A 57,671-nucleotide genomic window follows, 5' to 3' on the forward strand; every position below is an offset into this window, starting at 1 on the left:
GGCGAGTGAGGGCATGACGGCGCCGCCGGCCCAGGCGGGTCGGCGGCGGGGCGCGGTCATCTGATGTCGGCGCGAGCGCCGACGACCTCCTCGACTCGGATGTTCACATCGGCCACGATAGCGAGCCGAGCCCGCCGCGGCCAGACGTTTTCTCCTTCCGGCCCAATAGCGCTGACCAGCAAAGGGATTCGGATCACACGTCCGGTAATCGCCTACTCAGCCGCTCCAGCGTCAACAGCTCGCGCCGGTCGTCGCCGAGGTAGGGGATGCCGATTCCGTACTCCTCCCAGCGGGCGGCGATCCGGGACTCCAGTTCTGGGGCCACCCTGTCGATGGGTGGGTAGTGACGACCGCCCCACTCCGAGCGCGGTCCGAACTCCCAGCTGCGGGTGGCGTCAGTCAGGACTCGGGTCCATTCGCCGCTGCCGTACCTGGCGGTGTCATTGCGCTCGGGCGCGGTCGACGGGTCCAGCGGCGAGCCCATGGTCGGCCCGAAAAAGGTGATGTCGCCCAGACCGGCGTTGACCCGGTACGAGATCGCCCAGTCGAGTGCGGCGGGGTCGTGGATGTCGATGTCTTCCTCGACCACCAGCACGTTCTTGTGGAACCACACCGATCCTCCGGTGCCCCACAGAGCCGCGGCGACCTGCTGGGCATGACCTCGATAGGTTTTGTGGATCTGCACCACGGTGTTCTGCCCATTGGTGACCTCGGTCATCCAGAGATCGGTGATGCTCGCCACCCCGAGATCCTCAAGGATGTTCCAGGTGATCGCCGACCGCGCGAAGTTGGTGATGCTGTCCTCATTGAAAAATCCCGGCCGGATGCCCTCGAGGGTGCCGCGCAGGATCGGATCGTTGCGGTGGGTGATGCGGGTGACGCGAAGGACCGGCGCCGGCGCGGCACCGCCGAGATAGCCGGGGTACTCCGCGAAGGGGCCCTCCTCCATGAACGTGTCGGGGTCGGGATCCAGGTAGCCCTCGACGACGATCTCGGCGCTGGCCGGCACATGCAGCGGAACGGTTTCACATGCCACAAGATCCACTGGTCGGCCCAGTAGAGCGCCCATCATGTCCCATTCACAGACGTCTTTGGGGAACGGAGCACCGGCGCAGAACGGCAACACGTCGTGCCAGCCGTAGACAACGGCGACGGGCATCGGCTCCGGCTTGTACTTCTCGAAGTGGCCACCCCAACCCTGGCTGGGAACCGTAAGTTTGGCGATCTTGTTGCTGTCGACGATCTGGCCGCGGTAGAGACCGATGTTGTCGCGTCCGGTCACCTTGTCCTCGGTGACCACACCGCAGAACGTATCGATGTAGCGGCCGCCGTCGTCGGCGTGCCATTTCGGCGCGGGAAACTCGAAGAGGTCGATGTCTCTACCCTCGACGATGTTCTCCTTGACCGGGCCGGTGCCGACGATCCGCGGCGGGACGGGGTTCCGGAAAGCTGTTCTGAGATGGCGCACGATGGCCGAGTCGTCAGTGCCCTCGGGTAAACCCAGCATGAGTTGGATCTGGCGCCGATTGCCGATCGCGGACGTCAAGAACTTCGTGCACCGGGTGTTCTCGTGGCCGGTGATGTTCTCGAACAGCAGCGCGGGACCGCCGAGGGCGAGATTGACCCGCGTGATCGCGCCGATCTCTTCGTTCCAGTCGACGGGTGCGGTGATGCGGCGTAACTGGCCTTCGGCATCCAGGGTGTTCATCCAGCTGCGCAGGTCATGGCCGGCGACTTCCGGCCTTGGAGTTCTTGTGGTCACGTCTTTCTCCTGAGGTGGCGTCATGAACAGATGGGTTGCGCGTTTGCAGGCAGTTGATCGTCCTTCCAGCGGTCGATCAGCGAATGCTCGATCCCGAATTGGTCGACGATGCGGCCAACGATGTGGTCGGTCACCGAGGCCACCGTCGTGGGCCGTGCGTAGTAGGCGACTGTGGGCGGGAAGATCACCGCGCCGGCGCGCGCGAGATAATGCATGTTCTCCAAGTGGATCTCGCTCAGCGGTGCCTCCCTCGGAACCAGAACGAGACGGCGTCGCTCCTTGATCGTCACGTCGGCGGCCCGGGTGATCAGGTTGTCGCTGTAGCCAATCCGAATGGCGCTCAACGTCTTCATGCTGCACGGGCACACCACCATTCCATCGGTGCGGAACGATCCGCTGGAGATCCCGGCGGCAAGATCGCGTGCGCTGTAGGTGTGGGTTGCCAGCTCACGAACTTCCTCGACGGTGTGCGGTGTCTCGATTCTGATGGTCGCTCGGGCCCAGTCGCTGAGCACCAGGTGTGTCTCGACCCCAAGGTGCGCAAGGGTTTCCAGCAGACGGATCCCCAGCGCCGCACCGGTCGCTCCGGTAATGGCCACTACTAGTCGCATCGTCTTGCTCCTCTCAATCACCCTCCACAACGTCCCGGAAGCGGTGTTCGATGGCGTCGCTACCCGGGTGCTGATCACCGGGGTGTTCCACGGGCGCTACGAAGGGGCCGTGGATGTTTCCGTCGATATCGACAGAACGAAGCCGTCACGAGGAGGGCCCACCATGACCGTCGACGATCAAACCGGACACAGCGTCCTGAGACGCCTGGCCGAGGGCAGCGGGCGACCCGCGCTTGAGGTGATGGGGCCCAGTGTCGAATTCCTCACCATCACCGACGAACCCGGTAACCGCATTTGCGTGATGCGGGCGGTGATCCCGCCTGGGGTGACCGTCCCGTTGCACCGCCACGACGACTTCGAAGATTTTTTCATCCTGGCGGGCGAGCACCAGGTGCTGGTGGAGAGCGATGGACGCCGAGAATGGGTCGATGTCCGTGCCGGTGACTACGTTCAGGTGCCCGGCGACGTACTACATGCGCACCGCAACCTGTCGGCCGAACCGGCGGTGGATTTGATCATCACCACCGCGCGTATCGGTCGATTCTTCGAGGAAGTCGGCCGGCCCGTGGGCGCGCCGCCGCGAACTCGAGCCGACATCGACGCGTTTGTCGCCACCTGCGTTCGCTACGGCTATCAGCTGGCGACCCCCGAGGAGAACGCTGCGGTCGGCATTTCGCTGCCGGCGTTCAATGCGTGAAAAGAGGTGATCCCGACTGGTCGGGGGCCCAGCCGGGATCACCATGGGTGGTGTCAGAGCGTCAGCGCATGATGCTGCCTCGACGGCCCGTCAGACCGGTCCGACGACGACCCATCAGGGCTGCAACCAACGCGACGCCCGCGGCGGCGACGACGACCTGCACGAGCAGCTCCATCCAGTCGATTCCCCCGGTCGCGGTGGGGATGCCGATGGCGCGGGCCAGTGCGGTACCGATGAGGGCGGACACGATGCCGACCAAGATGGTGAGGAGCATGCCGATCGGCTGCTTGCCGGGCAGAACGAGACGGCCGAGTGCGCCGACGACGATGCCGATGAGAATTGCGGTGATGATGCCGGTAATGGTCATTATTGCCTCCGTGGGATGTGCGGCTGCGGCAGAAATACCCTTGCGCCGAAGCGAATAAACGCTGCCGTCAATCGGGTGGCGAATACCCGCCGGCGTGAAGTCGGCGGTGATGATCGGGAGCTTCGTCGATGCCGTTCCCGCGCTGGATTTCATACAGGCGGCGCACTTCGGCTCTGAGCGCTTCGATTTGCGCCGCGGTGGCCGCCTGATTGGCGGTGTCCTCCTCCGCAACGCGTTGCACGATCCATGATGCGAGCGTCGCGGTGACGATGCCCAGCAAGCTGATCCCACCGATCATCAACAGCGCGGCCACCACTCGCCCGGTGGGGGTCCCCGGAGCGAGATCGCCGTAACCGACCGTCGTCACCGTGGTGATCGCCCACCACAGTGCCTTCCCGAACGAGGTGATGTCGGATCCGGGCTGTTCTCGTTCGGCGTCCAGAACGGCCAGCGACGCAACATAGATCAGCAGAATCGAACCGCCCACCGTGTACATCGCGACTCGGCCACGGATGGCATCACCCGCAGCGCGATGAACCGCGGTGATCAACACGACAAGCCGAAGAAGTCGAAGCGGGCGCAGGAAGGGAAGAGCCACGATCGCCAGGTCGGCAAGGTGGCGAATGAACCAGCGGGCGCGATGTTCCGCCAGCGTCAGCCGCACCAGATAGTCGCCGAGGAACGCCAGATAGAGCGCTGTGTTCACCCATTCGAGGACGCTGTCGACGCCCGGGCTCGGGCGAGCGAGGATCTGCACCGAATACGTGGCAAGAAAGATCGCGGCGATGCCCGCCAGCGGCCACTCCGAGCGCTTCTCCCATTGCTGGAGCGCGGACGGCTGCGTGATGGTTGACATTTGTCTTCCTGTCCGAGCGTGTCTTCCTGTACGAACGGTCACGACCACGACAAATCGGTCGATCCGGAGAGTCGCCTGCCATTTAGACGGAGTTCGGTGTCCCTAAACACGGCGACTGCGCTCCGTAGGCTCGGGCAGATGAACACCGAAGTGCTCGACGTCGACACCTCGCGGCGCCGGGTCGTCGATCTGACCTCAGCGGTACGCGATTTCTGCGGCGGCCAAGCCGACGGACTGTGCAACGTGTTCGTGCCGCACGCCACCGCGGGCATCGCCGTCATCGAGACCGGCGCGGGATCCGACGACGACCTGATCGAGGCCCTGGAACGGCTGCTGCCCCGCGACAACCGCTACCGCCACAGCCATGGTTCACCAGGCCACGGGGCCGACCACGTCCTGCCGGGGTTGGTCTCACCCTCGGTGACGGTTCCGGTGGTCGACGGCGAGCCGTTGCTGGGGACCTGGCAGAGCATCGTGCTGGTCGACCTGAACAGGGATAACCCGCGGCGCACCGTCCGGTTGAGCTTCGTGTCGGGCTGAGAGCCCTGACCGGTACTGTGGTGCGGTCGAGTATTCGCAGGTTAAACCGAAGGACAACAGCACGTGCAGACACACGAGATCAGGAAGCGGTTCCTTGATCATTTCGTGAAGGCAGGACATACCGAGGTGCCGAGCGCCTCGGTGATCCTCGACGATCCGAACCTTCTGTTCGTCAACGCCGGCATGGTGCAGTTCGTCCCTTACTTCCTGGGGCAGCGCACGCCGCCCTACAACACCGCGACGAGCGTGCAGAAGTGCATCCGGACGCCTGACATCGACGAGGTGGGCATCACCACCCGCCACAACACCTTCTTCCAGATGGCCGGCAACTTCAGTTTCGGCGACTACTTCAAGAAGGGCGCGATCGAACTCGCCTGGTCGCTGCTGACCAACCCCGTCTCCGAGGGTGGTTACGGGTTCGACCCCGAAAAGCTTTGGGCCACGGTCTATCTCGATGATGACGAGGCGATCGGGCTGTGGCAGGAAGTGGCGGGGCTTCCGCTGGAACGCATCCAGCGCCGCGGTATGGCCGACAACTACTGGTCGATGGGGATCCCGGGGCCGTGCGGGCCGTGCTCGGAGATCTACTACGACCGCGGCCCCGACTACGGCGTGGACGGCGGCCCGGAGGCCAACGAGGACCGCTACATCGAGATCTGGAATCTCGTGTTCATGCAGAATGAGCGCGGCGAGGGCACCTCGAAAGAGGACTTCGAGATCCTCGGCCCGCTGCCGCGCAAGAACATCGACACCGGCATGGGTGTGGAACGCATCGCCTGCCTGCTGCAGGGCGTCGACAATGTCTACGAGACGGACCTGGTGCGTCCCGTCATCGACCTCGTCGCCGGCATCGCTCCCCGCGGCTATGGCGAGGGCAACCACGAAGACGACGTCCGCTATCGCATCATCGGCGACCACAGCCGCACCGCGGCGATCATCATCGGCGACGGTGTCACCCCGGGCAACGAGGGTCGCGGCTACGTGCTGCGCCGTCTCCTGCGTCGCATCATCCGCGCGGCCAAGCTGCTCGGTGTGGAACGCCCGATCATGGGCGAGCTGATGGCTACGGTGCGCGACGAGATGGGGCCCTCCTATCCCGAGCTCGTCACCGACTTCGACCGCATCAACCGCATCGCGGTCGCCGAGGAGACGGCGTTCAACCGCACACTGGCGGCGGGTTCGCGGCTGTTCGAGGACGCCGCCGAGGCGACCCGCGCAGCCGGTGCGACGGTGCTCTCGGGCAACGACGCGTTCACCCTGCACGACACCTATGGATTCCCGATCGACCTGACGCTGGAGATGGCCGCCGAGGCCGGCCTGTCCGTCGACGAAGAGGGCTTCCGCGGTCTGATGGCCGAGCAGCGCCGGCGCGCCAAGGCCGATGCCGCGGCGCGCAAACAGGCGCACACCGACCTGTCGGCATACCGCGAGCTCGTCGACGCCGGCCCCACCGAGTTCACCGGATTCGACGAACTAACCACCGAGGCAAGAATTCTCGGCATCTTCGTCGACGGCAAGCGGGTACCGGTGGTGTCTCACGAGCATGACGGAGGACGCTCCGCCCCCGATCGGGTTGAGCTGATCCTCGACCGTAGCCCGTTCTACGCGGAATCCGGCGGGCAGATCGCCGACGAGGGCACCGTGACCGGAACCGGTGCGTCGGAGACCGCGAAGGCGGCCGTCACCGACGTCCAGAAGATTGCGAAAACGCTGTGGGCGCACCGCATCAACGTGGAGTCCGGAGAGTTCGTCGAAGGCGACACCGTCGTCGCGGCGGTCGACCCGCGGTGGCGTCACGGCGCCACCCAGGGGCACTCCGGTACCCACATGGTGCACGCTGCGCTGCGACAGGTGTTGGGTCCCAACGCAGTTCAGGCCGGCTCGCTGAACCGGCCCGGCTATCTGCGGTTCGACTTCAACTGGCAGGGCGCGCTGTCCGACGAGCAGCGGACCCAGATCGAAGAAGTCACCAACGAGGCCGTCGAAGCCGACTACGAGGTCCACAACTTCACCACCGAGCTGGACAAGGCCAAGGCGATGGGCGCGATGGCGCTGTTCGGCGAGAACTATCCCGACGAGGTGCGGGTAGTCGAGATCGGCGGACCGTTCTCGATCGAGCTGTGTGGCGGAACGCACGTGCGTAGCTCGGCGCAGATCGGGCCCGTCACGATTCTCGGCGAATCGTCGGTGGGTTCAGGGGTGCGCCGCGTCGAGGCCTACGTCGGGCTGGACTCGTTCAGGCATCTCGCTAAAGAGCGGGCGTTGATGGCGGGACTGGCGTCGTCGTTGAAGGTGCCCTCCGACGAGGTGCCCGCCAGGGTGGAGAACCTCGTGGAGCGGCTGCGCGCCGCCGAGAAGGAACTCGACCGGCTGCGGCTGGCCAACGCCCGCGCGGCGGCGGCGAATGCGGCCGCCGGCGCCGAGCAGATCGGCAGGGTGCGGCTGGTGGCACAGCGGATGGCCGGCGGGATCTCGGCAGGTGATTTGCGGTCGCTGGTCGGCGACATCCGCGGCAAGCTCGGCAGCGACCCTGCCGTGGTGGCGCTCCTGGCGGAGGGCGAAGACGACGCGGTGCCCTTCGTGGTGGCCGTGAACCCTGCGGCGCAGGATCTCGGGTTGAACGCCAACGACTTGGTCAAGGTCGTGGGGGCCTCGGTGAACGGCCGAGGCGGGGGCAAGGCCGACCTGGCGCAGGGTTCGGGCAAGGGGGCGGCAGGTATCGACGCCGCATTGGCGGCGATACGCACGGAGATAGGCCGGAGCTAACTTCGTGCCAGACACCGACTGGACCAGCCGAGTGCCCGACCGGCCCGGTGATCCACACGCGGCCCCCGATCCGGGCCGCGGCCGCCGCCTCGGTGTCGACGTCGGCACCGTCCGCATCGGCGTGGCCGTCAGCGATCCCGACGCGATCCTGGCGACACCGGTCGAGACGGTGCCGCGCGACAAACGTTCGGGCAAACACCTGAAGCGGTTGGCCGCACTGGTGAACGAGTACGAGGCGGTGGAGGTCGTGGTCGGGTTGCCGCGCACACTGGCGGATCGGGCGGGGTCTTCGGCGCACGACGCCACGGAGGTCGCCGATAGGTTGGCGGCGCGCATCGCGCCGGTGCCGGTGCGGCTCAGTGACGAGCGGTTCACCACGGTAACGGCACAGCGCGCTCTGCGGGAGGCAGGAGTACGAGCCCGCGGTCAACGGTCGATGATCGACCAGGCCGCGGCGGTGGGGATCCTTCAGAACTGGCTTGACCAGCGGCGGGCAGCGCTGCCCGCACACGGAGAGGTCTTGGATGACTGACGACTGGCAGAGTGAGCGCGCCGAGCCCTTGGCGGTGGGACCGCCGCGGCGGCGGATGACACGGCGCGAGCGCGCCCGCGAGGAGCGCTACCGGCGCAGGCGTAAGACGGGACTTGTGGTCGCTCTGGCGATGCTCGTCGTCGTCGTGATCGGGGCGGTGTTCCTGGGCTCGAAGATGTGGCACTCGCTGTTCGGCGGCGCCAGCGACGACTTCGCCGGAGAGGGCGTCAACGACGTCGTCATCCAGGTGCACGACGGCGACTCGACCACGGCGATCGGGCAGACGCTGCACGACAACAACGTGGTCGCCAACGTCAAGACGTTCGTCGACGCTGCCGACGGCAATTCCGCGATCTCGGCGATCCAACCCGGTTTCTACAAGGTGCGCACCGAGATTCCCGCCGCAAACGCGGTCGAGCGGCTCGCCGATCCGGCCAGCCGCGTCGGCAAGCTCGTCATCCCCGAGGGGCGCCAGCTCGACGACGTCCGCGACGTCAAGACCAACGTCGTCACCGAAGGCATCCTCACTCTCATCTCGAATGCGTCGTGCGTCAACCTCGACGGTGACCGACGATGCGTGCCGGCTGACGAACTGAAAAACATTGCGGGCGCCGCAAAACCGTCGGATCTGGCAGTCCCGGAATGGGCCACCGATGCCGTCAACAGGATGGGATCAGACCACCGCAGGCTTGAAGGGCTGATAGCTCCCGGCACCTGGAACATCGACCCGTCGGCCGAGCCCCAGGCCATTCTGTCGACGTTGATCTCCTCCAGCGCGGCGCAGTACGAGCAGAGCGGCTTGCTCACCACGGCAACCGCGCTGAACATGTCGCCCTACGAGATCTTGACGGTGGCCTCGCTGGTGCAGCGCGAGTCGACCCCGGAGGATTTCTCGAAGGTGGCCCGCGTCATCTACAACCGGCTGGCCGAACGGCGCACGCTGGAGTTCGACTCGACGGTGAACTACGCGTTGGACCGCATCGAGATCGCCACCACCGACGGGGACCGGGCTCAGACCACACCCTGGAACACCTACGTGCGCCCAGGCCTGCCCGCGACACCGATCTGCTCACCGGGCGCACCTGCGCTGCTGGCTGCCGAACAGCCGGAACCGGGGGACTGGCTGTACTTCGTGACCATCGACATGCAGGGCACGACGCTGTTCACCCGCGAATACGAGCAGCATCTGGCGAACATCGAAGTCGCCAGGCGCAACGGTGTTCTCGACTCGGCAAGATGACACGCGCCGGGCCGCGCCGGGCGGCTGTGCTGGGCTCACCGATCGCGCATTCGCGGTCGCCGCAGCTGCACCTGGCGGCCTATCGGGCGTTGGGATTGGACGACTGGACCTATGACCGGATCGAGTGCACTGCCGACCAACTCCCCGCTGTGGTGTCCGGCTTCGGTCCGGAATGGGTCGGGGTGTCGGTGACGATGCCCGGCAAGTTCGCGGCGTTGCAGTTCGCCGACGAGGCAACGGATCGGGCGAGCCTGGTGGGATCGGCGAACACCTTGGTGCGTACGGACATTGGCTGGCGGGCGGACAACACGGACATCGACGGGGTGGCCGGAGCGCTCGAATCGGTCACCGGCCCTGCGGCGGTCATCGGGTCGGGCGGCACCGCACCCGCGGCGGTCGTCGGACTGGCCGCGCTCGGCGTCACTGATGTGCAGATCGTCGCGCGCAACTCAGACCGTGCGGCCCCGCTGGTGGCGCTTGCCGAGAAGGTCGGAGTGGCGGCGCGCTGGGTGGAGCTCGGCGAACCGGTCCGCGGTGTGGCAGCGGTGGTGAGCACGATTCCCGCCGATGTGGCTGCCGCGCACGCGAAATCGCTCGCCGAAACACCGGTGCTGCTCGACGCCATCTACGATCCCTGGCCCACCCCGCTGGCCTTGGCGGTCGAAGCCTCGGGCGGTCGGGCCATCAGCGGGTTGCAGATGTTGCTCAATCAGGCGTTCGCGCAGGTGGAGCAGTTCACCGGCATGCCGGCGCCAAAAGACGCGATGCGGGCCGCGCTGCGCGACTACTAAAAATTGCCGCCCGGCACCCGGCGGCGACACCCCTAACCTGAACAGGTGGGGGAGATCGCGGTGGCGGTGGTAGCGGCGTGGCTTATTGCTCTGAGCGCGTTCGACATTCGGCAACGTCGTCTTCCCAACGTGCTCACACTGCCCGGTGCCGCAGCCGTTCTTGCGGTCGCGGTGTTCTCCGGATACGGCCTGTCGGCCGCGCTCGGCGCCACGGCGTTGTTCGCCGTCTATGCGGCGGTGCATCTCGCGACGCCTGCAGCGATGGGTGCCGGCGACGTCAAACTAGCGGTGGGACTCGGCGCGTTGAGCGGTGCGTTCGGTCCGGAAACGTGGCTTCTTGCCGCGTTCGGTGCACCGATGTTCACTGCTCTGGCCGGACTCATCGGGCGGCGGCGGATGATGCCGCACGGCCCGTCGATGTGCGCCGCGACTGCGCTGGCGGTAATGGTGTCATGGTCTTGCTTACCTCTGAGGTAATCGCCACGGGTCTCGGCCGCCGCAATACTGCTGGTCATGGCGAATCCACCGATTCTGTTGCTCCACGGCATCTTTGGTCGACCAGCGTTGATGGAGCCGTGGACGCGATTTTTCGCCGACGCCGGCTTCCGCTGTCACACACCGGCTCTGCCCGGACGCGACCCGTCCGACGACGTCGTGCTGAGCCGCACCGGTGTGGGAGACATGGTGGACGTCGCGCTGAGGGCCTACGACGCGATCGGGGAGCCGGCGATCGTCATCGGGCACAGCATGGGCGGTCTGCTGGCGCAGAAGGTCGCGGCCGCGCGCGATCCATTGGCGGCGGTGCTGCTGGCGGCGATCCCGCCGGGTGTGCTGTGGCCGCAACTCGCGGTCTTGCCGGACTTCGCGCCTCTGCTGCCCACTGTGTTGGCCGGACGTCCGTTCCTCCCGTCGCCGGAGGTGATGCGCAGGGTTCCGCTGAGCACGCTGCCCGCCGAGGAACAGGATGAGGTCATCCCGGACCTGGTGCGCGACTCTGGCCGCGCCTTCCGGGCGCTGCTGCTGGGGTCGCCGAGCACCCGCGTTGCCGCGGCCGACGTCACCTGTCCCGTGCTGTGCGTCAGTGCAGGTGCGGACCGCAACGTCGCCCCGTGGATGTCACGGCGGCTCGCCGCGCGCTACCGCGCCGAGCACCGGGTGCACCCGGGCCTGCCGCACTGGATCATCGCCGCATCGGCCCTGCAGCAGGTGGCCCCTCCGGTACTGGACTGGCTGCGCAGGGAGCTGGCCCTGAGCTGAGTTTCGGGACTGTTCACGTGTCGTGCGAAAATGGGTCGCGTGTTGCGATGGACGACTGCAGGTGAATCCCACGGCCGCGCGCTGGTGGCCATGGTCGAAGGCATGGTCGCCGGTGTCCACGTAACGTCGGCGGACGTTTCGGCCCAGCTGGCCCGTCGTCGCCTCGGATACGGCCGCGGCGCACGGATGAAGTTCGAGCAGGACCAGGTCACTGTGCTGACGGGCCTGCGCCACGGCGTCACCCTGGGCGGGCCGATCGCCATCGAGATCGGCAACACCGAATGGCCGAAGTGGGAGACCGTGATGGCTCCCGACCCGGTCGATGCAGCGCTGCTGGCCGATAGCGCCGCCCGTAACGCGCCGCTGACCAGGCCGCGCCCCGGCCACGCCGATTACGCGGGCATGCTCAAGTACGGATTCGACGACGCTCGGCCGGTGCTCGAACGCGCCAGTGCGCGCGAGACAGCGGCCCGGGTCGCCGCGGGAACCGTTGCACGGGCATTTCTGAAGCAGGCACTCGGAGTCGAGATCGTTTCCCACGTCGTCGCCATCGGTGCGTCCAAGCCCTACGACGGTCCGCCCCCGCTGGCATCCGACCTGGCGGCCGTCGACGACAGCCCGGTTCGCGCGTTCGACAAGGGCGCCGAGGAATTGATGATCGCCGAGATCGAGGCCGCGAAACGCGACGGGGACACGCTCGGCGGCGTGGTCGAGGTCGTCGCACACGGACTGCCGATCGGGCTCGGCTCCTTCACCAGCGGTGACAACCGGCTCGACAGTCAGCTCGCCGGTGCCGTTATGGGTATTCAGGCCATCAAGGGCGTCGAAATCGGCGACGGGTTCGAGACCGCCCGTCGTCGCGGAAGCGTCGCGCACGACGAGATCTATCCCGGCGCCGACGGCGTCATGCGCTCGACGAACCGCGCCGGCGGACTCGAAGGCGGGATGACCAACGGTCAGCCCGTTCGGGTCCGGGCGGCGATGAAACCGATCTCGACCGTTCCCCGCGCGTTGGCGACCGTCGACATGGCGACCGGTGAGGAAGCCGTGGCCATCCACCAGCGCTCGGACGTGTGCGCCGTGCCCGCGGCCGGCGTCGTGGTCGAGACGATGGTGGCGCTGGTGCTGGCTCGCGCCGCACTGGACAAGTTCGGTGGCGACTCGCTGACCGAGACCCGCGCCAACATCGACGGCTACCTGCGCGCGGTTGCCGAGCGCGCGCCGTCCAGCAACGGTGCGAGGGCATCGGGCTGATGGCCCCGAAAGCGGTCTTGATCGGGCTGCCCGGGTCGGGCAAGTCCACGATCGGTCGGCGGCTGGCCAAGAGCATGGATGTGCCGTTGCTCGACACCGACATCGCCATCGAAAGAACCACCGGACGCACCATTGCCGATATCTTCGCCAACGACGGTGAACCGGAGTTCCGGCGTATCGAAGAAGAAGTGATCCGCGACGCGCTCGCCACCCATGACGGCATCCTGTCGCTGGGGGGAGGCGCGGTCACCACCGAAGGTGTCCGCGAAGCGCTCCGGGGCCACACCGTGATCTATCTGGAGATCAGCGCTGCCGAAGGGGTCCGCCGCACCGGCGGATCGACCGTTCGGCCCCTGCTTGCCGGGCCCGATCGCAGCGAAAAGTTCAAAGCCTTGATGGCAGAACGTGTTCCGCTGTACCGGAAGGTGGCGACCATCAAGGTGAACACCAACCATCGCAACCCGGGAGCAGTGGTGCGCTACATCGCCGCGCGCCTTGACAACCCCGACGCCAAGTCCGAGCGGCGCCGGCGACGGCCGGTGTGGCGTCGTGCGCCCCTGTCGCTGACAGCCTCGCCCTCCACGGAAGCTCCACCGAGCCCGGCGACGGTCGCGGCCAAAAAGGGCCGGGCCCCTTCCTGCATGCGAAAGGATACCCAGTGACGGAACCGGTGACGGTAGAGGTCCACACAGATCCGCCCTATCCGGTGATCATCGGCACAGGTCTGCTCGGCGAACTGGCCCGGGTCCTCGACGGCAGGCACAAGGTCGCGATCCTGCACCAGCCCACGCTGGCCCAGACCGCAGAGGCCATCCGGAATCACTTGTCGGAGTTGGGAATCGACGCACATCGCATCGAGATCCCGGACGCCGAAGGCGGAAAAGAGCTGCCCGTCGTCGGCTTCATCTGGGAAGTGTTGGGCCGCATCGGGATAGGGCGCAAGGACGCGATCGTCAGCCTCGGTGGGGGAGCGGCCACCGACGTCGCCGGATTCGCCGCGGCCACATGGCTGCGTGGCGTGGACATCGTGCACGTTCCGACGACACTGCTGGGCATGGTCGACGCCGCGGTCGGCGGGAAGACGGGCATCAACACCGACGCGGGCAAGAACCTCGTCGGCGCCTTCCACCAGCCGGCCGCCGTACTGGTCGACCTAGCGACGCTGGAGTCGTTGCCGCGCAACGAGATCGTCGCGGGCATGGCCGAGGTCGTGAAGGCCGGTTTCATCGCCGACCCCGTCATCCTCGACATGATCGAGGCCGACCCCGAGGCCGCGCTTGAACCGGCGGGCTCGGTACTTCCCGAGCTGATCCGGCGCGCGGTCGCGGTCAAGGCCGAGGTCGTGGCCGCCGACGAGAAGGAATCCGCACTGCGCGAGATCCTGAATTACGGGCACACCCTCGCTCATGCGATCGAGCGCCGCGAACGCTATCAGTGGCGCCACGGCGCGGCGGTGTCCGTCGGGCTGGTGTATGCAGCCGAACTCGGCAGGCTCGCAGGACGACTCGACGACGACACCGCCGCCCGCCACCGCGCGATCCTGACCTCCTTGGGCCTGCCCGTCAGCTATGACGCAGACGCGCTGCCGCAGCTGATGGAATCCATGCTCGGTGACAAGAAGACCCGCGCCGGGGTGCTGCGGTTCGTGGTGCTCGACGGGCTGGGCAAGCCGGGACGACTGGAGGGTCCGGATCCGGCATTGCTGGTCGCCGCCTACGCCGAGGTCGCGCGGGGCGCCGAATAGCAGCTCGCCGGAACGATCACGCCCGACGCTAGTTCTCGCGCCTGTCGACTGGGCGGGTCTGGTCGTCGTCGTCGGCGACCGCGACCGCGGATGTCTGCTGTTCGCTTTCGGTGCCGGTCTGCTGGGTCTCGTAGTCCTGGTAGTCGCGGTCGTCACGCACCGCGGCGAAGACGTCGGTGTCGGCCCGATCGTCGTCCTCACGGCGCCGAGGGGCGTCGGGCGCCTTGCGGTCGACGAGCCAGTGTCCCAGCGCGACACCGATGATGGCGAACACGAACACCAGCAGCGCGGTGAACGCGGCGAACGTGGTGATCTCGTTGATGAATCCCTCGACGTAGAGGTTCTTGTAGAACAAACCGATGAACGAGGCGACCGCGCCGCTCACCACGCCGGCGAACAGGCCCGCCAGCAGCCAGGTCATCGCCAGATCGTCGCGCCGGTCGGGGTCGGGGTTGCGGCGGGCGTCGGAGCGGCCATCGGCGTAGCCCCAGATCAGCACCACAAGCGCATAGAGCGCGACGAGGACGGCGCTGATGAGACCGGCCTTCGTTTCCCAGGCGTTGATCATGGCGCCCTGCAGCAATCGCACGATGACCATCAGGGCTGCAAACACCAGTCCGCGCACCAACCACTTACTCATGGGGCTTCACCTTAGCGAGTAGCGTCACCGACCGTGACGATTTCCCAGCGCCGCGACCGGCTGCGTCAACGGCTCGCGGAGGCCGAGCTTGACGCCATTTTGGTGTCCGACCTGGTCAACGTGCGTTATCTGTCCGGTTTCACCGGCTCGAACGCGGCACTGCTGGTGCTCGCCGACGACGAAACGCCGGTGCTGGCGACCGACGGGCGCTACCGAACCCAGGCCGCGAACCAAGCCCCCGACGCCGAGATTGTGATCGAGCGCGCGTGCGGGTCGCATCTGGCAGGGCGGGCCGCCGCGGCAGGCGTCCGCAAGCTCGGCTTCGAGAGCCACGTCGTCACGGTCGACGCGTTCACCGCGATGTCCAAGGCAGCGGGGGAGACGTGCGAGTTCGTCCGCGCCGCGGGAATGGTCGAGAAGCTGCGGGAAGTCAAGGACGCCGGCGAGGTCGCGCTGCTGCGGCTGGCCTGCGAGGCCGCCGACGCGGCACTGAAGGACCTCGTCGAGGGCGGCGGCTTGCGAGTCGGGCGGACCGAGAAGGCGGTCCGCAACGAGCTTGAGGCATTGATGCTCACCCATGGCGCCGACGGAGCGTCGTTCGAGACCATCGTCGCCACGGGCGCGAACTCGGCCGTCCCTCATCACCGGCCCACCGACGCTGTGCTCTCCGCGGGTGACTTCGTCAAGATCGACTTCGGTGCGCTGGTCGCCGGCTATCACTCGGACATGACACGCACCTTCGTGCTGGCCCCGATCGCTGACTGGCAGCGCGACATCTACACGCTGGTCGCCGACTCGCAGCGCGCAGGCCGTGAGGCGCTGGCGCCCGGCGTCGCTCTCAAGGACGTTGACGGGGCATCGAGGCAGGTCATCGCGGATGCGGGCTATGCGGATAACTTTGGCCACGGCCTCGGCCACGGGGTCGGGCTGCAGATCCACGAAGCGCCGGGAATCAACGCGTCCGCCGCCGGTACACTGCTTGCTGGCTCCGCGGTGACCGTGGAGCCCGGTGTCTACCTGCCCGACCGCGGCGGTGTCCGCATCGAGGACACGCTCGTGGTCGCCCAGCGCCCCGAACTACTCACCCGGTTCCCCAAGGAACTGGTGATCATCTAGAAAGCTAGGAGTACAACTCACCGTGGCATCGACCGCCGACTTCAAGAACGGGCTTGTCCTTCAGATCGACGGCCAGCTGTGGCAGATCGTCGAGTTCCAGCACGTCAAGCCTGGTAAGGGCCCGGCCTTCGTGCGGACCAAGCTGAAGAACGTGGTGTCCGGCAAGGTCGTCGACAAGACCTACAACGCGGGCGTGAAGGTCGAGACCGCCACGGTGGACCGTCGCGACGCGACCTTCCTTTACCGCGACGGCACCGATTTCGTGTTCATGGACTCCGAGGATTTCGAGCAGCACCCGTTGCCCGAGGCGCTGGTGGGTCGCCTGGCCGGCTTCCTGCTGGAGAGCATGCCCGTACAGATCGCCTTCCACGACGGCACCCCGCTCTATCTCGAACTGCCCGTGACCGTCGAGCTCGAGGTCGCGCACACCGAGCCGGGCCTGCAGGGCGACCGCTCCAGCGCGGGCACCAAGCCGGCCACGATGGAGACCGGTGCGGAGATCCAGGTGCCGCTGTTCATCAATACCGGGGACAAGCTGAAGGTGGACAGCCGGGACGGCAGCTACCTGGGAAGGGTCAATGGCTGACACCTCGGCGAGCGCAGCGACGGGAATTGGTCCCGGCGAGCGGAGCGCAGCGGAGCGACGGGATGGCTGACCGCAAGGGTGACAGGGGACGGCATCAGGCACGTAAGCGCGCCGTGGACCTTCTGTTCGAGGCCGAAGCGCGGGGTATCACCGCCGCGGAGGTGGCCGACGCGCGAAATGCGCTGGCGGACAAGCAGGCCGACGATATCGCTCCATTGAATCCCTACACGGTTACCGTGGCGCGTGGGGTGACCGACCACGCCGAGCACATCGACGATTTGATCTCGGCCCATCTGCAGGGGTGGACGCTCGACCGGCTGCCGGCAGTGGACCGCGCCATCCTGCGGGTTGCGGTGTGGGAACTGCTGCATGCCGACGACGTGCCCGAGCCGGTGGCGGTGGACGAGGCCGTCGAGCTGGCCAAGCAGTTGTCCACCGACGACTCACCCGGATTCGTCAACGGGGTGCTCGGCCAGGTGATGCTGGTGACGCCGCAGATCCGCGCCGCGGCAGCCGCGGTGCAGGCTGGCAACGACGGCGGTAGCGGAACGTAGATGGGCGCGCCGCAGGACTGGGCCCCGTATTCCAGCGTGCAGGACGCGGCGCGCGTCTATCTCCGTGATCCCGACCTCGCACTAGACCAGATCCGGTCTGTCGTGGAGCCGTCGGCGATCACCTCGTTTGTGATGTCCCGCGGCTTCACCGAGGAGTCCTGGGGTGAGGCGCTGTGGCAGGAAGTGCTCGTCACCGACGGCCATCGGCTGATCATCTGGCGCGCCGACGACGACATGTCCGACGCAAGTGACGACGGCGAACCGCACCGGATCCTGATGGCCTCGGTGCGGTCGATCCTGCTGTCGACCATCACCGATCAGGTGTTGTCGACCGAATACGACGTGCTCAGCGACGGCACTCGTCGACTGGCTGAGGTCAAGCTGCGGAAGACCGACATCTATTGCGAGTCGTTTCGTTTCGTGAAGTCCGTCGACAACGGCGGGCTGGCGCAGATGCAGAGGCTGCTGCAGTTCGGCCGGGTGCTGTCGCGTTCCCTGTAGTTGCGTGAACAAAATGTGCGCAATCTGGCGGTTATCGCGGGCGGTCGCGACGATGGAGTTGTGACGATCTCACCACCCGACGAACGCACCTGCAAGCCGCACTGGTCGCTGGCCCGGACCTGGCTGCTGCAGCCCGGCCTTCCCGGCTTCGTGGCGGCCGAGAACACCGACGTCGACGTCGTCGTTCTCGATATCGAGGACGGCCTACCCGATGCGCGCAAAGCAGACGGGCGTCGCGCCGTCGCCGAGTGGTTACACGGCGGCGGCAGCGCATGGGTGCGGATCAACAGCGCCACCTCACCGCAGTGGAACGTCGACCTGGCTGCATTGGCTTCGGCACCGGGACTGGCCGGGGTGATGCTCGCCAAAGCCGAATCCGCCGACGATGTCGCTGCGACGGCCGCGCGGTTGCCGGCGGGCACCCCGATAGTGGCGTTGATCGAGTCCGCTCTGGGCATCGAGTACGCCCTCGACATCGCACGGCGGTGCTCGCGAATTGCGTTCGGCCTCGGTGACTTTCGCCGCGACACTGGAATGTCGGCCGATCCGGCGGTGCTGGCCTATCCGCGTGCGCGACTCGTGATCGCGAGCCGGGCCGCTGGACTGCCCGCGCCCATCGACGGTCCCACTTTGCGGGACCAGTCACGTCACCTGGCTCGCGAGACCGAAGTCGCCAAGGCCGCCGGTATGACCGGCCGGTTGTGTCTGGATGCCGCCCACGCAGAGACCATCAACACTCTGCTGAGCCCGTCCGCGCTGGAGATCGCCGAAGCGCGGCAGACCCTTGCCCGGCTGGATGAACCGGGCGGTCCATACGACGGCAGTGCAGGTCCCACCAGGGCGCGCGCCGAAGCTGTGCTCGACCTCGCCGCGAAACTGGGTGTGCGCTAAGCCCATTCGCGGTCAAGCGGCTTCGAAGGTGACGAGGTCGATGGTGCGGCGGATGATTCGGGTGCCTGGTGGTGGTGGGGCGATGGAGTGGTAGACCGCGTTGGTGGGGGTGCGGAACTGGGCGGTGTGGGTGCCGTTGTCGTTTCCGGTGTGCACCTGCCATCCGGGGGCTTCTTTGGCGTAGTTGCAGGCCTCGCACATCCCCAGTCCGTTCAGTGCACTGGTTGTTCCGCCGTCACGATCCGGGGTGGCGTGGTCGGTATGGCGGATCGCGGCGTTGCAGTAGGGGGTCCGGCACGTCTGATCTCGCAGGCCGATGAATGCCGCCAGCCCTCTGGGGAAGATCCGCGCCCGAGATTCCATCGCCACCAGCTGCCCCGAGGTGGGGTGGCGGTAGAGCCGCCGCAACGTGGCTTTCGCGTCCTCGTCGGCGACGGCGTCATTGACGAGGTGGCGTGCCACCGCGGCCGGGACCGGCCCGTAGCCGGTCATGAATCCGGGGCTGTCATCGCGGCCGAACAAGGTGGTGTCGGCCAGCACCAGATTCAGCGTCACGTCGACGGGCTGGGTCACCGAGCGTCCCGTCACCCGTGCGTAAGCGGTGTCGGTCATCACCTGCCCTTGTGAGCGGCCATCACCACACAGGTCGGCGTCACGTTTAAGGGCGGCATACATGCCGATCCCGTGCGCCAGCGGCATCAGGAACGTCACGTAGACCATGCCATTGGGCGCCGGCCGGGTCGTCACGCAGCGATCGGCGACGGCTTTGTTGGTGCGTTCGACCACCGCGGCGGCGTCCAGGCGGGCGGTGATCGCCTTGGCTTCGGCGGCGACCCGTTTGTTGCCCCATCCGTGGAAGCCTTGGGCCTGCTCGTGCAGTTCTTCGTCCAACCGGCGGCGATCCTCGACTGTCAGGCACGCCGATTCCCGCACGATCAGCAACGCTCGATACTCCGAGAGGGCCCCGGCCTCCAATGCGGCCATCGTGTACGGCATCTCCTCGACCAACGCCCTAGCCATCCCGAGGTGGGTGTTCCCACAGGCGGGCGCGTCGCGGCGCGCCAACGCCACCTCGCTGGCCAAGCCCTTCCCGCGTCGGGACTTCGGCATTCCGGCTGCCTCTTCGGCGGCCGCCCGTTTGGCTGCCCATAGCGCGGTCGCGCGGGCTTGTGCGGCAGCGGCTTTGGACTTCAACGCCTCGCAACGCTCGACCACGTCGCGTAGCTGCGCCTCCGACGCACCCAGATCAACATCGAACATGTGTTCTAACACGAAATCGACGCTACACCCACGCGCCGACAAGTCGGACGCTAGATATCGAGGCCCTGATAGGTGTTGCGGACGAACTTGGGCTGTGCGCTCTGCAGCTTGGCAAGAGAGGTGTTGCCGGCCACTGCCGCGGCCGCATCCGCGGTGAGGTTGGGCAGATTCTGGATCAAGTAGATGAGGATGACGTCTGCGGAAGGGTCTGCCTGCCACCATGTTCCGTAAGCACCGGGCCACGAGAAGGTGCCGAGTCCACCGGGGCCGAACAGCTGCCGTGACTTTGCGGGGTCGGTCACGACCGAGAGGTTGAGGCCGAAGCCTCGTCCGATCCAGAACGGCGCACCCAGGAAATCGTGCCGCTTCTGCTCATCGGTCAACCGGTCGGTGCGCATCAACGACACGGACTCCTCGGAAAGCACCCGCACCCCGTCGAGAGTTCCTCCTGCCAACAGCATTCGGGCGAAGCGGAGGTAGTCGTCGGCTGTGGACCACAACCCGGCGCCACCAGTGCAGAACGGGGGATCCACGATTGGGGCGGGGCCCATCACGTCGTGGCGCAGGGTGTTGTCCTTATCGAGTTGGTACATGGTCGCCGCGCGGCGCCTTCCGGCGGCGCCGACGCTGAAGCCGGTGTCCGACATGCCCAGTGGGCCGAGGACCCGCTCGGTCAGCACGTCACTCAGCGGCTTGCCCTCGATGCGGGACAGGGCGATGCCCAGAACGTCGGTCGCATGGCTGTAGGTGAGTCGTTCGCCGGGTTGATGGACGAGCGGCAGCGCGGTGAGTTCGGACAGCCACTTGTCCTGGTCCTGGCGGGTGGGAAGTTTGCGGTAGGCGTCCGACAGCGGGCCGAGGACCGAGAACATATAGGCGAGGCCGCTGCGGTGGGTCATCAGGTCGTCAATGGTGATGTGGCGCTGCGCGGGCACGGTCCGGTCGAGCGGACCGCGCGGCTGCGTGAGCACCTGCATATCGGCCAGTTCGGGCAGCCACGTCGCGACGCGGTCGGTCAGCGAAAGCTTTCCCTCCTCGATCAGCGACATGGCGGCAGCCACGGTGATCGGCTTGGTCATCGAGGCAATGCGGAAAATGGTGTCTCGTTGCATCGGCAGCTGCGCGTCGACGTCGCGATACCCGAGCTCGTTGACCTGGCGCACCTCGCCTGCATGCCACACCAGCGTCACGGCTCCGGCCAGTAGTCCCGCGTCGATCGCGTCGACGACGGAAGCCTTGTTGCGGTCGAGGTTCACCCGGCAGAGGCTACCTGCCGGATTTCGGCGGTCGCCTGCTAAGCTCCCCGCAGTTTTCCGACATCCTTTAACGATCCGTCCCGTGAGGCGGAGAAGGAGGTCCGGCTCACACGTGGGCGCGCCAGACCAGACCGGTCACGACCGGGAGTTGATGTCCGCAGCGGACGTCAGCCGAACCATCGCTCGTATTGCGCACCAGATCATCGAGAAGACCGCGCTCGACGGTCCCGACAGCCCGCGCGTCATTCTCCTGGGCATCCCGACCCGCGGCGTCACTCTCGCCACCCGGCTGGCGCGCAACATCGCCGATTTCAGCGGCGTCGATGTCGCCACCGGCGCACTCGACACCACGCTGTACCGCGACGACCTGATGAGCAAGCCGCCCAGGGCTCTTGCGTCCACGTCCATTCCCGACGGTGGCATCGACGGCGCGCTCGTCGTGCTCGTCGACGACGTCCTCTACACCGGCCGCTCGGTGCGCTCGGCCCTCGATGCGCTCCGCGATCTCGGAAGGCCCAAGATCGTCCAGCTGGCCGTGCTCGTCGACCGCGGCCACCGCGAGCTTCCGATCCGCGCCGACTACGTCGGCAAGAACGTGCCGACATCCCGCAGTGAGAACGTCAAAGTCCGGCTGACCGAAGACGACGGACACGACGGCGTCCGCATCGCACCGACCGGAGGTCCCGCCAGGTGATGAGCGCTTGCGCGAAGAGCAGGGGGATATGAAGCATCTGTTGACCGCGGCCGATCTGAGCCGCGACGACGCCACCGCGATCCTCGACAACGCCGACCGGTTCCGCGAGGCGCTGGTTGGCCGCGAGGTCAAGAAGCTGCCGACACTGCGCGGCCGCACCATCATCACGATGTTCTACGAGAATTCCACCCGCACCCGGGTGTCGTTCGAAGTGGCGGGGAAGTGGATGAGCGCCGACGTGATCAACGTCAGCGCCTCGGGATCGTCTGTCGCCAAAGGGGAGTCGCTGCGCGATACCGCACTGACGCTGCGCGCCGCGGGCGCCGACGCGCTGATCCTGCGACACCCCGCCTCGGGTGCACCGCAGCAGCTCGCCGAGTGGACGCACGACGAGGACGGCGGCCCGTCGATCATCAATGCCGGCGACGGCATGCATGAGCATCCGACCCAGGCACTGCTCGACGCGCTGACCATCCGACAGCGGCTCGGCTCGGTCGACGGCAAGCGCGTCGTCATCGTCGGTGACGTCCTGCACAGCCGTGTCGCCCGGTCGAACGTCTCGCTGCTGCACACCCTCGGCGCCGAGGTCGTCCTCGTCGCACCGCCGACGCTGCTGCCGGTCGGTGTTGCGCACTGGCCCGTCACGGTGTCCCACGAGCTCGACGCCGAACTTCCCCTGGCCGACGCGGTGCTGATGTTGCGGGTGCAGGCCGAGCGAATGAACGGCGGCTTTTTCCCGTCATCCCGGGAGTACTCGGTACGCTACGGCCTGTCCGAGAAGCGGCAGGCGCGTTTGGCCGACCATGCGGTGGTGCTCCATCCCGGGCCGATGCTGCGCGGCATGGAGATCGCACACTCGGTCGCTGACTCCTCGCAATCGGCTGTGCTGCAACAGGTTTCCAACGGTGTGCACGTCCGCATGGCGGTGCTCTTCCACCTCCTCGTCGGATCCGAGCAGGAAGCGATCAGCGCATGATTGTTCTGAAGTCCGTGCGTCCCTACGGCGAGGGCGATCCCGTCGACGTGCTGGTGCGCGACGGCCAGATCGCCGAGATCGGCAGCGGGCTGTCTGCTCCGGAAGGCGCCGAGGTCATCGACTGCGCGGGCCAGATCCTGCTTCCCGGTTTCGTCGACCTGCACACGCACCTTCGCGAGCCCGGCCGCGAGTACGCCGAGGACATCGAAACCGGTTCGGCTGCAGCGGCTCTGGGTGGATACACCGCGGTGTTCGCGATGGCCAACACCGATCCGGTCGCCGACACCGCGGTGGTCACCGACCACGTGTGGCACCGGGGTCAGCAGGTCGGTCTCGTTGACGTCCATCCCGTCGGCGCCGTGACGGTCGGCCTGAAGGGAAAGCAGCTCACCGAGATGGGGCTGATGGCTGCCGGCGCGGGTCAGGTCCGGATGTTCTCCGATGACGGTGTGTGCGTGGACGATCCGCTGATCATGCGGCGCGCCTTGGAGTACGCCTCCGGGCTGGGCGTGCTGATCGCCCAGCACGCCGAGGAACCGCGGCTGACCGTCGGCGCCGTCGCCCACGAAGGCCCCAACGCCGCCAAGCTCGGCCTGGCGGGGTGGCCGCGGGCGGCCGAGGAGTCGATCGTCGCCCGCGACGCGCTGCTGGCCCGCGACGCCGGAGCGCGGGTGCACATCTGCCACGCCTCGACCGCGGGCAGCGTGGAGCTCGTGCGCTGGGCCAAGGAGCAGGGCATCTTCATCACCGCCGAGGTCACGCCACATCACCTGCTCCTGGACGACACCCGGCTGCAGTCCTACGACGGGCGCAACCGGGTCAATCCGCCGTTGCGGGAAGCCAGCGACGCCGTCGCCCTGCGTCAAGCCCTCGCCGACGGCGTCATCGACTGTGTCGCAACCGATCACGCTCCCCATGCCGAGCACGAGAAGATGTGCGAGTTCGCCAACGCGCGGCCCGGGATGCTCGGCCTGCAAACCGCGCTGTCCGTTGTCGTCGAGACCATGGTGAACCCCGGTCTGCTGACCTGGCGCGACGTCGCACGCGTGATGAGCGAGGCGCCCGCCCGCATCGTGGGACTGCCCGATCAGGGCAGGCCGCTGGAAGTCGGGGAGCCTGCCAACCTCACCGTCATCGACCCGAACGCATCGTGGACGGTGGACGGCTCGGCATTGGCCAGTCGCTCGGACAACACGCCCTACGAGGACATGGAATTGCCCGCGTCCGTCACTGTGACGTTGCTGCGCGGCACGATCACCGCCCGGGACGGGAAGGTCAGCTGGTGAACACCCCGACACTGGTCGCCTCGCTCGTCATGGCGGGAGTGCTGGCGCTGCTGATCGCGGTGCTGATCCACGCGATGATGCGCGGATGGCGCCACCGTATCGAGCGGCAGGCGCAGATGGTGGGGACGATGCCGCCGCTGCCCGACACCGTCGGTCCGGCGCTCGTTCCGGCCACCAAGGGTTTGTACGTGGGCAGCACCTTGGTACCGCATTGGAACGACCGGGTCGCCGCCGGCGACCTCGGCTTCCGCGCAAAGGCCGTCCTCACCCGTTATCCCGAAGGAATCATGTTGCAGCGCACCGGAGCCGGGCCGATATGGATCCCCGACGATTCGATCTCGGCGATCCGCACCGAAAAGAATCTGGCCGGTAAGGCCCTCACCCACGAGGGCATCCTCGCGATCCGCTGGCGCCTGCCGTCCGGTGTCGAGATCGACACCGGTTTCCGCGCCGACGACCGCCGTGACTACCTGAAGTGGCTCCCCGAGGAGGTCGCATGACTACACACAAAGCCGTCCTGGTTCTGGAAGACGGCCGCGTCTTCACCGGCACACCGTTCGGCGCAGTCGGTCAGACCTTGGGCGAGGCCGTGTTCTCGACGGGCATGTCGGGATACCAGGAGACGCTGACCGACCCCAGCTACCACCGGCAGATTGTCGTCGCAACCGCGCCGCAGATCGGTAACACCGGGTGGAACCTTGAGGACGGCGAGAGCCGCGGCGACAAGATCTGGGTCGCCGGGTACGCGGTCCGCGATCCGTCTCCGCGGGCCTCGAACTGGCGGGCCACCACCACCCTCGACGACGAACTCCAACGTCAGGGAATCGTCGGTATCGCGGGCATCGACACCAGGGCGGTGGTGCGTCACCTGCGCAGCCTCGGTTCCATGAAAGCCGGCGTGTTCAGCGGGCCCGCTGCCGAGTCGCCCGTCGACGAACTGGTGGCCCGAGTCCGTGCCCAGGAGTCGATGCTCGGCGCCGACCTGGCCGGCGAGGTCAGCACCGACGCGGACTACATCGTGGAACCCGAAGGGCAGCACAGGTTCACCGTCGCCGCACTGGACCTCGGCATCAAGACCAACACGCCGCGAAACTTCACCAGGCGCGGTGTGCGCAGCGTGGTGCTGCCGTCGTCAACGACCTTCGACCAGATCGCCGACCTCAAACCCGACGGTGTATTCCTGTCCAACGGGCCAGGCGACCCGGCCGCCGCGGATCACATTGTGGCGGTGACCCGTGAGGTGCTCGGTGCCGGCATCCCGCTGTTCGGCATCTGCTTCGGCAATCAGATCCTGGGCCGTGCTATGGGTTTGTCGACGTACAAGATGGTCTTCGGGCACCGCGGCATCAACATCCCGGTCATGGACCACGCGACCGGACGGGTGGCGATCACCGCGCAGAATCACGGGTTCGCCCTCGAGGGAGAGGCCGGTCAGACGTTCGACACCGAATTCGGCCAGGCCGAAGTCAGCCACACCTGCGCCAACGACGGTGTGGTGGAAGGTGTTCGGCTGTCCAACGGTCGCGCCTTCTCAGTGCAGTACCACCCCGAGGCGGCCGCGGGACCGCGCGACGCCGAGTATCTGTTCGACCAGTTCGTGGATCTGATGGCGGACGGCAAATGACAGTGGGAGCACAGCCGTCGCGCGTGAGGGTGCGCATTTGTACAAACTTCCGCGGAGTGTCGTGTGCAGACACGCGCGCTCGCGGTGAAAGGGGACAGTAGATGCCGCGTCGCTCAGACCTTAACCACGTCCTGGTGATCGGGTCGGGCCCGATCCTCATCGGGCAGGCCGCCGAGTTCGATTACTCAGGCACCCAGGCGTGCCGCGTGCTGCGGGCCGAAGGCCTTGAGGTCACGCTGATCAACTCCAACCCGGCGACGATCATGACCGATCCCGAATACGCCGACCACACCTACGTCGAGCCGATCACCGCGGACTTCGTCGAGAAGGTCATCGCCCAGCAGGCCGAGCGCGGCAACAAGATCGACGCGCTGCTGGCCACCCTCGGCGGACAGACCGCCCTGAACACGGCGGTCAAGCTCTACGAGACGGGCATCCTCGAAAAGTACGGCGTCGAGATGATCGGCGCGGACTTCGATGCCATCCAGCGCGGCGAGGACAGGCAGAAATTCAAGGACATCGTCAGCAAGGTGGGAGGGGAGTCGGCCAAGTCCAGAGTGTGCTTCACGATGGACGAGGTCCGCGAAACCGTTGCCGACGTGGGTCTGCCCGTGGTCGTGCGGCCCAGCTTCACGATGGGTGGCCTCGGTTCGGGTATGGCGTACTCGGTCGAAGAGGTCGAGCGGATGGCCGGCGAGGGCCTGGCTGCCTCCCCGACGGCCAACGTGCTGATCGAGGAGTCCATCTTCGGCTGGAAAGAGTACGAACTGGAGCTGATGCGTGACCACCACGACAACGTTGTGGTCGTCTGCTCCATCGAGAACTTCGACCCGATGGGCGTGCACACCGGCGACTCGGTGACCGTCGCTCCGGCGATGACGCTCACCGATCGCGAATACCAGACGATGCGCACGCTGGGCATCGAGATCCTGCGCGAGGTCGGGGTCGACACGGGCGGCTGCAACATCCAGTTCGCCGTGAACCCGAAAGACGGTCGCCTGATCGTCATCGAGATGAACCCTCGGGTGTCGCGCTCGTCGGCGCTGGCCTCCAAGGCGACAGGCTTCCCGATCGCCAAGATCGCCGCCAAGCTGGCCATCGGCTACACGCTCGACGAGATCGTCAACGACATCACCAAGGAGACGCCGGCTTGCTTCGAGCCGACACTCGACTATGTCGTGGTCAAGGCTCCCCGGTTCGCGTTCGAGAAGTTCCCCGGCGCCGACGCAACCCTGACCACGACGATGAAGTCGGTCGGGGAGGCGATGTCGTTGGGCCGCAACTTCATCGAGGCCCTCGGCAAGGTGATGCGTTCGCTGGAGACCGGCAGGGCCGGTTTCTGGACGGGGGAGGACCCCGACGGCGATATGACCGAGGTCCTCAACCGGCTCCGCACCCCCACCGACGGGCGACTCTACGACCTGGAGTACGCGCTGCGCCTGGGAGCGACCGTCGAGGAAGTCGCCGAACACTCCGGTGTCGACCCGTGGTTCGTCGAGCAGATCGCCGGGCTGGTCGCATTGCGCGCAGAACTCATCGACGCACCGGTGCTGGAGGCCGAGCTTCTGCGCCGCTGCAAACACCACGGACTCTCGGACCGGCAGATCGCGGCGCTGCGACCGGAGTTGGCGGGGGAGATGGGTGTGCGCTCGCTACGTCAGCGGCTCGGCATCCATCCCGTCTACAAGACCGTCGACACCTGCGCCGCCGAATTCGAGGCCAAGACGCCCTACCACTACAGCAGCTACGAACTCGATCCGGCGGCCGAGACCGAGGTAGCGCCGCAGGCCGAGCGGCCCAAAGTGCTCATCCTCGGATCGGGACCCAACCGCATCGGCCAGGGCATCGAGTTCGACTACAGCTGTGTGCACGCCGCGACGACGCTGAGCCAGGCCGGCTTCGAGACGGTGATGATCAACTGCAACCCCGAGACGGTGTCGACCGACTACGACACCGCCGACCGGCTGTACTTCGAACCGCTCACGTTCGAGGACGTACTGGAGATCTATTACGCCGAACAGGCCTCCGGTGCAGGAGGTCCCGGCGTGGTCGGCGTCATCGTGCAGTTGGGCGGGCAGACCCCGCTCGGGCTGGCGGAGCGGCTGGAGAAGGCAGGCGTGCCCATCGTCGGCACCAAGCCAGAGGCCATCGACCTTGCCGAGGACCGCGGTGAGTTCGGCGAGGTGTTGCGCCGCGCCGGTCTGCCCGCGCCGCGCTTCGGCATGGCGACAAGCTTCGACCAGGCCCGCCGCATCGCCGCCGAGATCGGCTACCCCGTGCTGGTGCGGCCGTCCTACGTGCTGGGCGGGCGCGGTATGGAGATCGTCTACGACGAGGACACGCTCGAGGGCTACATCACCAGGGCCACCCAGCTTTCGCCCGAACACCCGGTGCTCGTCGACCGCTTCCTTGAGGACGCGATCGAGATCGACGTGGACGCGCTGTGCGACGGCAGCGAGGTCTACATCGGCGGGGTGATGGAGCACATCGAGGAGGCCGGTATCCACTCGGGCGACTCCGCATGCGCCCTGCCCCCGGTGACACTGGGCCGCAGCGACATCGACGCGGTACGCCGCGCGACCGAGGCGATCGCCTTCGGGATCGGCGTCGTCGGCCTGCTCAACGTGCAGTACGCGCTCAAGGACGACGTCCTCTACGTCCTGGAAGCCAATCCCCGCGCCAGCCGCACTGTGCCGTTCGTGTCCAAGGCCACCGCGGTGCCGCTGGCCAAGGCATGCGCGCGAGTCATGCTGGGCGCCACCATCGCCGAACTGCGTGAAGAAGGCGTGCTGGCGAAGACCGGCGACGGTGCCACCACGGCGCGCAGCGCCCCGGTCGCGGTGAAGGAGGCCGTCCTGCCGTTCCACCGGTTCCGCAAATCCGACGGCAGCCAGATCGACTCGCTGCTCGGCCCCGAAATGAAGTCGACCGGTGAGGTGATGGGCATCGCCCATGACTTCGGCAGCGCGTTCGCCAAGAGTCAGACCGCCGCGTACGGGTCGCTGCCCGCACAGGGCACGGTCTTCGTGTCGGTGGCCAACCGGGACAAGCGTTCGCTGGTGTTCCCTGTGAAGCGTCTCGCCGACCTCGGATTCAAGATCCTGGCCACCGAGGGCACCGCGGAGATGTTGCGGCGCAACGGAATTCCGTGTGACGAGGTGCGCAAGCACTTTGAACAGCCCAGCCCGGACCGGCCTGCACTCTCCGCGGTCGACGCCATCAAGGCCGGGCAGGTCGACATGGTGCTCAACACCCCGTACGGAAATTCGGGGCCGCGCATCGACGGCTACGAGATCCGCTCGGCGGCGGTGTCGATGAACATTCCGTGCGTGACGACAGTGCAGGGTGCCTCGGCGGCAGTCCAGGGCATCGAGGCGGGTATCCGCGGCGACATCGGCGTGATGTCGCTGCAGGAACTGCACAGCACTCTGGGTTCCTGACCGTGAACGGGTTCGGTGACCGCCTGACCGCTGCGATCGCGTCGCGCGGTCCGCTGTGCCTAGGCATCGACCCGCACCCCGAACTGCTGCGCGCGTGGGGTCTCGGCGTGGACGCCGAAGGCCTGGCGAGGTTCAGCGACATCTGTGTGCAGGCGTTCGGCGGCTTCGCGGTGGTGAAGCCCCAGGTGGCGTTCTTCGAGGCATACGGATCGGCGGGCTATGCGGTGCTGGAGAACACCATCGCCGCTCTGCGCGACGCGGGCGTGCTGGTGCTGGCCGACGCCAAACGTGGTGACATCGGCTCGACGATGGCGGCGTACGCCGCCGCGTGGGCAGGGGAGTCCCCGCTGACGTCCGACGCCGTGACGGCCTCGCCCTATCTGGGCTTCGGATCGCTGCAGCCGCTGCTCGACGTCGCCCTCGCACACGGTCGCGGTGTCTTCGTGCTCGCGGCGACGTCGAACCCCGAGGGGGCGTCCGTCCAGCGCGCCGACGCACAGGGCCGCACGGTCGCCCAGTCGATCGTCGACGCCGCCGCCGCCGTCAACGGTTCCGGCGGTCCCGGTTCGGTCGGTGTGGTCGTCGGGGCGACGCTGACCTCTCCTCCCGACGTCAGCGCGCTGAACGGCCCGGTTCTCGTGCCCGGGGTCGGCGCCCAGGGTGGCCGTCCCGAGGCGCTGGCAGGCCTCGGAGGGGCCAAAGCCGGGCAACTGCTGCCCGCCGTCTCACGCGAGGTGTTGCGTGCGGGTCCGGACATCTCAGCGCTGCGAGACGCCGCCGCGCGGATGCGAGACACCGTCGCGTACCTCGCCTGAGCTGCCTTCGTTACCGGGCCGTGGCCGAACCGCGACACGCCCGACACGCTTGACCAGGGAAAATTCTCAGGCCGCCGGACACTTGTCGCCCGCCGTGCGGGAAGGCGGCGCCGACCGCCATTGCGCCCACACCGCTGATCCTGCACGAAAACCCACGATAACCAGGTAGTTTGCCGCGGGCCTGAGTTGCTGGGCGCACCCCGCTGTTTCGCCGGTCCCGCCGTGCCGTGACAGGCCAGCCCGGCCTACACGCTGGGCTTTTGACCCGGCAACCCGGGGGTGGGGTTAGCTTTCGTCAGCGTGCGTGGGTACGGTCGTCCACGCTGGCTGGTTATGGTTCCGCCACTACCAGCCGAGACAAATCAGTAATGGTGACGAAGACGGAGGAACCCGTGGCCCTTCCCCAGTTGACCGACGAACAGCGCGCGGCAGCGTTGGAGAAGGCTGCTGCCGCGCGGCGAGCGCGAGCCGAGCTCAAAGACCGGCTCAAGCGCGGCGGCACCAACCTCAAGCAGGTGCTCAAGGACGCCGAGACCGACGAGGTCTTGGGCAAGATGAAGGTTTCCGCACTCCTGGAGGCTCTGCCGAAGGTCGGCAAGGTCAAGGCGCAGGAAATCATGACCGAGCTCGAGATCGCCCCGACCCGCCGCCTGCGCGGCCTGGGTGATCGTCAGCGCAAGGCCCTGCTGGAAAAGTTCGACTTCTCGTAAAGGGAGGTCAGTGAGCGAAGGCGGAGGGCCGGACGACGCGTCCAGGGCCGCGGTCCTGGTGTTGTCCGGCCCGTCTGCCGTCGGGAAGTCCACTGTCGTCCGTTGTGTGCGGGAGCGTGTCGCCGACCTGTACTTCAGCGTGTCGGTGACGACGCGCGCGCCGCGCCCCGGCGAGGTCGACGGAGTGGACTACAGCTTCGTGACGGCAGAGCAGTTTCAGCAGCTCATCGATGACGACGCCCTGCTCGAATGGGCGGAGATCCACGGTGGGCTGCACCGCTCGGGGACTCCCGCCGCACCCGTTCGTGCGGCGACGGCGTCCGGACGCCCGGTGCTGATCGAGGTGGACCTCGCCGGCGCGCGAGCGGTCAAGCAGGCGATGCCCGACGCCACCACGGTCTTTCTCGCCCCGCCCAATTGGGAGGCGCTGGAGAGCCGCTTGGTCGGCCGCGGGACCGAGACGCCCGAGGCGATGGCCCGGCGGTTGCAGACGGCAAAGGCCGAACTGGCCGCCCAGGGCGACTTCGACGTGGTGGTCGTCAACAGTCAATTGGAGTCTGCCTGCGCAGAATTGGTAGCCTTGCTGGTGGCCCACGCGCCGGTACGGCGCGATCAGCCCTAATATCCAGAACTTTTTCAGGAGAATTTCTACGTGAGCACCCCCGATACGCGGCTCGCCGCGGTGGACATCGATCCGTCCGCCGCCAGCGCCTACGACACGCCGCTGGGCATCACCAACCCGCCCATCGACGAGTTGCTGGACCGCGCGTCGAGCAAGTATGCGCTGGTCATCTACGCCGCCAAGCGTGCTCGCCAGATCAACGACTACTACAACCAGCTCGGCGACGGCATCCTCGAATACGTCGGACCGCTGGTCGAGCCGGGTCTGCAGGAGAAGCCGCTCTCGATCGCCATGCGTGAGATCCACGGCGACCTCCTCGAACACACCGAGGGCGAGTAACCGGCGGGCCAGGGGGTGGCTGCCAAGCGGATCATCGTCGGCGTCGCCGGCGGAATCGCCGCCTACAAGGCGGCGACCGTCGTCCGTCAGCTCACCGAGGCCGGACACTCCGTCCGAGTCGTCCCGACCGAATCCGCTCTCAAATTCGTCGGTGCCGCGACGTTCGAGGCGCTCTCCGGAAACCCGGTGCACACCGGGGTTTTCGAGGATGTCCACGAGGTCCCGCACGTTCGCATCGGCCAAGCCGCCGACCTCGTCGTCGTGGCCCCCGCCACCGCAGACCTGCTCGCTCGCGCCGCGAGCGGCCGTGCCGACGACCTCTTGACCGCCACGTTGCTGACCGCCCGATGTCCGGTGCTGTACGCGCCGGCCATGCACACCGAGATGTGGCTGCATCCCGCGACCGTCGAGAACGTCGCGACGCTGCGCCGGCGCGGGGCGATCGTGATGGAGCCCGCCTCGGGCCGGCTGACGGGCGCCGACACCGGACCGGGCCGCCTGCCCGAAGCCGAAGAGATCACCACGCTGTCTCAGCTGCTGCTCGCGCGCGGCGACGCGTTGCCGTACGACCTCGCCGGAGTCAAGGTGCTGGTGACCGCGGGCGGAACCCGCGAACCGATCGACCCCGTGCGCTTCATCGGCAACCGCAGCTCGGGAAAGCAGGGCTATGCGATGGCCCGCGTGATGGCCCAGCGCGGCGCGGAGGTGACGCTGATCGCCGGTAACACCGCAGGCCTGATCGATCCGGCGGGAGTGCACGTCACCCATGTCGGTTCGGCTGCGCAGCTCAAAGACGCCGTATCCAAACATGCGCCGGACGCGAACGTTCTGGTGATGGCCGCCGCCGTTGCTGATTTCCGGCCTGCACATCCGGCCACGAGCAAGATCAAGAAGGGGCCCGCCAGCGAAGGCGAGCCGACGATCGAACTCGTCCGCAACGACGATGTCCTCGCCGGCGCGGTCCGCGCCCGTCAGGACGGCCAGCTCCCGAACATGGCGGCCATCGTCGGGTTCGCAGCAGAGACCGGCGACGCCAACGGCGACGTCCTGTTCCACGCCAGGGCGAAGCTGAAGCGCAAAGGATGCGATCTGCTGGTGGTCAACGCCGTGGGCGAGAACCGGGCATTCGAAGTCGACCACAACGACGGGTGGCTGTTGTCGGCCGACGGGGCAGAGGCCGCGTTGGAACACGGGTCGAAGACCGTGATCGCGAGCCGTATTGTGGACGCGATCGTGGCTTTCCTGCACACCGGTGCAAGGTAGGCGACGAGCACACATCGTCAGCATGCGCGTAAGGGTTGCGCGCAGCGGGGGGACACGCTTGGGTGCTAAAGGCGCCGGAGTCTCGTGCCATCGCGACAGGTATAGGTTGACTGACACGTATCAGTTGACTGACTAACTATCTCAGGCGTGCTTGAGTGAAAGGGATCGAACGTGAGTGAAGCTCGGCTGTTTACCAGTGAGTCGGTGACCGAAGGGCACCCCGACAAGATCTGTGACGCCATCAGCGACTCGGTGCTGGACGCTCTGCTCGCCGGCGACCCGAAGTCGCGCGTGGCCGTCGAAACTCTGGTGACCACCGGCCAGGTGCATGTTGTGGGCGAGGTGACCACCACGGCCAAGGAGGCGTTCGCCGACATCACCAACACCGTTCGGGCCCGGGTCCTCGACATCGGCTACGACCACTCCGACAAGGGCTTCGACGGCCTCACCTGCGGCGTGAACATCGGCATCGGTGCGCAGTCGCCCGACATCGCGCAGGGCGTCGACACCGCCCACGAGACGCGCGTCGAGGGTGCAGGCGATCCGCTCGACGCCCAGGGCGCGGGCGACCAGGGCTTGATGTTCGGCTACGCCATCGCCGACACCCCCGAGCTGATGCCGCTGCCGATCGCGCTGGCGCATCGGTTGTCGCGCAAGCTCACCGAGGTCCGCAAGAACGGCACCCTCGACTATCTGCGTCCCGACGGCAAGACCCAGGTGACGGTGCAGTACGACGGCACCACCCCGGTACGCCTCGACACCGTCGTCCTGTCGACCCAGCATGCCGACGGCGTCGATCTGGACAGCCAGCTGACCCCGGAGATCAAGCAGCATGTCATCGACGCTGTGCTCACCGAACTGGCTCACGACACCCTCGACACCTCGGCGCCGCGCATCCTGGTCAACCCGACCGGCAAGTTCGTGCTCGGCGGGCCGATGGGCGACGCAGGCCTGACCGGCCGCAAGATCATCGTCGACACCTACGGCGGGTGGGCCCGTCACGGCGGCGGCGCGTTCTCCGGTAAAGATCCGTCGAAGGTCGACCGGTCCGCCGCGTACGCGATGCGCTGGGTGGCCAAGAACGTCGTCGCAGCCGGCCTGGCCCAGCGCGTCGAGGTCCAGGTCGCCTACGCCATCGGCAAGGCGGCCCCGGTCGGTCTGTTCGTCGAGACGTTCGGTTCGGAGACCGTGGATCCGGTCAAGATCGAGAAGGCGATCGGCGAGGTGTTCGACCTGCGTCCCGGCGCGATCATCCGCGACCTGGATCTGCTGCGCCCGATCTACGCGCCCACGGCCGCCTACGGTCACTTCGGCCGCACCGACATCGAACTGCCCTGGGAGCAGCTCGACAAGGTCGACGATCTGAAGTCCGCGGTCTAGACGCTTACCTCGGATGCCCCGTGGCCTTGCCCGCCACGGGGCTTTCGCGTCTATAGATGCGTCCCTAGGACGCGAACGTGTAGTCGTCGATCGGGAACCGGCGACTACGCCACAGGGCTTCGATCGTGCTGGCCGGACGCAGCGGAACATCGCCGTTCTTGTCGAAGTAATAGCTGTTGGCCAGCCGGCAGCTGTCCTGCCAGAAGATCTGCCGATGCCGCTTGCGCATCATCTCCGCGAAATACCGGTCGTTGGCTTCCCGGCGCACCTCGACGCGGAGGGCGCCGCGACCCCTGGCCGCTTCCAGGCAACGCACGATGTGGCCGGTCTGGGCTTCGATGAGCGCGAAGTATGACGACCCGACATACCCGTAGGGCCCGAACACCGTGAAGAAGTTCGGGAAGCCCGGCACGCTCACGCCTTCGTAGGCCTGCATCCGATTCTCGTCCCAGAACCGGGCGAGCGAATTCCCGCCCGATCCGATCACCGAAAATGTCGGCACGTTCGCTGTGTCAAGCACTTTGAACCCCGTCGCGAGGATCAGCACATCGACGTCGCGCAGGGCGCCGTCATCGGTGGCGACCCCGGAGCCGGTGATCTTGTCGATCGGCTCGGTGACCAGTTCGACGTTGTCGCGATTGAACGTCGACAGGTAGGTGTTGTGAAACCCGGGCCGCTTGCAGCCGACCGCGTAGCGGGGCGTGAGCTTGTCGCGGACCTCCGGATCTTCGACCTGCTTGCGCAGGTACGCCTCGCCGAGTGAGCCCATTCGCTTGGCCATCGGGTTGACCGTGAAGTACTGCGCGGCAAGGGTGAATGTCAGCTCGACATAGGCCTGGCTGACGACGCGCTGCAACGTCTGACCGAACGGCAGCCGCATCATCGTCCTGGCTGCCTTCGACAGCGGCACGTCGAACTTCGGGAAGCACCAGATCGGGGTGCGCTGAAACACACTCAGCTGCTTGACAATCGGCGCGATCTCGGGGATCACCTGAACCGCCGATGCGCCGGTGCCGATGATCGCGACGCGTTTACCGGTCAGATCCTGCTCGTGGTCCCAGCGTGCCGTGTGCATGGTGACGCCGGCGAACGAGTCGACGCCCGGGATGTCGGGCAGATTCGGGACGGTCAGTGCGCCACTGGCATTGACCAGGAACCGCGCGGTCACCTCGGTGGTGGTGCCGCCAGATTCCAGCGCGATGCGCCAGATCCCTTCGGCGTCATCGAATTCGGCGGTGCGGACCTTCGTCGAGAATCTGATCCTGGGCCGCAGGCCGTACTTGTCGACGCAGTGCGCCGCATAAGCCTTGAGCTCATGGCCCGGCGCATAGGTGCGCGACCAGGCGGTGCTCTTCTCGAACGAGAACTGATAGGAGAACGACGGGATGTCCACCGCGATCCCGGGGTAGGTGTTCCAGTACCACGTGCCGCCGGCTTCCTCACCCGCCTCGATGACCAGGTAGTCGGGCATCCCTGCACGGTCGAGCTGGATCGCGGTCCCGATCCCCGAGAATCCGGCACCGACGATCACCGTTTCGTGATCAGGCACAGTCATGCGACCTCCCCGCGTACGACCATAACGCCACCGGGGCCGGCGTCCGGCGGCTTTGACGTCGCGGAATTACGCCAACGCGGCGCGCAGCGCCTGCAGGCCGCGTTCGGTGGCTTCGGTCGCGGCTGGCACGATTCCGGCGTAGCCGAGATAGCCGTGGACCAGGGTTTCGGCGAGGTGGAGTTCGACCGGCACCCCGGCGGCATCCAGCAGTTCGGCGTAGCGGGCGCCGTCGTCGCGCAGTGGGTCGTGCCCCGCGACAGCGATGTAGGCCGGGGGCAGTCCCGCCAGTTCCCCGCGCGCCGGCACCAGCGTGACGGGCGGGTCCGTCAGGTCCAGGTCGCCGACGTACCAACGGCTGAAGCCCTTGCATGACGCGAGGTCCAGGATCGGCGCGTTGGCGTTCTCGGCGAAGGACGGCAGCGAGGTGTCGAAGGTCGTCGAGGGATACCACAGCAGCTGGAACCGCAACGGTATCCCGGCGTCGCGGGCCGACTGGGCGACGACGGCAGCGAGATTTCCGCCCGCGGAATCACCGGCGACCGCAATGCGGCTCGCGTCCACGCCGATCTCCGCCGCGCTCGCCGTCAGCCATTGCGCGGCTGCCCACACGTCCTCGACCGCAGCGGGGAAGGGGTGTTCCGGGGCGAGCCGGTAGTCGACCGCGATCACGACGGCGTCGGCGCCGGCGGCGTGCATGCGCGCCTGGCCGTCGTAGGTGTCGAGGTCCCCGACGGTCCACCCGCCGCCGTGGATGAAGACCACTGCTGGCAGCGTCGGCGCGTCCGATGCAGGACGGTAGATGCGCACGGCGAGCGGGCCTCCTGGACCGTCGATGAGGCGGTCCTGCGTTTCGACCTCGGGAAGGATCGGGCTGCGCGGAAGTTCGTTGAAACGCTGCCGGGCCTGCTCGGGGCCGCCGTCCGTCGTGAGCTGGAACGGAACGACCTCAAGGACCTGCTGTAGCACGGGATCAAGGGGGGCCATGGCACACACCGTACGCACTCCCGCCCTCGCCCCCCAGCCGCCGGACGTAGCCCCCTATGGCGGCGGCGTTTCCTCGACAATCGACGAATCCGAAGGAAGAGAGGATCGTCGTGAGGGCTCCGTCCGGCCATCGGCCCATCTCGCTGGCCCCGTTGACCGTCTTGGAACTCAGCCCTCCAGAACTGGTGGCATGCGCCGCCGAGGCCGGCTACGACGCTGTCGGCCTGAGACTGATCCGGGCCACCGAGGACGAGCCGCTGCGCCCGACGATCGGGTCGACACCGATGATCCGCGAAACGCGAAAGCGACTCGACGACACCGGGCTGTTCCTTCTCGACATCGAGGTGTTGCGGCTCCGCCCGGACACCAACGTGCGCGATGAGTTTGGTGCGTTCCTGGAGACCGGCGCCTATCTGGGCGCCCAGCAGATCCTGGTCACCGGCAACGATCCGGACCACAGGCGTCTCGCTGACAATCTGGCCGAACTCGGGCACTTTGCAGAGGAATTCGGTATGACACCGAACCTTGAACCGATGCCGTGGACCGATGTCCGCGATCTCGATGAGGCCGCCGTGATCGTTCGCCGCTGCCACGGTAGCGCCGTCGGCGTGCTGGTCGACGCGCTCCATTACGACCGTGCGCTGGCCACGCCCGAGGATCTGCGAGCGCTGCCGGCCGAGTGGATGCGGTACGTGCAGATCTGCGACGCGGTGCTGCCGCGGCCGAAGGCGATCGACGAGTTGCGCCATCAGGGCCGCAACGCCCGGCTCTTTCCCGGCGAGGGCTGCATCGGTCTGGTGGCAATGCTCCAGGCGCTGCCCACCGTGCCTGCGAGTGTCGAGGCGCCGATCGAGTGGAAGGCCCCGCCTGGGGTGCGGGCCCGTGCCGCCCTGCGGGCCGCCCGCGTCGTCGTCGCACGGGCCGACGCGGGTCGGCCACAATTGTCTGCGTGACGGATGGCCTGACACCGCGCTACTCAGGCCAACTCGGAGGTAACCGCTCGCGTCCTCCGCTCACGGTAGCGCGGATTCCATGCGTCGCCATCTTTTTGAACGGGGCCGACTCGATGCGCGCTGAGACGTTCTCCGTGGGGCAAACTCGTTGTCTTTTTGCGGCAAAGGCTAACGACAGAACTAGTTGCTAGAAATGCGCGTATCGTGTCGATCGACGGTGTGCAACTGGCGGTAGGCAGCGACGTGCCAACCTTCAGTAGGCAGGCCAGAACGGCGCACGTCTATCAAACTAGCGATGCTTGCTATAGGGTCACCGACACGGGATCACAACGGTCTCATGTTCGCGGACATTCATCTGAGCTACGGCGAGGGTTACCGCGAAGTCGTCAGGCACCCGAGGTCTGCGCGCACACCGTGACCCCAGTCAATAGCAACTGACTAGGAGAGCTGCTGCGTGGCGGGAATTGTCCGGGGACCCTCGCGGCCCGCGACGCCCGACCGGGCGTTCTTCGCCGCAATTTCAGTAACCGCATTCCGAGCCAGACTTGCCGCGATCGGTGAATCCGGGCGGAGCCCACGCGTCAGATGACGACGACCCTATGACGGGCATTGAGCTCGCTCGCCGAAATGCGCAGGACCGGATGATGCGCCGGACACGTTTCAGAGCCGCGCGCCAAGTCCCATGGAATCGAGTGGCCGTGTCGTACTTTTCTCATCGGTGCTACTACGAGGGTCGAAGCAAGGCCATCCTCAGCCGGCTGCGCGGCCGGCGATCCTTGATAGAGATCGAACGCGTCTTCACGACCAGGATGCTGCCTTCCGGTATGAGGCACATCCTCAGGCACCACCTTCGCGCGCCAGCAGCCGTAGCGGGAGTGCTCGTCACCGCCATCGGTTACCCCGTCAGTCCCGTTCATTCGGGACGAACGCCTTCGAGTCGATAATGCTCGGTGCGTCAGGCTGGCTAGTCAACCCGCGTGTCACTGGGTGGATCTCAATGACGACGCTCTTCTTCTTCACCGCAGAATGGATCGTCTCGGCAACCTGGCGAGGGAACTACAGCTACGTCCAGAACCTGTTGGGTCCGCTTGGGGTCGCGTTCTGTGGCCCCCTCGGGAACTGGCCGTGCAGTCGGCTTTACCCGTTGTTCAACGTAAGCCTGCTGGCAACAGGGTTCGCCGTCACCGTCGTCGCAGCGAGCTTTCTCGTGCAGCGGGTCACCGATCGCGGCCACGCGATCCTGCTGATGGCTGCAGGCATCGGCATGTACTTCTCCGGCTTGTTTACAAACGACGTGGACCCTTCCATTAACATGACCGCGATCCTGACGTTCATGTCGCTCGGGTCTGTGAGCGTGCTGTTTGTCGCGATGGGGTCGAACACCAAGATGACCCTGGAGCGACGCGGCGTAGCCGTGACCGCCGGCAGCGTTAGCATCCTGGGCTTCCTGGCGTTCGTGGGCGGAACGAACCTGTTTGGACCTGGAGGCGCGCAGCGCACGGCCGTGTACGGCATCTTGGTTGCTGTGACTGCGCTCGGTACAGCCCAGATGCGGCACCGGCCGCCCGCAGGGAGACATGCAGCCACGGGGGAACGTGCAGGAGCGGCGCGACGACGCACCGTCGATGACAGATCCGGCTGCGGCCCGGCGCGCTGATTATGTGCCACCTCGCTGCCACGTGGTGCGGCGTCCCCTCAGCCGTCGGCGACGCTCAGCTGCGACTGTCCGATGACGCCCAGCCATCGGCGGATCCCAACGTCGCGCTGTCGGGTCACCGATGACAGCATCGGTCGAACGACACACAGATGTGGCGCCACAGCCGCACACGCATCATCGAGCGTCCTCCTCGGCACGCTCCGCGCCCCCCGCGCATCGCAAACCGGCGGCACACCGAAAACCTCCGCCGAGACCGCGAATTCCCGTCATGCCCGTCCGAATGGTCGACCTGGCAGCGGTCGGCGCGGCCGCGGGCGCCGTCGCTCTGATGTCGCTACCGAGCGCCGTTCGCGCCATCGCGCTTGTGGTGTTCATTGCAATCGGGCCGGGTGCCGCGGTGCTGACCTGGGTACGCATTCCGCGACGGGTCCTACTCTCGACGGTCCCGGTGCTGGGCATGGCGATCGTCACGCTGGTGGCAATCACCGCAATGTGGTCCTATCGGTGGAATCCCGTCCTGATCCTCTGGGCACAGATGGTCGGCGTCGGGGGCAGCAGCGTCTACTGGTATTACCAGCACCGCGACAGCATCATGAATGCCGCCCGCCGCTGGCACTGGCGTCGCGTCGGCCAGCCGCGCTGGATGTCGAAAAGCTTTGTACGCAGCCATCTGTCGCTGGTGTTGAGCGCGCTCGCCGTAGTCGTCTGGGCGGTGGCCGTTCCTGACCTTCCCGGCACGGATGCCGGCTACTACGGGCTCTTGTTCTCGAAGACCGGGCCGCTGCTGGCCGTGTCCATCGTGCTGTGCACGTGGGCGCTGCTGATCGCGGTTCGACAGCGGCAGCTGGTGCCCGCTGCGGTGGCGGTGGCGGCGGCGATCGTCGTCGCTCGGGTAACGGTTGTGGTGGCCACCGAAGTTCCGCTCTACGACTGGACGTACAAGCATCTGGCCGTCGTCGACTACATCATGGTGTACGGACGGATCCAGCCCGACGGCACCGACATCTACGCGCAGTGGGCCGCGTTCTTCACGACCTGGGCGTGGTTCTGCGATGTCACCGGCATCACCGCGATGACTGTCGCGCACGTGTTCGCGCCGGCGATGCACGTGTTGATGGCGCTGACCGTCTACACCGCCGCCCGCGTCATCGGCCGGTCCCGCCGCACGGCGCTGACGGCGGCGTTCATCGCGGAGATCGTGAACTGGGTTGGGCAGGACTATTTCTCGCCACAGGCGTGGACCATCGTGCTGGTGTTCGGCATGTTCGCGCTGCTGCTCGCATCACCCCGCAGCCGGGCGTGCGGTGTCCTCGCCATCCCTGTGTTCGCAGCGACGGTGCCGACGCATCAGCTCACGCCGTTCTGGGCGATCGGCGCGACGTGTGCGCTGTGCTTGTTCAAACGGGCCAAGCCCTGGTGGGTGGCCTTGGTGATGGTGCTGATCGCCGTGTGCTACCTGCTGCTCAACCTGGAGGCGGTGGCGCCGTACGGGCTCTTCTCCGGTGGGAGTCCGATAGAAAACGCGTCCACCAACGTCGTCGCGTCGGGGTTGCCCGCGAGGGATTTCACCGCGGCGGTGGTGCGCGGGCTGACAGTGGTGGTGGTGGTCAGCGCCTTCGCGTGCGCCGTGTGGATGTGGCGTCGTAAACGACCGGTTCTGACCCTGGCGATCCTGGCGTTCAGCTCGTTCGGGCTGCTGCTGGGACAGAGCTACGGTGGCGAAGCGATCTTTCGGGTGTATCTGTACTCGATCCTCGGATGTGCGCTGCTGATAGCCCCTGCGGTGGTGGCGGCGATCGACGGGGTGAGGGGCCGGGCCCGCCTGCCCGCCCGAACGGCAGCGGTTCTCGGCGTCACCGGTGCGTCGGTGGCGGGGCTGCACGGTTACGTCGCGCTGTGGCCCATGGTTTTCGAGACCCGACCTCAGATCGACCTGATGGAGACTCTCACAAGGGACGCCGACCTGCGTACCCGCGTCGTCATGGTGCGCCTTGGGGGCATGCCGACGCGGCTCAACGCCAGCTACGTCGACCTCACCCTGTTCAACTCGTACTTCGACGAACCCCTCGACTATGCCCGGTGGAATCCGTCGGATCCGACGGTGGCCGAGCGCAAGGCGACATTCCCCGACGAAGACGATCTGATGACACTGGACGCCGAGATCACCGAGGATGCCTCCGTCGTCTACATGGTCTTCAGTGAGCAATCCAACAAGGCGATCTGGTATTACGGTGACTTCCGGGCCGACGCCGTCGAAGACATCGAGAAGTACCTGAGCCGAAAGCCGCAGTGGACGCTGATCTATCAGAACGGCGAAACGAAAGTGTGGCGCAGCGTCAACGAGAACCTGGCGCCGCAAGATAGCGGCGGGCCCTAGCGAAGCAGCAGAGACGCCTGTTCGGCGACTGAATCCAGTGCGGCGCCCACCTTTTCGGTGTCGAACAAGGTGTCATGGAATTCGGCGATATATCTCCGAGGCCGCGGCTGAAGCCAGGAGGACGGGTCGTGGTGGCGAACACCTCACCGATCAGCCCGGGCGTGTGCTGCCAACGGGTGCTGGTGGTGGACGGCTGCAGACCGATCCGTGCCTCGGGGCCCGCTGCTGTCATTGCCGCGAAGCGGGCGGTGAGCACGTCGAGCGGCGGGACGTCCACAGGGCCGAGAACGACCGCCGATCGCCGGTAGCTGTGCTGCACATCGAGTGTCGCGACCCGAACGGTGCCCGATTGCGGGCTCCGTCCAGATGTCGGCATTGTTCGTGAACCTATCAGAGCAGCCCCCCAGCCAGATCTGATGAATTTAGTAAGTTGCTCCCCATGACACGCACGCTGTGGGTGGCCGCGGCGATCCTTGCGGCCGGCTACGGCGCGTTCCTCATCGTAACCGCGACCCGGGTACCCGCAGGCGCCGAGCTCACCGGACAGTTCGTGCTGCAGCCGGCCGTCAAGGCCACCGCCGCCCTTCTGCTCGCCGGTGCGGCACTCACCCACCACATCGCACGCGAGCGAATCTGGCTGGTCGCGGCGCTGCTGTTCTCGGCTGCGGGTGACTACCTGCTGGCGATGCCGTGGTGGGAGCCGTCGTTCGTGTTGGGGCTCTCCGCGTTCCTCATCGCCCATGTGTGTTTCCTGGCTGCCCTGCTGCCGTTGGCCACCCGTTCTCCGGGGCGGCTTGCCGCGGTCGCCACGGTGTTGGCGGCGTGCGCGGCACTGCTGGTGTGGTTCTGGCCGCGCTTGCTCGAGCAGGGAATGGCGCTACCGGTGACCGTCTACATCGCTGTGTTGGGTGCGATGGTCAGCGTGGCACTGTTGGCAGACCTGCCGACTCCGTGGACTGCACTCGGGGCGGTGTGCTTCGCTGTGTCGGACGCGATGATCGGCATCAGCAAATTCGTCCTCGGATCAGAGGTGCTGGCCGTGCCGATCTGGTGGGCCTACGCGGCTTCGCTGCTGCTGATCACAGCAGGTTTGCTGTTCGGCAGGGCGTCTGTGCCGTCTGCTACACCTGCGCTGTGACGAGCATCCTGCAGCCTGCCGAACACGAGCCGATCGCCCGTGTGCTGCCGATGCTGACGGTTCCCCACCTCGACCGGGAGTTCGACTACCAGGTGTCTGCGGAGCAATCCGACGACGCGCAGCCCGGGGTTCGCGTCAAGGTCCGGTTCCACGGCAGGCTCGTAGATGCGTTCGTGCTCGAAAGGCGTTCGGAAACCGACCATGTCGGCAAGCTCGGCTGGCTGGAGAAGGTCGTTTCGGCCGAATCCGTGCTGACCCACGACGTGCGCAGGCTCGTCGACGCGGTGACGGCCCGCTATGCGGGGACCCGTGCCGACGTCCTGCGTTTGGCCGTCCCTCCGCGGCATGCCACCGTCGAGAAACGGGTCCCCGAACCACTGGAACCGTTGTCTCCCAGAGACATCGACACCTCTGCATGGGACGCCTACAGCGGGGGAGCGCAGTTCATCGCGGCGCTGAAGGACGCGCGTGCCGCACGCGCGGTCTGGCAGGCGCTTCCCGGTGAATCCTGGCCGAAGAGACTGGCCGAGGCGGCGGCGGTCACAGTGAACGCGGGCCGCGGGGTGCTCGCCGTGGTGCCCGATCAGCGCGACGTCGACCTACTCCACGCCGCCGCCGTCGACCACGTCGACGGCGCGAGGGTGGTGGCGCTGTCCGCCGGGCTCGGGCCTGCAGAGCGGTACCGGCGCTGGCTATCGGTCCTTCGCGGTCAGGCTCGATTGGTGATCGGTACGCGCAGTGCAGGTTTCGCGCCAGTGGCAGACCTGGGCCTGGTGATGCTGTGGGACGACGGCGACGACTCGCTGACCGAGCCACGTGCCCCGTATCCACACGCCCGCGAGGTCGCGATGCTGCGCGCCCATCAGCTGCGGTGCGCGGCGATGATCGGTGGCTACGCGCGTACGGCCGAAGCGCAGGCGCTCGTGCGCAGCGGGTGGGCGCATGACTTGACCGCCACCAGGCACACGGTCAGGGCGCACGCGCCCCGCGTGGTTGCGTTGGAGGACAGCGCATTTGCACATGAGCGCGACGCAGCGGCCCGCACCGCGCGTCTGCCGACCGTCGCGCTGGACGCGGCCCGCGCGGCGCTGGCCGCCGATGCGCCGGTCCTTGTGCAGGTGCCTCGGCGCGGCTACGTGCCTGCCCTGTCCTGCGCGAAATGCCGAACCGTCGCCCGCTGCAGGCATTGCACCGGTCCGCTGTCCCTACCCGGCCGCGACGCCCCCGGCGCGGTGTGCCGATGGTGCGGCCGCGAGGAGCTGGCACTGCGCTGTTCCCGATGCGGGTCCGACGCCGTCCGCGCCGTCGTCGTCGGAGCCCGCCGCACGGCCGAGGAACTCGGACGTGCCTTCCCCGGGGCGCAGGTCGTCACCTCCGGAGGCGACGACGTCGTGGCCTCGGTGCCCGGGCGCGCGGCGGTTGTCGTGGCGACGCCGGGGGTGGAGCCTGCCGCTGCGGGCGGCTACGGGGCCGCGCTGCTGCTGGACAGCTGGGCACTTCTGGGTCGGCAGGACCTCCGCGCCGCGGAGGACACACTGCGGCGCTGGATGGCGGCAGCCGCTCTGGTCCGCAGCCGCGCCGAGGGTGGGGTGGTCGCCGTGGTCGCGGAGTCCGCGATTCCCACGGTGCAGGCACTGATCCGCTGGGATCCGGTCGGTCATGCCGACTCCGAACTGGCCGCCCGGGCAGAGGTCGGACTACCACCCGCGGTGCACATCGCGGCGATCGACGGTGCACCCGCCGCAGTGAACGCACTACTCGGCGCTGCCACGCTGCCCGAAAATGCCGACGTGCTCGGCCCCGTCGACCTCCCGCTCGGAGTGCGCAGACCTGCGGGCATGGCACCCGAGGCGCCCGTCAGCAGAATGCTGGTCCGCGTACCGCGTCACGGAGGCCTGGAGCTGGCAGCGGCGTTGCGCCGCGCGACAGCAGTCCAGAGCGCGCGCCACGACCAGGAGCCGGTTCGCGTCCAGATCGACCCGTTGCACATAGGGTGATGCCCATGACGGCGGGGCGGGTGCTCAAGGCGCTGATTCCGTTGATCTTGATCGCGCTCGGTGTGCTGTGGCCGGTCCTGTTCTCGGTCGGCTCGGACAGCGCCGCCACCGAGGTGGACGACCCCGTGGTGATCACCGATTACGACGTCGACATGGTCGTCGACGACCAGGGGCAGATGAGCGCGGTGGAAACGATCACCACGGCCTTCTACACCACCAGTCGCCACGGCATCTTCCGCTACTGGGATGTCGCGAACCAGAACGATCCGCGGCTGAGGCAGAAGCCCGACATCGAATCGATCACCCTCGACGGCGATCCGGTGTCGTATCAGATGCTCTGGGAGGACGGCGGGCGATTCCGGGTGGCCAAGATCGGCGACCCCGATGTGTACCTCAGTGACGGCACCCACGTTTTCGAGATCCGGTACACGATCCCCGGTGTCCTCGATCCGGGGGACGTCGGGGCCGACCGCCGATTTGCCGCATCGACGGGTCAAGGCGTGTCGCCGAGCGTCTTCTTCTGGAATGTCATCGCTCCCGCCTGGAACAACCGCATCGAGCGCGCCGACATCACCGTGACCTTGCCCGGGAACGTCGGAACTGCACAGTGTTCGGTCGGATTCGGCGTGGGGACGGCGTGCGACGACCTTTCGGTGGCCGGCAACCGGGTGCGGTTGAGTGCCGAGGACCTGCCGCCGCGCACCCCCGTCACGGTCCGCGCGGGCGTGGATGTCGCGACGCCACCCCAGGTGCGCCTGCCGTGGCCCTACACCTGGGACAGGGTGCTCGGTCAGTCGCTCACCGGCGTGATGGTGGTGGGCGGGCTGACCGTGCTCTTCGGCGTGATCGCGGTGCTGTGGTTCCGCGGCGTGCTGGAGCGCTCGCCGGGCTTTCCGCTGCAGTACGCACCGCCGCCCGGACTGGGGCCGGTGCAGGCCGAGTACATCCGCACCGAGTCCGTCCCCAAGCACGGGCTCACGGCCACGCTGTTCTATCTCGCCGACCGCGACCTGATCACGCTTGCGCAGGTCAACGACAAACACTGGAAGATCCAGGGCATCGCCGAACCCGGCGCCTGGGCCGACGTCGACCCGGTCAGCATCGCGGTGGCCTCCCGGCTGAAGGTGCTGAACAAGGGCTCCGAATTCGAAGCCAAGAAGACCGTGAAGTCGGGCGAGAAACTCAACAAGGCCAAAGAGGACATGGCCAAGGCGGTGCAGAAGTGGGCCACTGAAGAAGGCCTGATAGTGCCGCGCAAGAAGGAACTGTGGCTGCGTGCCGCCAATGCGGGCGCCTTCATCCTGATGGTCTGCGGATTCTTCCGCTGGGGTTTCCCGACCACGATGTGGGCGTTGCCGTTCGCCGCGTTCTTCCTCTTGTCCGTCGGCTCGTGGCGCGACGGCGTCGGCACCCGCCGCACCGCCGCGGGGCGCGAATTATGGTCGCGCGCAGGTGGTTTCCACCGCATGCTGTCCACCGATTCGGCGGAGACAAGGTTCGACTTCTCGGCGCGCAAAGACCTCTACATCGCCTACGTGCCGTTCGCCGTCGCGGCCGGTGTTGCAGCGCTGTGGGCCAAGAAGTATGAGACCTACACCGGTACCGTTGCACCGCAACCGGACTGGTACACCACGTCGGCGGCATCATCGACCGGATCGGGCATCGTCGGCGGATCCGGCGGTGCCGACTTCGACAGCTTCGAATCGGCGTTGTCGTCGTCGATCGGCGCGTACACCGCCTCGCAATCGTCGTCCTCGTCCTCGGGCAGCAGCGGCGGCAGCAGCTTCAGCGGTGGTGGCGGCGGTGGCGGCGGTGGAGGAGGAGGCGGATCATGGTGAGTTTCCTGCTCATCGTCATTCTGGTGCTGGCGGTCCTGATGCTTATCGGATTCGTGATGGGCTACAACAAGATCCGCTCCGCCGACGTGCGGGTCGCCGAAGCACTCTCGGGCATCGACGTCGAGTTGACCCGCCGCGCGTCGCTGATCCCGAGCCTCGTGCACACCGTGCAGACTTTCGCCGCGCACGAGAAGGGGATCCTCGATCACGTCACCGACGCGCGCGCGGCGCTGACATCGGCCACCGGCGGCGCGTCGGTGGCGCAACGCAGTGCGGCGGAGAAGCAGCTCGACACGGCGTTGGCTCCGCTGCTGGCCCTGGGGCAGAGCTACCCGCAGCTGAACTCGTCCAACAACTTCCTCGACCTGCAGCGCAACCTCGCCGACACCGAGGACAAGCTGGCGTTCGCCCGGCAGTACTACAACGACGCGGTGGCCACGCTGAACCGGCAGCTCACCACGATTCCGTGGATGTTCGTCGCTCCGCTGGCCGGAGTGACCGAGAAGGAGTACTACCAGACGCCGCGCTAGCCGTCCCTAGACTGACGCGGTGCGTCTCGTCTTCGCCGGCACCCCGGAGCCGGCCCTGCCCTCGCTGAAGCGGTTGATCGACTCGTCACGCCACGATGTCGTCGCGGTCCTGACGCGTCCGGATGCTGCCGCAGGTCGACGTGGAAAGCCGTCTCCGTCGCCGGTCGCGCAACTGGCTGCCGAGCACGGCATCCCCGTGCTCAAGCCCGAGAAGCCGAACTCCGATGAGTTCGTCGCCGAGCTGGCCGCTCTGTCGCCGGATTGCTGCGCCGTCGTCGCCTACGGAGCACTGCTCAAGGAGGCGTTGCTCGACGTGCCCACCCAAGGCTGGGTGAACCTGCACTTTTCGGTGCTGCCCGCCTGGCGGGGAGCCGCGCCGGTACAGGCGGCGCTGGCCGCCGGCGACGAGGTGACGGGCGCCACGACGTTCCAGATCGAACTTGATCTCGATTCCGGGCCGGTCTACGGCGTCGTGACCGAGACCATCAGGCCGTCGGACACCGCGGGCGAGCTCCTCGACCGCCTTTCGGTGTCAGGAGCCGGCTTGCTGGAGGTGACCATGGATGGCATCGAGGACGGAACGCTGACCGCGGTGCCTCAGCCGACCGAAGGAGTGAGCGTCGCACCGAAGGTCACGGTCGACGATGCGCGAATCCGCTGGGAGCTGCCCGCGCATGTGGTCGACCGGCGGATTCGCGCGGTCACCCCGAACCCGGGGGCCTGGACGATGATCGACGAGCAGCGAGTCAAGGTCGGGCCCGTCAGCGTGCCGGGTGAAGGGCCGAAAGGGCTTGCCCCCGGCGAGATTCTGGTGGACAAGAGGTCAGTCCACGTCGGCACCGGTTCGGCCGCGGTGTTGCTCGGCACGGTGCAGCCACCCGGCAAGAAACCGATGGGCGCGGCGGACTGGGCCAGGGGAGCCCACCCGCAGGGGCCGGCCCGATGACCCGGCCCGACAAGAAGCGCCGCCCGAGGCGCAAGCCGCTCGACCCCGCGCGGCAGGCAGCTTTCGACGTCCTGCGTGCGGTGTCCGAGCGCGACGCCTACGCCAACCTGGCCCTGCCCGCGATCCTTCGAGAGCGCGGAATCACAGGTCTCGACGCGGCTTTCGCCACCGAGCTCACCTACGGTACGTGCCGCAGCCAGGGTCTGCTGGACGCCGTTATTGCCGCGGCCGCGGGCCGCCCGGTGGACAGGATCGACGCGGTGCTGCTGGACCTGCTGCGGCTCGGTGCCTACCAGATCCTGCGTACGCGAGTCGAAGACCATGCCGCGGTATCGACGACCGTTGAGCAGGCCGGCATCGAATTCGACACGGCCCGAGCAGGATTCGTCAACGGTGTACTGCGCACCATCGCTCGCCGCGACGAAGGGTCCTGGGTCGAGGAACTGGCCCCCGGCGCACAAACAGACCCCGTCGGGCATCTGGCCTTTGTGCATGCCCACCCGCGGTGGATCGCGCAGGCGTTCGCCGATGCGTTGGGCGCCCGCGCCGGCGAGCTCAGGGAGCTGCTCGCCAGCGACGACGCCCGACCCGAGGTGCACCTGGCAGCGCGTCCCGGCGCCCTGACGGCCGCCGAGCTCGCGGCGCAGGTCGGCGGAACCGAGGGCAGGTACTCGCCGTACGCGGTATATCTGCGCGAGGGCGACCCCGGGGAGCTGGCCGCCGTGCGCGACGGCAGAGCACTCGTGCAGGACGAGGGGAGCCAGTTGGTCGCGCGGGCGCTCACCCTGGCCCCACTGGACGGCGCCGACGGCGGGCGGTGGCTCGACCTGTGTGCCGGTCCCGGCGGCAAAACCGCCCTGCTCGCCGCGCTCGGCCAGCCCGCGGGGGCCTCGGTCACCGCGGTGGAACCTGCGGCGCGCCGCGCCGAACTGGTCGAACGCAACACCGCCGGACTTCCTGTCGAGGTACTCCGTGTCGACGGTCGCGAGTCAGGGCTGACGCCAGGATTCGACCGGGTCCTCGTCGACGCCCCGTGCACCGGGCTGGGCGCCTTGCGCCGCAGGCCGGAGGCACGCTGGCGGCGCAGGCCCGGTGACGTGCCGCAGCTGGCCAAGCTGCAGCGCGCGCTGCTGGCCTCGGCCATCACGCTGACCCGGCCGGGCGGCGTCGTGCTGTACGCGACGTGTTCGCCCCACCTGGCCGAGACGACCGGCGTCGTCGCCGATGCGGTGCGCAGGTATCCGGTGACCCCGCTGGACACGCGTGAGCTGTTCGCGCCCGCCGAGGACACCGGTGAGGGTCCGTCTGCTCAGCTGTGGCCGCACCGCCACGGCACCGACGCGATGTTCGCCGCCGCACTGCGGGTGGATGGGCCCCGTTAGGCTGGGCGAATGGCTAAACCCCTCATCGCACCCTCGATTCTGGCCGCTGATTTCGCCCGGCTGGCCGACGAGTCCGCCGCGGTCGAGGGCGCCGACTGGTTGCACGTCGACGTCATGGACAACCACTTCGTGCCCAACCTGACGATCGGGCTGCCGGTGGTGGAATCGCTGCTCAAGGTGACCGACATCCCGATGGACTGCCATCTGATGATCGAGAACCCGCAGCGGTGGGCCCCGCCGTATGCCGAAGCGGGCGCCTACAACGTGACGTTCCACGCCGAGGCCACCGACGACCCGGTCTCGGTGGCCCGCGACATCCGCGCCGCGGGCGCGAAGGCGGGGCTCTCGGTGAAACCGGGGACGCCGATCGAGCCCTATCTGGAGATTCTGCGGGAGTTCGACACCTTGCTGGTGATGTCGGTGGAACCCGGGTTCGGCGGTCAGAAGTTCATCGCCGAAGTGCTGCCGAAGGTGGGCACCGTGCGCCGCCTCGTCGACGCGGGGGAGTTGACCATCGTGATCGAGATCGACGGCGGCATCAACGCCGACACGATCGAAGCTGCCGCCGAGGCCGGTGTGGACTGTTTCGTCGCGGGGTCGGCGGTGTACAGCGCCGACGATCCTGCCGTCGCGGTGGAGGCGCTGCGCAAGCAGGCTGCCGCGGCATCCAAGCATCTGGCGTTATGAACCTCGACGCCGCGATGGCTGCGGCCGTCGAGCAGTCCGAGGCAGTGAAGGGGCGCACCTATCCCAATCCGCCTGTGGGAGCAGTAATTCTGGACCGCGACGGTGAGATCGCCGGGGTGGGCGCCACCGATCCACCCGGGGGACCGCACGCAGAGATCCTGGCGCTGCGGCGCGCGGGTGAGCGGGCGATCGGCGGGACCGCGGTGGTCACCCTCGAACCGTGCAACCACTTCGGGCGCACCCCGCCGTGCGTCGACGCGCTGGTGGCGGCAGGGGTCGCCGAAGTCGCGTTCGCTGTCGCTGATCCGAATCCGGTGGCCGCAGGCGGCGCTGCCCGGTTGGCCGAGTCTGGCGTCCGCGTCCATGCGGGTGTGCGCTCCGACGCGGTCGCCTGCGGGCCGCTGCGGGAGTGGCTGCACAAGCAGCGCACCGGAATGCCGCATGTGACATGGAAATTCGCGAGCAGCGTGGACGGCCGCAGTGCGGCCGCCGACGGGACGAGCCAATGGATCACCAGCGAGGCGGCCCGCGCCGACGTGCATCGCAGGCGGTCAACAGCCGACGCGATCATTGTCGGCACCGGCACAGTGTTCGTCGACGATCCGGCGCTGACCGCACGCCGATCCGATGGGAGCCTGGCCGATCGCCAACCGCTGCGCGTCGTGGTCGGCATGCGCGAAATCTCGCCTGATGCAACGGTTCTCAATGACGATTCGCGCACCATGGTGATCCGCACCCGTCACCCGCACGAGGTCATCAAGGCGCTTTCTGATCGCACCGACGTGCTGCTTGAGGGCGGGCCGACGCTCGCCGGTGCGTTCCTGCGGGCCGGGGTGGTCGACAGGATCCTGGCCTATGTCGCCCCGATCCTGTTGGGCGGACCCGTCACGGCGGTCGACGACGTCGGGGTGCTCAGCATCGCGCAGGCGCAGCGGTGGCGGTTCGACGGCGTGCAGACGGTGGGACCGGACGTCTTGCTGAGCCTCGTCCCCGCCTAGGGCATATGTGCTTGTAATCCAATCGTTTTCATCTGTTCATCGGCTGTTTCACCGCCCTTTGAGGGGTGCTCTGTCTCACACCCCTACGCCGCGCGGCGCGCTCCCACCCGGCACTTTCCGGCCGATAGACTCGGTCGGGAATTCGCGCCTTCACCGACGAGTTGCGCATGGTGAGCACGAGCAAAGGACAACGAGCATGACTGCACTGCAGGACTGGCTCAGTTTCAGCCCGGTCGACCCCCGCACCATCACAGGTGTGATCCGCGATGCGTGGCGGGGACTGACCTCGGACGAGGCAGAGCCGGCCGAAAAACCTCAGCTGATGGGCCGCGGGCTCGAGCGCTGCTGATCCACCTCAGCAGGCTCGGGTGTGTCGGCATGTTCGTTCTTGCCTGCGATCACCAGCCCCAACACGGCGCCGACCACGCATACGATCGCGGTGATCGTGAAGATCTCGCCGTACTGCAGCACATAGGCCTCCCGCACCCGACACGCTTGGAACGCCAGTCGCTGTGCCAGGGAATCCCCGGTGGGGCAGTTCTGGCCGGTCGACGCGTTGGCTAGGTACTGGTTGAAGCGGTACAGGCCCCACGCCGACAGCGACGCGATACCGATCAGCATGCCGATCATGCGGGCCACCACGACGGCGGCCGAGGCGATCCCGTGCTGTGCGGAGGGGACCACCCGCAGCGTCGCGGACGTGAGGGGGCCGATGACCAAGCCCAGGCCCAGCCCTGCGATCGCGAGGTCGGTGTCGAAGGTCGGGAGCGCCACGAACCCCAGATCGTGACGGTCGGCCAGCACGTCGATGGTCCAGTGGGAGATCAGCCAGTAGCCGCCCGCGGCGATGAGCAGGCCGGTGCAGGCGATGATCCGGTCGCCGATCCTGGTGGCCAGCCAGCCACCCAGCAGCGCACCGATCGGGAGCGCGCCGAGGAACCAGGTGAGCATGAAGACCGCTTCGTTCTGCTCCTTGCCGAGCACACCCTGGGCGAACAACTCGATGTTGACCAGCGTGACCATCAGCGCGGCACCGGCGGTCAGGGACGCGCCCAGCGCCGCCAGGAACGGACGGAACCGCACCCCGGCCGGTTCGATGAGCCTGGTGGTGGCGAACTTTTCCCACACGAAGAAGGCGATCGCGGCGGCCGCCGCGGCGATCAACACCGGCAGACCGTAGCTGGGCAGCACCTGCTTGCCGTCGGGTGTCTGGTTGTACAGGCCGATGACGGCGAGGCCCAATGCCAATGCCAGCAACAGCCCGCCGATCACGTCGACCTTCTCTTTCGGCGCGTCCCTGTCCCGCGCCGGGAGGCTGAAGTGGATCATCACCATCGCGACAGCGGCCAACGGGACGTTGACCCAGAACACCGCCTGCCAGTGGCTGAACAGCGCGACCAGGCCGACGCCGTAGAGCGGGCCGAGCACGCTGCCGAGTTCCTGGGCGGCACCGACCCCGCCGAGGACGGCGGCACGGTTGCGTTTGGCCCACAAATCGGCCGCGAGCGCCAACGTGACGGGTAGCAGAGCGCCGCTGGCGGCTCCCTGAACCGTGCGTCCGATCACCATCGTGACCAGATCGGTGGACAGTGCGGTGATCACCGATCCGACGGCGAACGTCGCGAGGCTGACCTGGATCAGGGTTTTGCGCCCGAACCTGTCCGACGCGCGACCCAGCAGCGGCATCGCCGCGATGTAGCCCAGCAGATAGCTCGTGATGATCGGCGTGACCCGCTGGATCTCGTTGATGCCGATGCCGACGTCGTTCATGATGTCGCGGATCACCGAGATCACGACGTAGGTGTCGAGCGCGCCGAGCATCACCGCGAGGCTGCCCGCGCCGATCGCCATCCACCGGTTGGTCGCTCCCTGAGCGACCGGGGGAGCCTGGTGCATCACGCCGCAGGTTTGTCGACGGTAACCGGTTCGCCCCACTTCGACAGCGTCATCGTGACGCTGTTGCCGGGGCTGGGCTCCAATCGAACCTGCATGAGTTCGTGGTCACCGTCTTCGGTGACCCACGCCGTGCCGGGCACAGGTCCCGTCGCGCCGATCTGCGGTGCGATCTTGTTGACCGCGTCGGCGCTGACGTCTCCGGTGATCCGCACCGTCTGAGTGCCTTCGACCGTCTCGCGGCCGTCGGCGCTCGGGTTGGAGAAGTTCGCCAGCACGTTGGCCAGGCCGACGTCGGGGTTGAGGATCGCGGCGACGTCGTAGACGTCGGCGGCAGGCCCGAAGTTCGACAGTCCGCCGCCGGCGGTGATCGTGGCCCACAGATCGCCGTCGGAGACGACGAACTCGACGTCGTTGAGGCGCTGGCCGAGGAAGATGATGTTCGCGGTGCCCTTCGCGGCGACGGCCGGCGCCTGGGTCAGGTCGCCTTCGAGTGTCTCGACCGGCAGCTCGGGGATCTGCCCCTGCACCGAAAGTTTGAGATGCGCACTGGTCTGGCCTTTGGTGGTCTCGCTGGACTCCTTCAGCAAGGTCGCGGGATCGGGCAGGTCCTTGCCGGAGTTCTCCGAAGAGGATCCGGAGCACCCTGCGATGAGGGCGGCGACAGCGAAGAGGGCGGCGAAGATCGCCAATAGGCGGGTCTGCATGCCTGCATCGTAGAGGGTGGGGACTGATGGCCGTGCGGTCCGGTGCCCGACGACGCCCCGGTTAACTGCGTTTGACCTGCGGGTTCAGCATGTGTGGCCGCACCTCAAATGATCGGAGGTTCGTCGGGCCGCAGCACTCGCAGCCACCGGTAGCCGTAGGCGTCGAGTTGCATTTCGATGCGCCCGCGGTCGTCGAGGGGAAACTCGCCGCGCCCGTCGAGCAGATCAACGAGCACCGAGCCGGGCGCCACGTCGGGTAGTTCCAGCGGCACGAGGCGTCCCTCCGCGCCGAAGTTGTGCAGTCCGACCATGGCCCACCCGGACGATTCGCGGCACACGTGGGCGAGCACGGCAGCGTGGGGCTGGTCCAGGATCTCCGGGGTGGACCAACCGATCTCCGGTTGCTGTCGGTAGGTGTAGATGAGGTCGCGGATGAACCACCAGAACGACTGGTGGTCGTGGCGCTGGTCGGCGGCGTTGACCCGCTCCGGGCCGTAGAGTCCGGCGGGCAGCGGGCGCGTCAGCCGACGGGCGGGGGCGGTCGAGAATCCGCCGTTGGCCCCTGCTGTCCACTGCATCGGTGAGCGCACCGACAGCCGCCCCGCAATGTCGAGGTTCTCGGCCATCCCGATCTCTTCGCCATAGAACAGGACCGGTGTACCCGGCAGCGAGAACGCGAGCGAGTAGACCATGCGCATTCGGCGCTCGTCGCCGCCGAGCATGGCAGGGAGCCGCCGTCGCAGACCGCGCCCGTACAGCTGCATCTCGGAATCGGGACCGAAGGCGTCGAACACCTCCTGGCGTTCGGCGTCGCTGAGTTTGTCGAGGGTGAGTTCGTCGTGGTTGCGGACGAAGGTGGCCCACTGGCTGGTGATGTCGAGTGCGGGCCGCTCGCGAAGAGCGTCGGCGAGCGGGCCCGCGTCGCCGCGCGCCAGCGACAGATACATGCGCTGCATGCCGATGAAATCGAACTGCATGTTCAGGCCGTCGCCGTCGGGACCGCCGAAAAACGACTTCTGGTCCTCGTACTCGACGTTGACCTCGCCCAGCAGCACCGCATCACCGAGGCGACGGGTCACGAAATTGCGGACATCGCCGAGGTATTCGTACGGATCGAATGCCCCGGGATCGCCCGGTGCGCCGTCGCGGGCGAACAGGAACGGCACCGCGTCGACGCGGAAGCCCGAGATTCCGAGCTGCAACCAGAAGCCCAGGGTTCGTGAGATCTCCTCCTGCACGGCAGGATTGGCGATGTTCAGGTCTGGTTGATGTTTGTAGAAATGATGCAGGTACCACTGGCCCGTCTTGGGGTCGTGCTCCCACAGGCTGTCCTCCTGGTCGGGGAAGACGACATCGGCGGAGGTGTCGGGCGGCTCGGTGTCGGTCCACACGTAGTAGTCGCGGTAGGGGTCGTCGACGCTGCGGCGGGCTGATTTGAACCACGGGTGGGCATCGGAGGTGTGGTTCATGACGAAATCGATGATCACCCTGATGCCGTTGGACCTGGCGGTCCGGACCAGTTCGACGAAGTCGCCGAGGGTGCCCAGCCGGGTTTCCACGCCAAAGAAGTCGGTGATGTCGTAGCCGTCGTCTCTGCGGGAAGTCGGATAGAACGGCATCAGCCACAGGCAGGTGATGCCGAGGTCGGCGAGGTACTCGATGCGTTCGGTCATGCCGCGGATGTCGCCGCAGCCGTCGCCGTTCCAGTCGTAGAACGTCTCGATGTCGGCGCAGTAGAAGACGGCGTTCTTCCACCACAGGTCGCCGGTCTCGATCTTCCTCATGCCGGAACCGCCGGCGCCGTCGGAGACAGTTGCGGCAGGACGTGCTCGCCGAAGGCGTCGATGAACGGCTGCTGGTGCTGTCCGACGAAGTGCAGATATAGCTCGTCCCAGCCCTGCTCGAGGTACTCGTTGAGCCACGCGGCGTGCCTGCCGAGGTCACTGGAGATCCGTACCGACCCGGCAACCTGCTCGGCCGTGACGTTCGCGCCGACGACGTCGAACGCGTCCACGTTCTCGAGGTCCCAGCAGACAGGCGGTGAGAAGACGTTGGTGCGCCACTGGTCGTGCGCGATGGCCGCCGCGTCGTCCGCGGTGGGTGCCCAGCTGAGGTGGATCTGCAGGCGTGCCGGGCCGCGCCCGCCCGCGGACCGATACGCGTCCAGGACCTGGCGCAGCGTGTCGGCGGGCTGATTCACGGTGATCAGCGCGTCCGCCCAGGCCGCGTGGCGGGCGGCGGTCGCCGGCGTCACGGCTGGACCGACCAGATCGGGCACCCGGTCGGGCAGCGTCCACAACTTCGCGCGATTGACATGGATGAGGCCGTCGACGCTGACCTCCTCGCCCTGTAGGAGGCGGCGGATCACGTCGACGCACTCGAGAAGCCGCTGGTCGCGGATCTCCTTGCGGGGCCAGACCTCGCCGGTGATGCGTTCGTTGGATGCCTCGCCGGAACCCAGGGCAGCCCAGATCCGGCCGGGGAACATCTCGGCCAGCGTCGCGATCGCCTGCGCGATGATCGCGGGGTGGTAGCGCTGACCCGGGGCGTTGACGACGCCGAACGGAAGGTTGGTCGTGGCCAGCGCCGCACCGAGGAACGACCAGGCGAACCCCGACTCGTTCTGGCGTTCACTCCACGGGCTGAAATGGTCCGATGACATCCCGGCTGTGAAGCCGGCACGTTCGGCGTGCTGGACGTCGCGGAGCAGTTGCCCCGGCGCGATTTGTTCGTGCGAGCAGTGGAATCCGATGACCGCCATGCACACCCCATACCCGTTCCTGGCCGGTCTAGGCTGGCCTGCATGTTCACCGGGATCGTCGAAGAGCTGGGCGAGGTCGTCAGCAAGGAGGAGCTCGCCGACGCTGCGCGGTTCGTCATCCGCGGACCGGTGGTGACTGCCGATGCGCGCCACGGGGATTCGATTGCCGTCAACGGGGTGTGCCTGACGGTGGTCGATGTGCTCGCTGATGGATCGTTTTCCGCTGACGTGATGGCCGAGACGCTCGACCGGTCGAGTCTGGCCAAGGTCGACGTCGGGTCGGTGGTCAACCTGGAGCGAGCGGCCGCCCTCAACAGCAGGCTCGGCGGGCACATCGTGCAGGGCCATGTCGACGACACCGGTTTCGTGATCTCGCGCGCACCGTCGGAGAACTGGGATGTGGTGCGAATCTCACTGCCGATCGCGCTCGCGCGCTACGTCGTCGAGAAGGGCTCCATCACCGTCGACGGCATCTCCCTGACGGTGTCGGGTCTGGGGCCCGACTGGTTCGAGGTGTCGCTGATCCCGACGACCCTGCAGTTGACCACGCTGGGACGCGCCGACGTCGGAACGCCGGTCAATCTCGAAGTCGACGTCATCGCGAAATATGTCGAGCGGCTCCTGGAGAAAAAGGACACGCCGGCAGACAAGTAGCCCGGCGGACTGCGGTGGATGAGGCAGTTGCGTGACGCGGCGGCGATTCTGCGACCCCTTCTCCGCCGTGGCGTCACGCAACCGGGCCCGAGCCGCCTCTTTACCCGCCGACCGGCGGGCAATAAGCGCCAACCCTTCGTGGTTCATACTGAAGGGTGTTGACACGTGGTTCCGGCCTGGCCGGGGCCGGCAAGGGTGGTGAGGATGACGAGGCTGGATTCGGTCGAGCGCGCGGTGGCCGACA

General features: G+C 67.2%; 55 protein-coding genes (1 of these 55 cut by a window edge). 42 read left to right on the plus strand and 13 right to left on the minus strand.

The genetic code is table 11. The features are described 5' to 3' along the window. Positions 1 to 193 precede the first annotated feature (193 nt). Positions 194 to 1,762 carry a UbiD family decarboxylase gene (locus tag AWC12_RS23665; RefSeq protein WP_234814126.1) on the minus strand — a complete coding sequence of 523 codons (1,569 nt, stop codon included), beginning with the start codon at positions 1,760 to 1,762 and terminating at the stop codon, positions 194 to 196. A 20-nt stretch (positions 1,763 to 1,782) separates the two neighbouring features. After that, positions 1,783 to 2,373, minus strand: a complete 591-nt coding sequence (locus AWC12_RS23670) for a UbiX family flavin prenyltransferase (RefSeq protein ID WP_085177458.1) — start codon at positions 2,371 to 2,373, stop codon at positions 1,783 to 1,785. A gap of 4 nt (positions 2,374 to 2,377) precedes the next feature. On the opposite strand from AWC12_RS23670, the gene AWC12_RS23675 reads away from it, so the two are divergent. After that, positions 2,378 to 3,070 carry a cupin domain-containing protein gene (locus tag AWC12_RS23675; protein ID WP_234814127.1) on the plus strand — a complete coding sequence of 231 codons (693 nt, stop codon included), beginning with the start codon at positions 2,378 to 2,380 and terminating at the stop codon, positions 3,068 to 3,070. Between the two features lie 61 nt (positions 3,071 to 3,131). On the opposite strand, the gene AWC12_RS23680 is transcribed toward AWC12_RS23675, so the two are convergent. Beyond that, positions 3,132 to 3,437, minus strand: coding sequence for a GlsB/YeaQ/YmgE family stress response membrane protein (locus tag AWC12_RS23680; protein ID WP_024445067.1), 306 nt, complete (start codon positions 3,435 to 3,437; stop codon positions 3,132 to 3,134). Positions 3,438 to 3,504: 67 nt separating this feature from the next. Next, a complete protein-coding gene (locus AWC12_RS23685) occupies positions 3,505 to 4,284 on the minus strand; it encodes a potassium channel family protein (protein ID WP_420087735.1) in 780 nt (259 codons plus the stop codon). Positions 4,285 to 4,431: 147 nt separating this feature from the next. On the opposite strand from AWC12_RS23685, the gene AWC12_RS23690 reads away from it, so the two are divergent. The 10 genes from AWC12_RS23690 (at position 4,432) to aroB (ending at position 14,417) form a co-directional block, all read left to right on the plus strand. Then, positions 4,432 to 4,833, plus strand: a complete 402-nt coding sequence (locus AWC12_RS23690; protein ID WP_085177264.1) for a secondary thiamine-phosphate synthase enzyme YjbQ — start codon at positions 4,432 to 4,434, stop codon at positions 4,831 to 4,833. Positions 4,834 to 4,896: 63 nt separating this feature from the next. Beyond that, positions 4,897 to 7,599 carry an alanine--tRNA ligase gene (gene alaS / locus AWC12_RS23695; protein WP_085177266.1) on the plus strand — a complete coding sequence of 901 codons (2,703 nt, stop codon included), beginning with the start codon at positions 4,897 to 4,899 and terminating at the stop codon, positions 7,597 to 7,599. Between the two features lie 4 nt (positions 7,600 to 7,603). Continuing rightward, positions 7,604 to 8,131 (plus strand): Holliday junction resolvase RuvX, encoded by a 528-nt coding sequence (ruvX, locus tag AWC12_RS23700; protein ID WP_024445063.1) that lies wholly within the window; start codon positions 7,604 to 7,606, stop codon positions 8,129 to 8,131. Beyond that, positions 8,124 to 9,371: an endolytic transglycosylase MltG gene (locus AWC12_RS23705; protein ID WP_085177268.1), complete on the plus strand. Its 1,248-nt coding sequence runs from the start codon at positions 8,124 to 8,126 to the stop codon at positions 9,369 to 9,371. The genes ruvX and AWC12_RS23705 overlap by 8 nt, the downstream gene beginning before the upstream one ends. Then, complete coding sequence (locus AWC12_RS23710) at positions 9,368 to 10,162, plus strand: shikimate dehydrogenase (protein WP_085177270.1); 795 nt, start codon at positions 9,368 to 9,370, stop codon at positions 10,160 to 10,162. Before AWC12_RS23705 ends, AWC12_RS23710 begins: the two co-directional genes overlap by 4 nt. Before the next feature lie 45 nt (positions 10,163 to 10,207). After that, positions 10,208 to 10,639 (plus strand): prepilin peptidase, encoded by a 432-nt coding sequence (locus AWC12_RS23715; RefSeq protein ID WP_024445060.1) that lies wholly within the window; start codon positions 10,208 to 10,210, stop codon positions 10,637 to 10,639. Positions 10,640 to 10,675: 36 nt separating this feature from the next. Beyond that, a complete protein-coding gene (locus tag AWC12_RS23720; protein ID WP_085177272.1) occupies positions 10,676 to 11,419 on the plus strand; it encodes an alpha/beta hydrolase in 744 nt (247 codons plus the stop codon). A 39-nt stretch (positions 11,420 to 11,458) separates the two neighbouring features. After that, positions 11,459 to 12,673, plus strand: coding sequence for a chorismate synthase (gene aroC / locus AWC12_RS23725; RefSeq protein WP_024445058.1), 1,215 nt, complete (start codon positions 11,459 to 11,461; stop codon positions 12,671 to 12,673). After that, the gene (locus tag AWC12_RS23730) at positions 12,673 to 13,335 is read left to right on the plus strand and encodes a shikimate kinase (protein WP_085177274.1); all 663 of its coding nucleotides are present in this window, start codon (positions 12,673 to 12,675) and stop codon (positions 13,333 to 13,335) included. The genes aroC and AWC12_RS23730 overlap by 1 nt, the downstream gene beginning before the upstream one ends. Then, positions 13,332 to 14,417 (plus strand): 3-dehydroquinate synthase, encoded by a 1,086-nt coding sequence (aroB, locus tag AWC12_RS23735; RefSeq protein WP_085177276.1) that lies wholly within the window; start codon positions 13,332 to 13,334, stop codon positions 14,415 to 14,417. The genes AWC12_RS23730 and aroB overlap by 4 nt, the downstream gene beginning before the upstream one ends. Before the next feature lie 28 nt (positions 14,418 to 14,445). Here the strand turns inward: aroB and AWC12_RS23740 are convergent, their stop codons facing one another. After that, positions 14,446 to 15,057 (minus strand): B-4DMT family transporter, encoded by a 612-nt coding sequence (locus tag AWC12_RS23740; protein ID WP_085177278.1) that lies wholly within the window; start codon positions 15,055 to 15,057, stop codon positions 14,446 to 14,448. Between the two features lie 33 nt (positions 15,058 to 15,090). On the opposite strand from AWC12_RS23740, the gene AWC12_RS23745 reads away from it, so the two are divergent. The 5 genes from AWC12_RS23745 (at position 15,091) to AWC12_RS23765 (ending at position 18,705) form a co-directional block, all read left to right on the plus strand. After that, positions 15,091 to 16,173, plus strand: a complete 1,083-nt coding sequence (locus AWC12_RS23745) for a M24 family metallopeptidase (RefSeq protein ID WP_085177280.1) — start codon at positions 15,091 to 15,093, stop codon at positions 16,171 to 16,173. A gap of 22 nt (positions 16,174 to 16,195) precedes the next feature. Beyond that, positions 16,196 to 16,759, plus strand: coding sequence for an elongation factor P (gene efp, locus AWC12_RS23750; RefSeq protein ID WP_024447640.1), 564 nt, complete (start codon positions 16,196 to 16,198; stop codon positions 16,757 to 16,759). Between the two features lie 62 nt (positions 16,760 to 16,821). Next, entirely contained in the window at positions 16,822 to 17,313 is a 492-nt protein-coding gene (gene nusB / locus AWC12_RS23755; RefSeq protein ID WP_024447641.1) for a transcription antitermination factor NusB, read from the plus strand. Continuing rightward, positions 17,314 to 17,814 carry a hypothetical protein gene (locus tag AWC12_RS23760; protein WP_085177282.1) on the plus strand — a complete coding sequence of 167 codons (501 nt, stop codon included), beginning with the start codon at positions 17,314 to 17,316 and terminating at the stop codon, positions 17,812 to 17,814. Positions 17,815 to 17,874: 60 nt separating this feature from the next. Further along, positions 17,875 to 18,705, plus strand: a complete 831-nt coding sequence (locus tag AWC12_RS23765) for an HpcH/HpaI aldolase/citrate lyase family protein (protein WP_085177462.1) — start codon at positions 17,875 to 17,877, stop codon at positions 18,703 to 18,705. Positions 18,706 to 18,717: 12 nt separating this feature from the next. On the opposite strand, the gene AWC12_RS23770 is transcribed toward AWC12_RS23765, so the two are convergent. Both AWC12_RS23770 and AWC12_RS23775 read right to left on the minus strand, forming a co-directional pair. Next, a complete protein-coding gene (locus AWC12_RS23770) occupies positions 18,718 to 19,977 on the minus strand; it encodes a DUF222 domain-containing protein (RefSeq protein WP_207576471.1) in 1,260 nt (419 codons plus the stop codon). 38 nt (positions 19,978 to 20,015) lie between these two features. Then, complete coding sequence (locus AWC12_RS23775; RefSeq protein ID WP_085177286.1) at positions 20,016 to 21,221, minus strand: serine hydrolase domain-containing protein; 1,206 nt, start codon at positions 21,219 to 21,221, stop codon at positions 20,016 to 20,018. Between the two features lie 112 nt (positions 21,222 to 21,333). On the opposite strand from AWC12_RS23775, the gene pyrR reads away from it, so the two are divergent. From pyrR to metK, 12 genes are all read left to right on the plus strand, one after another. Beyond that, complete coding sequence (gene pyrR, locus AWC12_RS23780; RefSeq protein ID WP_024447646.1) at positions 21,334 to 21,915, plus strand: bifunctional pyr operon transcriptional regulator/uracil phosphoribosyltransferase PyrR; 582 nt, start codon at positions 21,334 to 21,336, stop codon at positions 21,913 to 21,915. A 28-nt stretch (positions 21,916 to 21,943) separates the two neighbouring features. After that, positions 21,944 to 22,891: an aspartate carbamoyltransferase catalytic subunit gene (locus tag AWC12_RS23785; RefSeq protein WP_024447647.1), complete on the plus strand. Its 948-nt coding sequence runs from the start codon at positions 21,944 to 21,946 to the stop codon at positions 22,889 to 22,891. After that, entirely contained in the window at positions 22,888 to 24,177 is a 1,290-nt protein-coding gene (locus AWC12_RS23790) for a dihydroorotase (RefSeq protein ID WP_024447648.1), read from the plus strand. Before AWC12_RS23785 ends, AWC12_RS23790 begins: the two co-directional genes overlap by 4 nt. After that, entirely contained in the window at positions 24,174 to 24,677 is a 504-nt protein-coding gene (locus AWC12_RS23795; RefSeq protein WP_024447649.1) for a PH-like domain-containing protein, read from the plus strand. Before AWC12_RS23790 ends, AWC12_RS23795 begins: the two co-directional genes overlap by 4 nt. Further along, positions 24,674 to 25,801: a glutamine-hydrolyzing carbamoyl-phosphate synthase small subunit gene (gene carA, locus AWC12_RS23800; RefSeq protein ID WP_085177288.1), complete on the plus strand. Its 1,128-nt coding sequence runs from the start codon at positions 24,674 to 24,676 to the stop codon at positions 25,799 to 25,801. Before AWC12_RS23795 ends, carA begins: the two co-directional genes overlap by 4 nt. Positions 25,802 to 25,902: 101 nt before the next feature. Further along, positions 25,903 to 29,241, plus strand: a complete 3,339-nt coding sequence (gene carB / locus AWC12_RS23805; protein WP_085177290.1) for a carbamoyl-phosphate synthase large subunit — start codon at positions 25,903 to 25,905, stop codon at positions 29,239 to 29,241. Positions 29,242 to 29,243: 2 nt separating this feature from the next. Next, positions 29,244 to 30,056: an orotidine-5'-phosphate decarboxylase gene (gene pyrF, locus AWC12_RS23810; protein ID WP_085177292.1), complete on the plus strand. Its 813-nt coding sequence runs from the start codon at positions 29,244 to 29,246 to the stop codon at positions 30,054 to 30,056. A 392-nt stretch (positions 30,057 to 30,448) separates the two neighbouring features. After that, complete coding sequence (gene mihF, locus AWC12_RS23815; protein WP_003932123.1) at positions 30,449 to 30,766, plus strand: integration host factor, actinobacterial type; 318 nt, start codon at positions 30,449 to 30,451, stop codon at positions 30,764 to 30,766. Between the two features lie 10 nt (positions 30,767 to 30,776). After that, positions 30,777 to 31,388: a guanylate kinase gene (gmk, locus tag AWC12_RS23820; protein ID WP_024447653.1), complete on the plus strand. Its 612-nt coding sequence runs from the start codon at positions 30,777 to 30,779 to the stop codon at positions 31,386 to 31,388. Positions 31,389 to 31,418: 30 nt separating this feature from the next. Continuing rightward, positions 31,419 to 31,727 (plus strand): DNA-directed RNA polymerase subunit omega, encoded by a 309-nt coding sequence (gene rpoZ, locus AWC12_RS23825; RefSeq protein ID WP_024447654.1) that lies wholly within the window; start codon positions 31,419 to 31,421, stop codon positions 31,725 to 31,727. Positions 31,728 to 31,742: 15 nt separating this feature from the next. Next, positions 31,743 to 32,990 (plus strand): bifunctional phosphopantothenoylcysteine decarboxylase/phosphopantothenate--cysteine ligase CoaBC, encoded by a 1,248-nt coding sequence (gene coaBC, locus AWC12_RS23830; RefSeq protein WP_085177294.1) that lies wholly within the window; start codon positions 31,743 to 31,745, stop codon positions 32,988 to 32,990. A 171-nt stretch (positions 32,991 to 33,161) separates the two neighbouring features. Then, complete coding sequence (metK, locus tag AWC12_RS23835) at positions 33,162 to 34,370, plus strand: methionine adenosyltransferase (protein WP_085177295.1); 1,209 nt, start codon at positions 33,162 to 33,164, stop codon at positions 34,368 to 34,370. Between the two features lie 64 nt (positions 34,371 to 34,434). Here metK and AWC12_RS23840 read toward each other — a convergent pair whose 3' ends face one another. Next, positions 34,435 to 35,925, minus strand: a complete 1,491-nt coding sequence (locus AWC12_RS23840; protein WP_085177297.1) for a flavin-containing monooxygenase — start codon at positions 35,923 to 35,925, stop codon at positions 34,435 to 34,437. 66 nt (positions 35,926 to 35,991) lie between these two features. Then, complete coding sequence (locus AWC12_RS23845; protein WP_085177299.1) at positions 35,992 to 36,909, minus strand: alpha/beta hydrolase; 918 nt, start codon at positions 36,907 to 36,909, stop codon at positions 35,992 to 35,994. A gap of 110 nt (positions 36,910 to 37,019) precedes the next feature. On the opposite strand from AWC12_RS23845, the gene AWC12_RS23850 reads away from it, so the two are divergent. The 12 genes from AWC12_RS23850 to AWC12_RS31225 all read left to right on the plus strand — a co-directional run bounded on the left by AWC12_RS23850 (position 37,020) and on the right by AWC12_RS31225 (position 51,761). Then, positions 37,020 to 37,862, plus strand: a complete 843-nt coding sequence (locus AWC12_RS23850) for a sugar phosphate isomerase/epimerase family protein (protein WP_234814129.1) — start codon at positions 37,020 to 37,022, stop codon at positions 37,860 to 37,862. A 997-nt stretch (positions 37,863 to 38,859) separates the two neighbouring features. After that, entirely contained in the window at positions 38,860 to 39,519 is a 660-nt protein-coding gene (locus tag AWC12_RS23855) for a hypothetical protein (RefSeq protein ID WP_207576472.1), read from the plus strand. 268 nt (positions 39,520 to 39,787) lie between these two features. Then, positions 39,788 to 41,896: a hypothetical protein gene (locus AWC12_RS23860; RefSeq protein ID WP_234814130.1), complete on the plus strand. Its 2,109-nt coding sequence runs from the start codon at positions 39,788 to 39,790 to the stop codon at positions 41,894 to 41,896. A 439-nt stretch (positions 41,897 to 42,335) separates the two neighbouring features. Further along, positions 42,336 to 43,034, plus strand: a complete 699-nt coding sequence (locus AWC12_RS23865) for a lysoplasmalogenase (RefSeq protein ID WP_085177303.1) — start codon at positions 42,336 to 42,338, stop codon at positions 43,032 to 43,034. A 50-nt stretch (positions 43,035 to 43,084) separates the two neighbouring features. Further along, positions 43,085 to 45,031, plus strand: coding sequence for a primosomal protein N' (locus AWC12_RS23870; RefSeq protein ID WP_085177466.1), 1,947 nt, complete (start codon positions 43,085 to 43,087; stop codon positions 45,029 to 45,031). Between the two features lie 5 nt (positions 45,032 to 45,036). Next, the gene (locus tag AWC12_RS23875) at positions 45,037 to 46,869 is read left to right on the plus strand and encodes a DUF2207 domain-containing protein (protein ID WP_085177468.1); all 1,833 of its coding nucleotides are present in this window, start codon (positions 45,037 to 45,039) and stop codon (positions 46,867 to 46,869) included. Then, the gene (locus AWC12_RS23880) at positions 46,863 to 47,399 is read left to right on the plus strand and encodes a LemA family protein (protein WP_085177305.1); all 537 of its coding nucleotides are present in this window, start codon (positions 46,863 to 46,865) and stop codon (positions 47,397 to 47,399) included. The genes AWC12_RS23875 and AWC12_RS23880 overlap by 7 nt, the downstream gene beginning before the upstream one ends. Positions 47,400 to 47,418: 19 nt before the next feature. After that, on the plus strand, positions 47,419 to 48,345 hold the full coding sequence (gene fmt, locus AWC12_RS23885; protein WP_085177307.1) for a methionyl-tRNA formyltransferase: 927 nt from the start codon (positions 47,419 to 47,421) through the stop codon (positions 48,343 to 48,345). Beyond that, a complete protein-coding gene (locus AWC12_RS23890) occupies positions 48,342 to 49,727 on the plus strand; it encodes an RsmB/NOP family class I SAM-dependent RNA methyltransferase (protein WP_085177309.1) in 1,386 nt (461 codons plus the stop codon). Before fmt ends, AWC12_RS23890 begins: the two co-directional genes overlap by 4 nt. Positions 49,728 to 49,736: 9 nt before the next feature. Next, positions 49,737 to 50,414 carry a ribulose-phosphate 3-epimerase gene (rpe, locus tag AWC12_RS23895; protein ID WP_085177311.1) on the plus strand — a complete coding sequence of 226 codons (678 nt, stop codon included), beginning with the start codon at positions 49,737 to 49,739 and terminating at the stop codon, positions 50,412 to 50,414. Then, positions 50,411 to 51,412: a bifunctional diaminohydroxyphosphoribosylaminopyrimidine deaminase/5-amino-6-(5-phosphoribosylamino)uracil reductase RibD gene (gene ribD / locus AWC12_RS23900; protein ID WP_085177313.1), complete on the plus strand. Its 1,002-nt coding sequence runs from the start codon at positions 50,411 to 50,413 to the stop codon at positions 51,410 to 51,412. The genes rpe and ribD overlap by 4 nt, the downstream gene beginning before the upstream one ends. A gap of 196 nt (positions 51,413 to 51,608) precedes the next feature. After that, positions 51,609 to 51,761 carry a hypothetical protein gene (locus AWC12_RS31225; RefSeq protein WP_162834987.1) on the plus strand — a complete coding sequence of 51 codons (153 nt, stop codon included), beginning with the start codon at positions 51,609 to 51,611 and terminating at the stop codon, positions 51,759 to 51,761. Here AWC12_RS31225 and AWC12_RS23905 read toward each other — a convergent pair. The 4 genes from AWC12_RS23905 to AWC12_RS23920 all read right to left on the minus strand — a co-directional run bounded on the left by AWC12_RS23905 (position 51,728) and on the right by AWC12_RS23920 (position 56,773). Further along, positions 51,728 to 53,308, minus strand: coding sequence for an MFS transporter (locus AWC12_RS23905; RefSeq protein WP_085177315.1), 1,581 nt, complete (start codon positions 53,306 to 53,308; stop codon positions 51,728 to 51,730). The two genes, AWC12_RS31225 and AWC12_RS23905, sit on opposite strands and share 34 nt — an antisense overlap. Continuing rightward, positions 53,308 to 54,012: an LppX_LprAFG lipoprotein gene (locus tag AWC12_RS23910; protein ID WP_085177317.1), complete on the minus strand. Its 705-nt coding sequence runs from the start codon at positions 54,010 to 54,012 to the stop codon at positions 53,308 to 53,310. Before AWC12_RS23910 ends, AWC12_RS23905 begins: the two co-directional genes overlap by 1 nt. A gap of 104 nt (positions 54,013 to 54,116) precedes the next feature. Then, positions 54,117 to 55,796: an alpha-amylase family protein gene (locus AWC12_RS23915; protein ID WP_085177319.1), complete on the minus strand. Its 1,680-nt coding sequence runs from the start codon at positions 55,794 to 55,796 to the stop codon at positions 54,117 to 54,119. Next, positions 55,793 to 56,773, minus strand: a complete 981-nt coding sequence (locus tag AWC12_RS23920) for a TIGR03885 family FMN-dependent LLM class oxidoreductase (RefSeq protein ID WP_085177321.1) — start codon at positions 56,771 to 56,773, stop codon at positions 55,793 to 55,795. The genes AWC12_RS23915 and AWC12_RS23920 overlap by 4 nt, the downstream gene beginning before the upstream one ends. Before the next feature lie 42 nt (positions 56,774 to 56,815). Here AWC12_RS23920 and AWC12_RS23925 point away from each other — a divergent pair, with 42 nt between their 5' ends. Together AWC12_RS23925 and AWC12_RS23930 are read left to right on the plus strand one after the other, a co-directional pair. Beyond that, positions 56,816 to 57,427: a riboflavin synthase gene (locus tag AWC12_RS23925; RefSeq protein ID WP_085177323.1), complete on the plus strand. Its 612-nt coding sequence runs from the start codon at positions 56,816 to 56,818 to the stop codon at positions 57,425 to 57,427. Between the two features lie 204 nt (positions 57,428 to 57,631). After that, positions 57,632 to 57,671, plus strand: the start of a protein-coding gene (locus AWC12_RS23930) for a bifunctional 3,4-dihydroxy-2-butanone-4-phosphate synthase/GTP cyclohydrolase II (RefSeq protein WP_085177325.1). It continues 1,232 nt past the right edge of the window; the window shows 40 of its 1,272 coding nt (coding positions 1–40); its start codon is at positions 57,632 to 57,634; its stop codon lies off the right edge, out of view.

Origin of the sequence: Mycolicibacterium iranicum (assembly GCF_002101705.1) — a bacterium.
GTDB classification, from domain to species: domain Bacteria; phylum Actinomycetota; class Actinomycetes; order Mycobacteriales; family Mycobacteriaceae; genus Mycobacterium; species Mycobacterium iranicum.

Coding starts and splice junctions, on each gene's coding strand:
- AWC12_RS23875 (WP_085177468.1), top strand. CDS start 45,037: ATGACGGCGGGGCGGGTGCTCAAGGCGCTGATTCCGTTGATCTTGATC.
- AWC12_RS23920 (WP_085177321.1), bottom strand. CDS start 56,773: ATGGCGGTCATCGGATTCCACTGCTCGCACGAACAAATCGCGCCGGGG.
- carB (WP_085177290.1), top strand. CDS start 25,903: ATGCCGCGTCGCTCAGACCTTAACCACGTCCTGGTGATCGGGTCGGGC.
- AWC12_RS23925 (WP_085177323.1), top strand. CDS start 56,816: ATGTTCACCGGGATCGTCGAAGAGCTGGGCGAGGTCGTCAGCAAGGAG.
- AWC12_RS23760 (WP_085177282.1), top strand. CDS start 17,314: ATGGGCGCGCCGCAGGACTGGGCCCCGTATTCCAGCGTGCAGGACGCG.
- AWC12_RS23790 (WP_024447648.1), top strand. CDS start 22,888: ATGATTGTTCTGAAGTCCGTGCGTCCCTACGGCGAGGGCGATCCCGTC.
- AWC12_RS23870 (WP_085177466.1), top strand. CDS start 43,085: ATGCTGACGGTTCCCCACCTCGACCGGGAGTTCGACTACCAGGTGTCT.
- carA (WP_085177288.1), top strand. CDS start 24,674: ATGACTACACACAAAGCCGTCCTGGTTCTGGAAGACGGCCGCGTCTTC.
- ribD (WP_085177313.1), top strand. CDS start 50,411: ATGAACCTCGACGCCGCGATGGCTGCGGCCGTCGAGCAGTCCGAGGCA.
- AWC12_RS23730 (WP_085177274.1), top strand. CDS start 12,673: ATGGCCCCGAAAGCGGTCTTGATCGGGCTGCCCGGGTCGGGCAAGTCC.
- AWC12_RS23705 (WP_085177268.1), top strand. CDS start 8,124: ATGACTGACGACTGGCAGAGTGAGCGCGCCGAGCCCTTGGCGGTGGGA.
- AWC12_RS23710 (WP_085177270.1), top strand. CDS start 9,368: ATGACACGCGCCGGGCCGCGCCGGGCGGCTGTGCTGGGCTCACCGATC.
- AWC12_RS23890 (WP_085177309.1), top strand. CDS start 48,342: ATGACCCGGCCCGACAAGAAGCGCCGCCCGAGGCGCAAGCCGCTCGAC.
- AWC12_RS23845 (WP_085177299.1), bottom strand. CDS start 36,909: ATGGCCCCCCTTGATCCCGTGCTACAGCAGGTCCTTGAGGTCGTTCCG.
- AWC12_RS23905 (WP_085177315.1), bottom strand. CDS start 53,308: ATGCACCAGGCTCCCCCGGTCGCTCAGGGAGCGACCAACCGGTGGATG.
- AWC12_RS23785 (WP_024447647.1), top strand. CDS start 21,944: ATGAAGCATCTGTTGACCGCGGCCGATCTGAGCCGCGACGACGCCACC.
- rpe (WP_085177311.1), top strand. CDS start 49,737: ATGGCTAAACCCCTCATCGCACCCTCGATTCTGGCCGCTGATTTCGCC.
- AWC12_RS31225 (WP_162834987.1), top strand. CDS start 51,609: ATGACTGCACTGCAGGACTGGCTCAGTTTCAGCCCGGTCGACCCCCGC.
- AWC12_RS23910 (WP_085177317.1), bottom strand. CDS start 54,012: ATGCAGACCCGCCTATTGGCGATCTTCGCCGCCCTCTTCGCTGTCGCC.
- AWC12_RS23740 (WP_085177278.1), bottom strand. CDS start 15,057: ATGAGTAAGTGGTTGGTGCGCGGACTGGTGTTTGCAGCCCTGATGGTC.
- AWC12_RS23670 (WP_085177458.1), bottom strand. CDS start 2,373: ATGCGACTAGTAGTGGCCATTACCGGAGCGACCGGTGCGGCGCTGGGG.
- nusB (WP_024447641.1), top strand. CDS start 16,822: ATGGCTGACCGCAAGGGTGACAGGGGACGGCATCAGGCACGTAAGCGC.
- AWC12_RS23860 (WP_234814130.1), top strand. CDS start 39,788: ATGCCCGTCCGAATGGTCGACCTGGCAGCGGTCGGCGCGGCCGCGGGC.
- AWC12_RS23915 (WP_085177319.1), bottom strand. CDS start 55,796: ATGAGGAAGATCGAGACCGGCGACCTGTGGTGGAAGAACGCCGTCTTC.
- AWC12_RS23880 (WP_085177305.1), top strand. CDS start 46,863: ATGGTGAGTTTCCTGCTCATCGTCATTCTGGTGCTGGCGGTCCTGATG.
- AWC12_RS23720 (WP_085177272.1), top strand. CDS start 10,676: ATGGCGAATCCACCGATTCTGTTGCTCCACGGCATCTTTGGTCGACCA.
- AWC12_RS23690 (WP_085177264.1), top strand. CDS start 4,432: ATGAACACCGAAGTGCTCGACGTCGACACCTCGCGGCGCCGGGTCGTC.
- AWC12_RS23855 (WP_207576472.1), top strand. CDS start 38,860: ATGACGACGCTCTTCTTCTTCACCGCAGAATGGATCGTCTCGGCAACC.
- AWC12_RS23840 (WP_085177297.1), bottom strand. CDS start 35,925: ATGACTGTGCCTGATCACGAAACGGTGATCGTCGGTGCCGGATTCTCG.
- AWC12_RS23865 (WP_085177303.1), top strand. CDS start 42,336: ATGACACGCACGCTGTGGGTGGCCGCGGCGATCCTTGCGGCCGGCTAC.
- AWC12_RS23680 (WP_024445067.1), bottom strand. CDS start 3,437: ATGACCATTACCGGCATCATCACCGCAATTCTCATCGGCATCGTCGTC.